This is a genomic window from Pseudomonas sp. G1002, from assembly GCF_013385455.1.
In the GTDB taxonomy this organism is placed as follows: Bacteria; Pseudomonadota; Gammaproteobacteria; order Pseudomonadales; family Pseudomonadaceae; genus Aquipseudomonas.
In genome coordinates this window covers 1-57,671 of the sequence record NZ_JACAPY010000044.1, presented here as the reverse complement: position 1 = coordinate 57,671, position 57,671 = coordinate 1, and the positions used below count along the sequence as shown (strand labels likewise).

Genomic DNA, 57,671 nt, shown 5'->3' with positions numbered 1-57,671 from the left:
CCGCAGCTTTCTGATCGACCCGGTGGGCCTGATCGAAGGCCTGCGTCACCCCGAAGACAGCGAGTCGGTGGAAGGCTTTCGCGGTGCGCGGTTTTCCCGCACCCGGCATTGCCTGCCGTCGATTGTCGCGCGGGTTTCCGAGGGCCGCGAAGTGGCCAAGCGCGAACACAACGCGCCGCTGTCACAGGCGCTGAAGATCATCATGAACGCCTTCTACGGCGTACTCGGATCCAGTGGTTGCCGCTTCTTCGACACGCGACTGGCATCGTCCATCACCCTGCGCGGCCACCAGATCATGCGCCAGACCCGCGAGCTGGTCGAAGCCCGGGGTTATGAGGTGATCTACGGCGATACCGACTCGACTTTTGTCTGGCTCGGCAGCCCCCATTCCCAGGAAGACGCGACGCGCATCGGCCTGGACCTGGTGCAGCACGTCAACACCTGGTGGCGCGAGCGCCTGCAGAATGAGTTCGGCCTGCAAAGCGCCCTGGAACTGCAATACGAAACCCACTTCAGCCGCTTCCTGATGCCGACCATTCGTGGTGCGGAAGAGGGCAGCAAAAAGCGCTACGCCGGGCTGGTCACCCGTGCCGACGGCAGCGAAGAAATGGTCTACAAGGGCCTGGAGACCGTGCGCAGCGACTGGTCGCCCCTGGCCCGGCAATTCCAGCAGGAACTCTACCAGCGCATCTTCCACCGCCAGCCCCACCAGGATTATGTGCGCGACTACGTACGTCGCACCTTGAGCGGCGAGCTCGACGACCTGCTGATCTACCGCAAGCGCCTGCGCCGGCAACTGGGTGACTACGAGCGCAACGTACCGCCCCACGTGCGCGCCGCGCGGCTGGCCGACGAATACAACGACCGCCAGGGCCGCCCGCGCCAGTACCAGAACGGTGGCTGGATCAGCTACGTGATCAGCGTCAACGGCCCCGAACCGCTGGAAGTGCGCCAGGCACCGATCGACTACGACCACTACGTCACCCGGCAACTGCAACCGGTGGCGGACGCGATCCTGCCGTTTGTAAACGATGACTTCGGCACCCTGGTGGGCGGCCAGATGGGCTTGTTCTGAAACGGCTTGCCTTGAGGTGGCGAGAGCCTGCAATCTTGGCCACTGACGACCACCAGACAGCGTAGCCCTCCCATGACTGAAATCACCCTGACCGGCACCACGGTCGAACTCCGGCCCCTGCAACGCGAACACGCCACCGCCCTGGTACAGGCTGCTGCCGACGGGCAGTTGTGGAACCTCAAGGTGACCAACGTGCCGGGGCCCGACACCGTCGAAAAGTACGTGGACATTGCCCTGGCCGGGCGTGAGGCAGGCACCGTGATGCCGTTTGTCATCGTGCGCCGCGACACCGGTGAAGTGGTGGGCAGCACCCGATTCTGGAAGGTCGACCGGGTCAACCGCAAGCTGGAGATCGGCCACACGTTTATCAGCCAGTCGGTGCAGAAGTCCGGGGTCAACACCGAGGCCAAGCTGTTGCTGCTGACCTACGCGTTTGAAGTGATGGAGTGCGTGCGGGTGCAGTTCACCACCGATGAACTCAACGAAAAATCCCGGGCCGCGATCCTGCGCCTCGGCGCGGTACAGGAAGGGATCGTGCGCCACGAGCGCATCATGCCCGATGGCCGCAAGCGCAACTCGGTGCGCTTCAGCATCATTGATCCGGAATGGCCACAGGTGAAGGCGGGGTTGCAAGCCAGGCTGGCTCGCTAGGGCTTATGGCTCAGCTCTTCCACCAACTCATCCATCCGGTCGGCAATTTTCGGCGTGGTCGACAGCACAAAGCCTTTTTGCGTGCCCACATAGGTCTCGACGATGTACAGCGTGTCGCCCACATCCAGCCCCAGTTCCTGCAAGGCTTCGTCTGGCAGGCGAATGGCGCCGTCGCCGTCCCAGTCTTCGATCGTGACGCGTTTGCTGTGCATGATGGCTTCCCGTTGAACGAATGAACGGCCTAGCCTAACACTTCAATCCACTGTCAGGAGGCTTGGCACTATGTACACCCTTTACGGAACCCCCGGCACCGGCTCGTGCATCATCGAAATTGCCCTGCAGCGTTGCGGTGTCGAGTGGTGCCAGGTCGACGCCTGCTCTTGGGAAGACCGCGTGGGCAACGAGGCGTTGGCGCGGATCAACCCGCTCAAGCAAATCCCCACCCTGCAACTGCCCAATGGCAGCGTGTTGACGGAAAGCGCGGCGATCCTGATTCACCTGGGCCTGCAGTTTCCCGCCTCAGGGCTGCTGCCCGAGGAGCCCGCCCAAGTCATTCGCGGCCTGGTGTACATCGCCGCCAACTGTTACTCGGCGATTGGCATCATCGACTATCCGGAACGCTGGACCGACAGCCCCGATGCGCAGCAGCATGAACAGCTGATCAGCGGCACCCGTCGCCGCCTGCATGGGGCCTGGGAAGTGTTTGCCGATCAATTTGCCGAGCAACTGTTCACCCCGGCGCAGGTTCCGAATGCACTGGCGATCATGGCTGCGGCGGTGTCGCGTTGGGCAGGCGGGCGGGACGCGCTGCACCAGTCGCGGCCTGAGTTTGCCCGGGTGCTGGCGCAGGTGGATGCCCACCCAAACGTAGCGCCGGTATTTGCCCGGCATTGGCCGTCGTGAGCATCCGCAATCAAAAGAAACAATGAGGCGTAAGGTGGCTAAACGCCTTGCGTCGCGGGCGTCCTGACCTACGCTTTCTGAAGTTGTTGTAGGAATCATCCTTGAATTTGACTGTCGCAGACATGAAACTCAAGAACCCTGCATGGAATTCAAAGGAGGTGTGCATGCTCATCCGGTCGCTGACCCTGGCTACCCTGATGGCTTTTACGGGGCCGCTGCTGGCCGCGGATGATCTCAATCCGCTCAAGCAGGACCTGGGCAAGTCACGCCCGTTGGTGGTGGTGGAGCTCGACTCCGGCAACCCGACGTTGGCCACCCTCAAGAAACAGCTGGACGAGCCTGCCAACAAGCAGTCCTTTGAAGAGCGCAACATGGTGCTGTACACCGTGTCCTTTGGCAGCATCGGCGCTGAAGGCGAGAAGTTCGCCAAGGACGCGAAGGACAACAAGAAGCTCGCACCGCCGGAAACCAACGCGCTGATCCGCGCACTCAAGTTGGGTGCCGGCAGTGGCACCAAAGTGATTCTGGTGGGCAAGGACGGCGAGAAAAAACTCGAGAAGACCGTGCCACCCGACACCCTCAGCCTGGCGGATTTCTTCAGCGCGATTGATCAGATGCCCCAGGCTGAAAAGGAGCTTGCCGCCCCGGCCGAACCGGAACCGGCTGCCCCTGCAGCTGGCAAGCCTGGCGCCAAGGCGGGCAAAAACACCAAGCATCCAGCGCCACAACCGGCACTGGATGATTGAGCGTTTTTCTGTAGGCGCTGGCTTGCCTGCGATAGCATCACCTCGGTAATTCAGGCACACCGCGGTGATGCCATCGCAGGCAAGCCAGCTCCCACATCACGCCTCAAGCTCCAGGCTTTTCACCGGCCACCGCCGGTGCCTTGCGCACCGGGAACGGGAAGTAGAAAAACCGCAGGAAGGCCACCCGCTTGATCACCTCGCCGATCATCAACGGCACCACCACCGCCACCACCAGCCCGATGCTCGCCGACAGCAGCGGATGCAGCCCGAACCGTTCCATCAAGTCCACCGTCTTGTGTTGAATTTCCCCGTGGAAGATCAACAGAATCAACGTCGACTGCCCGATGTACGTCATCGCCCGCGTCAGCAGCCCCGAGACCATCATCACCCCGGCCAGGGCCCAGCATACATATACGCCGATCACCGCCAGCAAACTGGTCCACAGCCAGTGGTCGTAACGCCGCTGTGCCAGGTCCATGGTGTCCCAGCTGTAGATGAACACCACCGCAAACAACGCCATGGCGCCCAGTAGCGTCAGCAACGAACTCTGGTGGCGACGCAGCACGTCCCGCAGCAGGTAACCAAAGATGAAATAGGTACTGCTGATCAACGTCACATCAATGCTGAACGGCAGCCCCGGCATCGTCCAGGTCTGCCCGCCGACGGTCACCGGTACCTGCCAGAACCACGGCAGGGTCCAGATCCCGAGCATCAGTTGCAGGGTGATCACCACGCAGCTCATGGCCAGCGACAGGCCCAGGCGCTGCATCAGCCGCAACATCACCCAGCCGAACAGAATCGCCACCCAGAAGTGCGGCAGGAACCACAGCGCCTGCCATGGAATGGTGTCCACCGAGGCATACAGCACGCCGCCGATGTCCGGCAGCAGTGCCTGGCCGCGCAGCAGGTCGCGGATCAGGATGTACACCAGCATGGTGAAGAAGAACGGCTTGAGCAGTGCATCGGCCTTGCGCACCGCCATCTCGACAAAGGGTTGTTCAGGCTTGAAGAACACCCCGGAGAGAAAGAAGAACAACGGCAGGATAAATACCGCCAGCAGCGGGTACAGCAAGTCCAGGGAACTGGCGACAAACCAGCTGTGCCCGAACACGATGATCAGGATGCCAATGCCCTTGGCAATATCCATTTGAATCCAGCGTTTTTTCACCTGACTGCTCCCACTCTATAAATCTGCCTTGCGCCACGGCTTGAGCCACAGGCCCATGCCCAGCAACACCACGGCCCCCGCCAGGGTGCTCAACCCCAGCTGAAGCCAAATACCTTGAACCCGAAACAACACCAACGCCGCCAAGCCCATCACCAGCCCACTCAGCAACCAGTGCCCCTTCCAGGGCAGGGCGCCGAGCAAGGCCTGGCGTTGCATCAACAGCAACGCGGTGCACAGCACGCCGGCGAGGGCGGCCAGCGGGATACCCGCCAGGCCAAACACAAACGGCAGCACACCCAGCAGCAACACGTTCACCAGGCTGCCCAGCAACTCGCAGCGCAGCGGTTGGCGGGTGTCGCCGGCGGCGTAGGCATAACGCGCCAACAGGGCGTTCCAGGCGCCGAACACCAGCGGCACGGCAAACCAGGCCAGCAACAGCGGCAACGGCGAATCCACCGACTGCTTGGGCAGCAGCAACGCCACCAGGCTCGGCGCCGCCGCCACCAGGCCGACGCCTGCGGGCAGGGTCAGCAGGCTGGCGGTTTCCAGGCCGCGCTTGAGCAGGGCCAGGCGCTCGTCGCCCTGGCGCCGGCTCATCATGCCCAGCAGCACCTGGTTGAGGCTCATCAGGGCAATCAACGGCAAGTTCATCAGCTTGCGGGCCAGGTTGACCCAGGTCACCGCACCTTCACCCAGCAAGGACGCCACCAGCCGTTCAATCAGCGCCAAACCCTGGCTGGCACCGTTGCTTAAAAGCAGCGGGCCTATGCGTGCGCCCAGCTCGCGCAATTCCAATGTCGAAGCCCGCAGCCGCCACGGCCGCCAGCCCAGGCGCAGCATCGACGGCAACAGCGCCAGGGGCATCAGCAGGCTGCCGGTGAGGCAGGCCAACGCCAGCGAGTGCGGTTGCGTGGCGGTACCGGCGAGGGCGAGGTAGGTCACCGGCGGCAGGTTGAACAGCAACGAACCGAGCCCCGCGACCACAAAGCGCTCGCTGGCCTGCAGCGGAATACTGAACAGCGCATGCAGCATCAGCCCCGGCACACTCCAGGCGAGAATCTGCAAGTTGCTGCTGGCGAGGCTGGTGGCCGTCGCCGCCAGCCCCGGGCCGAGCAGTTGCACCAGCCATGGCGCCAGCAACGTCAGCAGCAGGCTGGTCACCAGGGCGATCAGCAACAGCGCCGGGAACAACACCGCCAGCCAGTCCAGGCGCTCGCCGTCCTTGCGTTGCAGGTACAGCGGCAGGGCGGCGGCACTCAGCACACCCCCGGCCAGGGACATGCGCAACGCTTCGGGCAAGAACAGCGCGATCAGGAACGCATCGCTGCGCTCGCCCGCACCCCACGCCGCCACCAGCAACCACTCACGGGCAAACCCGAGGCACAACCCCAGCAAGGTTGCCAGGGTCAACCAGAACGCCGATCCGAGCATGCCTAGGGCCCGACGCTATTGAACACAGGCTTGCGATGCGCCACGGTCTTGACCTTTGGCAGACGCGCCGGAAACAGCCGCCGCGCCTCCAGCACGTTGATCCCCACCATCAGCCAGAACAGCGCAATCATCACCAGGGCGAAGCTGAAGTAGTGGTCGAAAAAGCCGCTGACCAGCGCCGACAGAATCCCCGCCGTGCTGCCCAGCCAGATCGCATTGTCCTTGGTCAGGCGGATCGGGCCGATTTCCGGACGGGACTCGCGCCACCAGCGCCAGGTCACTGCGATAAACAGCAGCATGCTGATCACCCCGGTCTTGTAGACGAAATTCAGCCACAGGTTGGAAATCCCCAGCAGGTGCGTACCCGGCACTGGAGGGTCAACCTTGAAGCCAATGCCCAGCGGGTAACTGGCCACGGCCTGGGGGAACATGCGGTATTCGTCAAAGCGCACTTCGGTACTCGCGTTCTGCGCCGAAAAGATTGTCGCCAGACGTTCCTGCAACGGTGGGTACGACAGCACCAGCGCCACGGCCAACGCCACGCCGATCATCAGCAAACGCCCGGTGTACGGCACCCGCCGCGACGCCATCCAGATCAGCACCAGCGCCAGGCTGACCATCGCCCCCCGGCTGCTGGCCAACAGCAGGGCCGCCGCACCCAGGCAGGCAACGCCCAGGCCGAGACCGCGTTTCCAGCCGGTGTTGGTGATGCCGTAGCAGAACGCCAATGGCAGCAGCAGCGCCATGATCCCGCCGGTGGCATTCGGGTGCATCCATGGCGAACCCATCCGCGAGGCCATGGCACCCAGGCCCAGGGACAGGGTGTCGAGGCTGCCGTAGTTCATCAGGGTCAGGATCGGCAACATGCCCGAGGCCGAGCGCGAGCGGATAAATACACCGATGGACATCACCAGCATCGCCAGTGTGCCCAGCAACAAGGCGATCACCAGGGCTTCGCGGTTCTTCTGTTCAACCAGCAGCTTGGCGGCGAGGAACAGCACCGACAGGTTCAGCAGCCAACGCAACCAGTTCGCCACGCCGCTGGCCTCGGCGGTGATGCTGACCTGGCCGACGATAAACGGCACCACTGTGAAGATCATCAGCCACATCAACATGCGGTCGGTAGGGCGCCGCGACAGCGGTGGGGCGGCCGGCAGGCGCGAGAGGAAACCGTGCCAGATCACCGCCGCCCAGGTCAGGGCGATCAGCGCCTCACTGACCGTACTGCGAATCCCCAGGTTGAGGGTGGAGTAGGGCATGAACGTCGCCACCAGGGCGAACAGCAGCAGTCCCCAGAACGGGAACCGCAGAATCGTCACGGCAGCGGCCAGGCCGATCACTGCCAGCACGGCCTTGACCGGGGAAAGAAACAGGATCAACCCACCAAACAGCAGGCCGAAGACGATGGCGACGAGGCTACCCAGTGAGATTCTCAATTCAATTCCTCGATCAGTTCGGCCAGGCGCCGACGGTAGGCCTGGTGGTTGAAGCGTTCGGCCCAGCTGCGTAACTGTTCAGGTGGTTGTTCGACGGGTTGGTCGGCCAGGTGCAGCATCAATTGCACCAGCGCCGCGCCGTCCGTGGGTGAAAACCGCGGTGCCAGCGGCGGGGTGATTTCGTCCAGCGAGGTACCGCTGGCCACCGCCACCGGAGTGCCGACGCTCAGGGCTTCGATTACCGGCAAGCCAAAGCCTTCCGCGTAGGAAGGCTGCCACAGGCGCAAGGCCTTGCGGTAGAGCCCGTGCAATTCAGCGTCGGATACGCCGCTCAAGGCGCGTATCCCCGGGTAGTTGCGTTGTGCTTCGGGCAAATGCTCCAGGCTGCCCACCAGCACCAGTTCCGGCACGCTCGGCGACTGGCTGCGCGCTTGCTGCCAGGCGTCCACCAGGAACGGCACGTTCTTGCGCAATTCCCGGGTACCCACCAGCAGCCAGTAGCGCTCGGGCAGTTGCCGGGTCGAGAGGTCCGCCGGCAGTCCGACAAAACCCACCACCTGGTTGGGCAACACGCGAATCTTGCCTGCCGCCTTGGGAAACAGCCGCGCGGTTTCGTCGGCACTGTACTGCGAAGGCGTCCACACCCGGTCTGCCGTGTGCACCGCATAGGTGATCGACAGCCGATCACTGGCCTTGTAGATCAGCGCCTTCAGGCGGTTGGCGTGATAGTTGTCCAGGGTGATCTGAAACAGGTCATGCAGCAGCACCACGGTGCGCAGGCCCTGGGGTTTGGGCGGCAGCGGCAGGCCCATATTGAAGGTGCTGATGTACACATCGATGTGCTCATTGCGCAGCGCCTTGGGCAGGTAGCCCGCCTCGAAACGCAGGCGCTGGTGCGGCTGGTGCATGGCGGTCTTGGCGCAGCCCCAGTCCGGGCAATGCACGTTCAGGCGCAGCTCATCCCCCAGCGGCGCGACGCTGAAGCGTTCGAGCTCGATGCCGGGCAGGGTGCGCAGGGCATCTTCCAGGGCGTACACCTGGCGACTGATGCCTGATTGCGGCGAGGTGCCGACGGTGCGGTAATCGAGGCCTATGCGCATGCCGGCTCCTTTTGGCTCTGGGGCGACAGTTGCGCGTACACCTGCTCCAGCTGGCTGGCGGCGACGCTCCAGTCATGGGCACGGCGCACATAAGCGCGACCGGCTTCGCCCATGGGAGCAGCGACTTCAGGCTGTTGCAGCAGGCGCACCACGGCGTCGGCCAGGCTTTCAGCGGTCTGGCCGCCGAGGTAATCCAGGCCTTCCACCAGGTCCAGGCCGGACACGCCCTGGTCGGTACTCGCCAGCGGCAGGCCGGCGGCCAGGGCTTCAAGCACCTTGAGCTTGGAGCCGCCGCCATGGCGCAACGGCGCCAGAAACACCGAGCAACTCGATTGCAGGGCCAGCAGGTTGGGGACAAAACCCTGCCATTCGATGCGTCCGTCCTTCCAGCGTTCGCGCCAGCTTTCCGGCATGCCGAAACCGCAGACGCTCATGCGTGCGTCGGGGCAGCGGGCCCACACTTTCGGCAGGATCTCATCCAGTGCCCACTCGATGGCATCGACGTTGGGCGCGTATTCGTAGTTGCCCAGAAACAGCACGCGGCGGGTCGTCGGGTCGGGTCGGGCAGCAGCGAAGTGCGCGCAATCCACCCCGTTGACCACCACCGGTACCGGCTTGCCGGCAATCTGCGCCAGGGTCTGGGCGTCGGCGTCGGTCACGGCGACCACTTGCGCGGCCTGGCGCATCACCCGGCGTTCCCAGCGGCCGTAGCGCCATTGATCGTAGCGTATGAACGGCAACGCCCAGCCGGGCAGGCGGTCGTAAGTCGCGGCGCCGAGGGACGATTCGACATTGTGCTCGGTCAGCACAAACGGCTGGGAGCGACGGGCCAATGCAGCTTCGTAAGGCTGGAAGGTGTAGGTATGTTCGATCTGCACCACGTCCCAATGCTCGGTCAGCAAGCGCTCGAAGGTGTCCTGCAGTTCACCCGACAGGCCATTCACACTGGCCAGCAACGGGTACGGCGCAAACAGCCCGGCCAGCAGGGTCTTCAGGCTGCGCAGCGGGCGCCGGGGGAGGATGATCACCTGTTCCAGAAAGGCTTCCAGCACGTGGCGATCCGTCAGCGATACCGCATGTTTGTCATGCAGCAGCAAGGTGATCCGATGCCCGCGCGCAGCCAGGCTGCGCAGCAAATGAAACTGGCGCGTCTTGCCGCCGCTGGTAGCGGGCCAAGGCGAGTAGGGCAGGATCCAGAGGATGCGCATGGGTGGCTTCAATCCCATAACAGAATTTGCAGGTTCGGCTTGACCGGTACGTCCAGTCCATTGGTGCCACTCAACGGTGTTTCGGTGCCGCGCAACGGGTCATACAAGGTGGCGGTGGTCATGCCCGGCAAGTGCGCGCTGCCGCCACGGGCCGACCAGAAAAACCACACCTTGCGCCCGTCGGCACGGGACCAGCCGATGCTGAACAGGCCATCGGGCAACTGATCGGCGGTGGGTGGGTCGCCGGGGGTCAATTTGGGCCCGCTCACCTGCAGGAAATTCTGCAGCGCGGTGTACGACGGCTTGGGGTTGGCGTCGATGTCCAGCAAGCCATAACTCTGGTCGCGCACGCTGGCGCGCTGGTCCAGGTCGCTCAGGGTGAACAGGAAGATCTTGTCGAAATCCAGCGCGCTCATCAGCGCGACGCGGCGCACGATGTAGTCGGCCTGGCCCTGGGTGGTGATGAAGTCCTGCACCTCTTTCGGGCCTTTGTAGGTCGACCAGCCCCACTCGGTGCTCCACAGGGTATTCACCCCGGCCGCCCGCAGTTTCTGGTTGAGGGCGCTGGTTTTTTCGACAAAGTCGAGGTTCGACGGCGTGTTGCCTTCGGGCAATTGGGTGTAGGGGTGATAGGACATGACGGTATTCAGGCTCGGCACGCCCAGTTGCAGCAGCCCGTCGAGCATGTTCTGGCCGTTGGGCATTTCGCTGAAGAATGCCATGCCGGCGGCCACCACCGGTTTGTTCGGGTTCACCACCCGCAACGCGGCGGCGGTGACTTGCAACAGGTTCGCATAGCCGGCCGGGTCGGCGGCGGGGCGCCAGAACCCCAGCAGGTTCGGTTCGTTCCACACCTGCCACGCATCTACGCTGGGGTAACGCTGTTCCAGCAATGCCATGCGGTTGGCGAAGATATTCGGGTCCTTGGGCGGGAACTGGTCCTGGTACGGCGAGGAGGCGGGCGCGGTGGTGGCGAACTTCGCCGAGCCCACCAGGTAGAACACCGACTTGATCTGGTTCTGCTGCAGCTTGTTCACCAGTTCGTCGAGGGTCGCGACGTTGTACTGGTTCTCGGCGGTTTCCAGCTGGTCCCAGTGCAGGTCCAGGCGCACCCACTCCAGGCCCAGGGCCTTGAGGCGGTCGATCTGCTTCTGATAACGCTCGGGGCTGAACCACAGGAACTGCGCGTTCACCCCCAGGAAGTCCTTCCACACGACCTCTTTGCTGCCCTTGAGCACATGGCTCTCGGCATCGGCCGGGCGGCCCCAGAGAAAGGCGGTCAAACCCAGCGCAGCGACGACTGCGAGGGTAGCGAGGTAAGTCCGTTTACGCGCCATGGTTGCCTCCTGCAACGGTTTGCTCAAACAGGCTCGCGAACTTCTGCGCGGTCACTGGCCACAACCGTTCACGGCCTATGGCGGCGGCGCGTGCGGCCCAGTCCGTGGCCATGTGCGGGTTGCGTGCGAGCCGCAGCAGTTGTTCGCTCAAGGCGGCTACATCGCCTTGTGGATAGATGGCGCCATTGCCGCTGGCGACTTCCTCGGCAAACGCCCTGGCATCGGAGGTGATCGCGCCGCGCCCGCAGGCGGCAGCCCAGGACAATGCGCCGCTGGTGCCGCGCTGGCGGCCCAGCAGGCCGAGCTTTTTCGATTCGCGATACGGCAGCACCATCACATGGTGCGCCTGGATCGTCTGCGGGATCTCGCTGGCCGGCAAATTCAGCCGCCAGTCGATGGAGCCTGCCAGGCCGAGTTCGGCAATCTGGCTGTTCAACTGCTCCAGGTAATTGCCGCCTGTGCCAAACGCCATTTCGGCGGCAGTGCCACCGGCCAGGGTCAGGCGCACACGGTCACGCAATTCGGGGGCTTTTTCGAAGGCGGCGGCCAGGGCCTGCAACAGGTCTTCGATGCCTTTGCCACGGTAGATAAAACCGAAATACAACAGGTGCAGCGTGTCCAGCGGCGGCAAGGCCACCGGCGGGATATCCAGGTTGGCGTGGTTGATCACCGCCACCTTGCCGGCGGGCAATTGCATGCGCGCCGTCAGGCAGTCGGCGCCCAGGCGGGTGAGGGTCACCAGCCGGGTCAGGCCCTGGGCGACGTGACGTTCTTCGCGCAGGGTCAAGGGATCGGCCAGCACCACTGCCGCCTGGGGCAATGGGCTGGGCAAGGATTCCAGCAGGTTCAGCGGAAAGGGCAATTGCTCGCGCCGCCAGACCATGCGTTCCGGGTCATGCACCGTGGCGGTCAACGGCAGGGCGGGGTAGGCCTTGCGCAATTCGCGCAGGGCCAGGAACTCCCCCAGCCGCCCACCGCCCAGCTCGGCGTGGACCAGGTCAACACCCTGCCAGTCGAAACCGGCAATGGCTTGCTTGATCGCCGCCGTGCTGCCGACCACGCCCGTCAAGGGCGTAGCCACCTCGACGCCCAGTTGCTCCAGTGCCGTCTTGAAGTGGTTCGCGTAGTCGGCGATCCCGTTCTTTTCCGGCGGCAGGGGAGCGAGCAGGGCGATGCGCATCAGAACGAACCCCGGTATTTGGCGATGGTTTTCAGCACCTTGACCGGTACCTCGAACTTGCGGCGGTTGATGATAATGCCATCGACCTTGCCGAACGCCGTGGTGAGGATCGACAGTGCGTGTTCCACCACCGGTACCGTGCTTTTTTGCGCTTCCACTACCAGCGCAATCAGGTCGGCACGGCGCAGGTTGATGAACGCATCACGATTGTCCAGCAGCGCCGAAGCATCCAGCAGTACCACCTGGCCCGGAATCGCCGGCTCAACCCCGCCGATCCGCACCCGCACGCCGTTCTCTTCCAGCAACTGGCGCAACTGCTCGACGATAAAGCTCACGCCTTCACCGTGCCGTGCCGAGGTCAGCCCCAGGGTCAGGCCCTGTTCGGCAATACGCTCCAGCGGCAGCAACCCATACAGGCGATAGATGCTCGCGTTGAAGGCGTTGGTGCTTTGCGCGGTGCTGGTGTCCAACTCCGGCAGCGTGGTCCACAGCGGCAGGCCGAATTTGCCTTCCACCAGGCCGCCGTCGTGGATCCGTTGATCCAGCAGGTAGCACAGGTAGATCACCAGCAAGCCGACCACGATGGAGAACGGGATCGCCAGCAACAGCATCAGCAGGGTTTTCGGGAAGACGCGCCCAGGGTTCAGGGTAGCTTCTTCGATCACCGCGATGTTACTGATCTGGCTCTTGTCCAGTTCGCGGTCGATCCGCGATTTTTCCAGGCTGTCGACATACAGCGCGTAGTTTTTCTCGGTGCCGTTCAACTCACGGGCCAGGCGCGCCAGTTCCGGCTCGATGGCCAGGGCGTCCTTGCGCTGGGCTTCCAGTTCAGTCAGTTGCTTCTGCTGTTGCACCAACTGTGTACGCAGCGACTGGTTGCGGCTGGTCTCATCCAGCAGTACCCGTTGCAGGTGGATTTCCAGGGTGTTCGGCGCGCGGTTCTCGGAGCTTTGCACCGTGTCGCTTTCACCGGCGACCTGGGCCTGCATGGCACGGATCGAAGCGTCCAGGGCTTTGACCGGCGGCGCGTTATCCGTATAGGTACGCATCATGTCGGCTTTTTCCAGGAGCTTCTGGTTCAGCAGGCGACGCAAGTCTTGTTGCTGCGGGTTCAACGCGATCTGGCGAACCGTGGTCACCTCTTTGGGCTGGCCCTTGAGTTGGTCACGGGTGCTCTGCAACGCCACGTCGGAGGAAGCGATCAGCCGAGTGGAGTTGAACACCTCGCCACGCAGCACGTTGATCCGCTCGGACAAGTCTTCCAGGCGATCGGTGATGCTCGAGGCGCCGATGTCGTTCAAGTGCGCGAGGATCTGCTCCTTGTAGCTCTTGATCTGCGCAGCGCTGGAAGACACCTGGCCTTCATAGAACGCATACAGGCTCTTGCGGCCCAACGCCTGGGTGCGCTCGTCGATGTAGGTCTCGACCCAATCCTTGACCACCGCCTGGGCGATTTGCGGGTCATCCCAGCGGAAGCTGATGTCCATCACCGTAGAGCCGATGGCGTGGGTCACTTCGAAGTTTTTCTCCAGGCTTTTCGCCAGGCGTTCCACCGGGGTGGTTTCTTCGACGATGCCAACGGTTTCCAGCACCACTCGCACACCGTCAAATACGGCACTGATGCCTTTCTTGACGTACCACTTGGTGCGCTTCCACACGCCTTCCGGCGGCTGCATCTTGTCCATCACGTCGAGGTAATGCTCGGCCACTGCACGCACGATAGGGCGGCCGGTCAGCAGGCGCTCTTCGTCGACAATCGGGTCGCGCTGGGTGCTCGGCATGACGATTGGCTGACGGTTGTCGACCTCGATCGGCATCGTCGAGTCACGCCCTGGTTTTACCAGCAATCGCGCGGTGGATTCATACTTGGCCGGCAGCAGGAACGCCCCCAGCAAAATGATCACCAGCGCGGCAATCGCCGCCAGTTTGAACTCGTGCTTGAAGATGAAGAACAGACGCAGAAGATCACGAAAAGAACGGATCTCGATCATGGGATGTCGCTCCTTTAGTGGTTCGTGGTGTAGCTGTAGCCCACACCAATGGATTTGGTGAAGGGAATCAGCTGGTTCAGGTAAGTGTCCACGCCTTGGATCCGTTCGCCGACGTTGGACTTGGGTACAAACACCACGTCACCGCGTTGCAGCGCCACGGGCTTGCGGCCCAGTGCGCCGTTCTTCAGGTACTGGCTGAAATCGAGGAAGTAGGCGTGGTAGACGCCTTGGCCATCTTCACGCAGCAGGGCGACCATGCTCGCGTTGCCCACCGAGCTCACGCCGCCGGCACCGAGAATCGCCTGCTCCATGGTCGGGGCCGTGGCGATGGAGACAGCCGACGGGTTTAATACCGCGCCGCCGACGATCACCGTGTTGCCCGGCGCCTGGTTGATGTTCACCGTCACCCGAGGCTCGCGATACACCGGCGCGAGTTTCTGGCTCAGCTCGGCGGCGACTTCCGCCGGCGTGCGCCGCGCCACCTGGATCGGCCCCAGGAAGGGATAGTTGATCTTGCCGTCGTTCTGCACGGTGTACAGCGTCAGCTCGTAAATCGTGCTGACGTTGAACGCCGACAGGGTTGGCATTTCCCCGGCATCGCGGACAATCCGCAACTGGTCGCCGATGCGGATCCGCTCCACCGCCGGTGGCAGTTGGGCCATGCGATCGAGGGCCTGCTTGCCCTCGTCCACCGTCTTGCCATCGGGCGCGACGATCCGCGCGGGCGTATTGCAGGCGGCCAATGCCATCATGGCCAGGACGAGCAAGGTTCGTTTCATCAAAGGGGTCTTCCTGTAGGTCATGATGCTCACCTCCAATAACCGGGGAACATGCTGATGCGCCGCTTGAGGGCGAGGGGGAGCTGGCGCTCCAGATGGCCCAGCCGGTAGCCGAGCAATTTGAACGCGCTGCGCACCAGTACTTCGGGTACGCGGTGCAATGCACCGGCTTCGCGTAACGCTCGAAGCTCGGCCAGTACATAGCGTTTACCTTCACCGCCGGCATCGCCAAAAGCTTGGCGGATCCACGGCTCGCGGCCGTAGAAAACGCCAATGTCGAAGTAGCGGTGAAACTCATCCATGAGACGGTAATCGTGGGAGTGATAGACCAGGGCGGTGGCGGCGTAGCGCACCTTGTAGCCTTCCAGCAGCATGCGGGCGGCGACGTAGGCGTCCTCGCTGCCGATCACATCCGCGGGGAAGCCACCGACGGCTTGCAGGGCGCTGCGCCGGTACACCGAAAACGAATCCGAGCTGAAGCAGGTCTTGATCCCCAGCTCCGGCGCATCAGCCAGGCTTTTGCTGCGGCTTTGCGGCGGGTAATTGAAGTGGCGTGACTGGGCGCCCAGCACGCCGGCATCCGGGTGCGGCAACTGGCGGCCGTAAGCGACGCCGTTGAGCGGGTCCAGTTCCAGTTCGCCCACCAGGTTGGCGAACGTCTCGGGTTCGGCGGGGATCGCGTCCTGGGTCATGACGATCAGCGCGTCGCCGTCGACTTGCTCGCTGGCCCAGCGGCGGGTGCCGCCATGGTTGAAGTCCTTGGCATCGATCACTTCGACCCGTACGCCGAACTCGCGAAAACGCGCCACGGTGTCATCGCTGGAAGCGCTGTCGACCACCAGGGTTTCGTCCGGTTGCAGGGTTTGCATGCGCAGCGCCGGCAGCAGCCGGTCGAGGTGGCTGGAAGCGTTGCGGGTCGGGATGATCAGGGCGGTACGCATCACTTCTTCACTTCGGCCGGAGCCCGGCCGTAGATGTCGTCAAAACGCACAATGTCGTCTTCGCCCAGGTACTCGCCGCTCTGCACCTCGATCATCACCAGGTCGATGATGCCGGGGTTGGTCAGGCGGTGCTTGTGCCCGGCCGGAATGTAGGTGGACTCGTTGGCGTTGATCAGGAATTCACGGTCGCCGTTGGTAATCATCGCCGCGCCGCTGACTACTACCCAGTGCTCGCTGCGGTGATGGTGCATTTGCAGGGACAAGGAGGCCTGGGGCTTGACCACGATGCGCTTGATCTTGAAGCGGCTGCTTTCTTCCAGCACGGTGTAGGTGCCCCACGGCCGGGTGACAGTGCGGTGCAGGCTGAATGCCGGATGGTCCTGGCGCTTGAGCTCGGCGACGATGTAGCGCACGTCCTGGCTGCGCTTGGCGTCGGCAATCAGGATCGCATCCGGGGTGTCGACGACGATCAGGTCGCGCACGCCCACTGCGCCCAGCACGCGCTTGGGCGAGTCGATGTAGCAGTTGTGCACGTCATGCAGGATCGCCTGGCCATTGACCTGGTTGCCGTTGGCGTCGCTGGGGGTGAGTTGGCGCACCGCGTCCCAGGAACCGATATCACTCCAGCCGATGTCGCAGGGCACCACCGCCACTTGCGCGGATTTTTCCATCAGCGCCACGTCGATCGAGATGTCGGGCGCCGCGCCGAAACCTTCAGCGTTCAGCTCGCGCTGACGGCAACTGTTGTTGTTCAGGCTGTGGCCGTGCTCGAGGGCGGCCTTGGCGGCGTCCAGCACGGCGGGGGCGTGCAGCGCCAGTTCCTCCAGCAATGTACCGGCCTTGAAGCAGAACATCCCGGCATTCCACAGGTGCTTGCCGCCGTCCAGGTAGCCCTGGGCGGTGGCCAGGTCGGGCTTCTCGACGAAGCGCTTGACCCGGAACCCCTGGCCCAGCGCCTCGCCTTGTTCGATATAGCCGAAGCCGGTTTCCGGGTGGTCGGGCTGGATGCCGAACGTCACCAGGTAGCCGGCCTCCGCCAGTTCGCGGGCCTGGGTGACGGCATCGGCGAAGGCGCTTTCATCAAGAATCAGATGGTCGGCGGGCAGGATCAGCAACTGCGCCTCGCTGCCGAAGTTTTCCTGTACATGCAGGGCGGCCACGGCGATGGCGGCGGCGGTGTTGCGCCCGAACGGCTCCAGCAACAGGTCAAGGGCCAGATGGGCCTTGTTGACCACGCGGTAGTCATCGAGGGTGCGAAACAGCAGGTCGCGGTTGGTCACCGTCAGCACGCTTTCCACACCCGGCAGGTGACTGGCCCGCAGGAACGTCTTCTGCAGCAGGCTCTGGTCATCACGCATGCGCATGAAAGGCTTGGGCATGTTCTGCCGCGACACCGGCCACAGCCGGGTGCCCGAACCACCGGAAATGATGCAGGGAATCAAGCCGTTGAGGGTGTTCATCAATAGACTTCCTTGGTCGAAAGGACGGCCGGGACCGTCATGAAAACGATGTACAAGTCGAACCACACCGACCACTTCGAGATGTACTCCAGGTCGTACTCAACGCGTTTCTGGATCTTGAACAGGGTGTCGGTTTCACCACGATAGCCGTTGATTTGCGCCCAGCCAGTGATGCCCGGTTTTACCCGGTGGCGCGAGCTGTACTCGCTCACGGCAACTTCGTAGGGCACGCCGGCGGCCTTGGTCGCGGTGGCATGCGGGCGCGGGCCGACCATCGACATGTTGCCCAGCAGCACGTTGAACAGCTGCGGCAGCTCATCGATGCTGGTCTTGCGAATGATCCGGCCCACGCGGGTGATGCGCGGGTCGCCGCGGGTGGTCTGGCGGTCGGCGTTGAAGTCGCTCATCTCGGCGTACATCGAGCGGAACTTGAACACCCGGATCACGTTGTCGTTGTAGCCAAACCGGTTCTGGCGAAACAGCACCGGGCCCTTGGAGTCGAGCTTGATGGCAATCGCCGTGATCAGCATGATCGGCGACAGTGCCACCAGGCCCAGGGTTGCCAGGATCAGGTCTTCACAGCGCTTGATAAACGGCGACCAGCCCCGCAGCGGCACGTGGGAGGTGTTGAACATCAGGATGCCGCCGACATCGGTGATACGGCTGTGGCCATAGCGCAGGGCCGCCATGTCGGGCACCAGCATGACGTTGACCGACATCTGCCGCAGGCGCTTCACCAGCCCGTTGATCCGCTGTTCGGCGGCCCAGGGCAGGGTAATCATCACCTGGTTGACCTGCTCGGAGCGGATCAGTTTTTCCAGGTCGCGCGTGTTGCCCAGCAGCGGCAGGTTGCTCAGTTCCTTGGGGATGCGCTCGGTGCGGTCGTCGATAAAACCGATCAGTCCGGAACGGATATCGCCGTTGCGCTGCAAGTGGTCGGCCACGTGCACGGCGGTGTCGGTGAAGCCGAGGATCACCGTGCGTTGCAGGTATTTGCCGCTGGCCATCAGGTTGCGGAACAGGCGCAGCATCACGATCCGCTCCAGCCCGAACAACGCAAGGCTGGTGATAAACCAGAACGCCAGGTTGCGCGGGCTCAACTGCGGGAACATCAGCAGAATCTGGTACATGAACAGCAGGATGCAAAAGGCCGCGGACCAGGCCACCAGCATGGTGCGAAACCGCAGGCGGTTGCTGAACAGCTCCTCGGAGTAAACCCCCATGGCCTGGAACAGAATGATCGTCAGGATCGCGAAAAACAGCAGCAAGCCGAGAAAGTGCGCGCGCAGTTCGGGGGCCATCGGGTCTGGATAAAACAGCAGGATCAGTGCTGGAAAAACGGCGGTGAGGCCGTGCATCAATTTTACGAAAACAACAAAGAACTCAATGAAACCGGCCCGGGTCAAAAACAGGCTGTCGACTGACGACTTCTCGCGCATAAAAACATCCCTCATTGCACACCAGGGCTTCCTTGTTCGGCTGCTCATCCATAAAGGCAGGGCTTGCTTTATAAGTGGCGCCAGACGAACGGTTACTTCGCTGGGTAATACGCAATTACCTATCTATCTGCAGGGAATTTGCGGGGTAATGGCTAAATGATGGTTCCCTTTTCGTCGCTCGTCAAGGTTTTGACTTTTTTATAAGGCCTTCGGTCTAGACACGTCAGGTGCTCTTCCGCGTGACAGTTTGTTGACTGTCTTGGTCGGATTTCCGGGTTTTCCCGGAACAAAATGCTGGCGTTTTGGAGTGTAGGAACAAATTTGGGAAATTTCCTGCGGCTGAGGAAAACCTTTTTTTGACGGAGGTCGGATGCGGGGTTTTTCGGGGACAAGCGACGAGTGGTGAGGACGTGAGTCCGTCACCACATTGAGGCGGTACTAACCTTAAAAATTGCCTTTCAAACTGACAGTGAAGTTGCGCGGTTCGCCGTAGAAATTACCCCAGTCGGCCGTTCCCACCGTCTGATAGTAATTTTTGTCGAAGAGATTGTTACCGTTCAGCGCCACCGTCCATGTGTCATCAACCCGGTACGCCAACCGCGCATTCCATACCGCATAACCGGCTTGTTCCAGTTTGATGCCTTGAATTCGGTAGTTGCTGCTCTGGGCGTTGACGCCGGTGCCGACGCTCCATTTCGACAGTGTGCCGTCCAACTGATAATCGCCCCACAAGCGCAGCATGTGTCGCGGCACGTAGCTGTTTGCAACCGCGCCAATGGCGGCGCTGTTGATGTTGTTGAGATTCTTGGTCTGGGTGTAGGTGTAGCCGCCCGCCACTTGCAAGCGTTCCAGCAACTCGCCACTCAACTCGGCTTCGACACCTTGTGCGCGAACCTTGCCAGTGTCGGTGTAGCAATAGCCGTCTGCCGAGGTACCGCATTGGGTGGTGTAGTCGGTTTCGGCGGCGTTTTTCTCGATAGCGCGGAACAATGCCAGCGAGCTGTTGAGGCGCCCCTCAAACCATTCGCCCTTGATGCCCAGCTCGTAGTTTTCGCCGATTTTGGGCTTGAGGGCAGCCCCGGTCACCGTGGCGTTGGAGCTTTGTGGCTGGAAAATATCGGCGTAGCTGGCGTACACCGAAAGGTTGTCGTCGAGGTCATAGATCACCGCGGCGAACGGCGTGACTTCACCGGTTTCCTTGGTGCGTGCATCCTGCAGGGCCCATTCGCCCCAGGCGAGGTTATTCGACTGGCGGCGGTTTTCGAACCAACTGACGCGACTGCCGAGCACCACCATCAATGGCTCGGCCAGCCTCAGGCGCAAAGTGGCGTAGGTACCGTACTGGGTGGCGGTTTCCTTGACGGTGCCGCCCCGGTACATGTTGGGCCAGAAGGTATCGTTGGCGGGCTGCGGGAAGTGGTGGTTGGGCAGGAAGATACTTTGCCGGTCGGGCAGGCTGCGGATCGCGTAGACATCGTCCTGGGTGCCACGGCTGCCATTGGCGCCGATGATGAGTTCATGCTGCAAACCGAACGCTTCGAACTTACCGTCCAGGTAGGCATCCAGTCCGAAATCCCGGTGGTCGTAGTCAAACAGCGCGGCGTACATCTCGGCGGTTGGCGCCGGGTCACCGTACTTCACGGTGCCTTGGCTGGCGGCGTATTTGATGTCTTGCAGGTTGCGGCTGTTCACCGCCGTGACCTTGAGTTGCCAGTCGTCGTTGAAGTGGTGGGTGAGGTCGGCAAACAGCGTAGTGCGTTGGCTCTGCCAGTCGTTCCAGGCCTGGCCCAGGCAGGTGGAACGGCTCAGGCCGATGCTCTTGCCGTCGCTGTAGCGCGGCACACCGCCCCAGCAGGGCGTTGCATCGACATCTTCGTAGCTGGCACCGATGCCCAGGGTGGTGTCAGGCGAGAGGTCAACATCCAGTGCGAGGTAGACAGCTTGGTCCTGGCGCTTGGAGACGTCCATGTACGAGCCACGGTTCTGTTGGCTGACCACGGCGCGGCCGCGTACGGTGCCGCTGTCATTGAGCGGGCCGCCGGTATCGACGTCGGCGCGGTAGTTGTCCCAGGTGCCGGCAGACAGCGACAGGCTGGTAGTGGGTTTGTCTTGTGGCCGCTTGCGCACGAAGTTCACCGCACCACTGGCGGTGCCGGCGCCCTTGAGCATGCCGGCCGCGCCCTTGAGCACTTCCACCCGGTCATAGATCGCCATGTTGGCGGTGAAGCTGTCGGCCTGTACGTAGTCTTTGCCGATGTCCAACGGCACACCGTCGAACTGGTATTGGCCGAGCATCTTGAAACCACGGGAATAGAAATACTTGCCACCCATAGGTGAGTCGTAGGTGGTGATGCCCGGGGTGTGTTCCAGTAATTGATCGATGGTGGTGATGTTCTGGTCGTCGATCAGCTTGCGGGTCATGACGCTGACCGATTGCGGTGTTTCCCGCAGGCTGTGGGCGCCCTTGCCGATGGTCACTGCGCCGGTGGTGTAGGAACCGCTGCCGTCAGTGGTGACGCCGAGGTGTTCGCCGGTCACGGTGGTGGCACCCAGGTTCAGCGCGCCGGTGTCCGCGACTTGCGGCAACAGCAGCCAGGTGTTGTTGCTCTGGCGTTGTGCTTGCAAGCCCTGGCCCTGGATCAATTGGCTCAAGGCCTGTTGGCTGTCCAGCGCGCCGTTGAGGCCGGGGCTGGTCTTGCCGGCGACGCTGGTGGCGTCATAGGACAGGCTGATACTCGCCTGGCGCGCAAACTGGTCGAGCACCGTGGCCAATGGGCCGGGTGCGATGTTCCAGTCACGGGCCTGGGTGTCGCTGGCAGGCGTTTGCGCCATGACGGCCAGGGGCAGGGCGCTGCCGTTCAGGCAGGCACCGAGCAGGGCGGCGTGCACCGCATGCTTGAGGGGAGAACGCTTGGAGGGGAACGCTTGCATGACCGCGGAATGCTCCTGAAGGAAGTGGACAGAATCGGCCTGTTGATCGGCCTTTCCTTACAGGTCGAGCGAAGATGAGAATTCACCTCATTTATTTTCGGAAGGTCATGCACGAGCTGCGACGGTCACCCAATAACGGCTGCGATAGGTGATGTTCACCGACAGTGTCTGTGCCACCAGGGTCAGGACCTGATCGGTATCGTCCAACTGGTAAGTCCCGGACACACGCAGGCCGGCGACCGCTTCGCTGCAGCGCACCAGCCCATTGCGGTAACGGCTCAGCTCTGCGAGGAAATCGTCCAGACGCATGTTGTGAGCGCTGATCACACCGTCGCTCCAGGCCCAGGGATCCAGGCCCGTGGTGGCGGGTGGACGCAAGCCGTTTCGATCAAACAGCATCTGTTCGCCGGGCTGTATCACCCCACGTGCGCTGGCCTGATGGCTGTCGGCGAATACCGCGACGCTGCCTTTTTGCACGGCGAGCAAGGTGCCGTGGGGCTCCTCGCGCACCATGAACCGGGTGCCCAAGGCGCGCAGATAACCGTCGCGGGTTTGCACCCAGAAGGGCCGTGGCGCGCTACCGTCGGCGCCCATGTCGATCAGGATTTCACCCTGGCGCAACTGCACCAGACGCCTTTCGGTGTTGAAGACTGTGTCGATGGCGCTGGCACTGTTGAGCTGGATACGGCTGCCATCGTCGAGGGCGACCCAACGCCGCTCTCCGGTGGCGGTGCGGTAGTCGGCCAGCAGGCCGGGCAATGGCGTGTAGTCGCGGCCGAACCATGTCAGCCCTGCGGCACCGGCGAACAGCCCGAGCAACTTCAACCCTTCACGGCGGCTGATGCGTTGGCGGGCACCTTGCAAGGCATGGCGGCCGACCTGTGCCGGCAACTGCGCAAACTCGTCACTCATCGACGAGACCCGTTGCCAGGCCTGCTGGTGATCGCCACTGGTTTCAAGCCAGCGTTCGAAGGCAGCGGTGGTGGCGTCATCGGCAATATTGAACCGCAGCTTGATCATCCACTGGATCGCCTGGTCCACCAATGGCGGATTAGCCTTCGGCATAACGCAACCGATAACAGGCATGCAGTGCCTTGGCCAGGTCGCGCTCCACGGTGGCCTTGGACACCCCCAGGCGCAGGGCGATCTGTTGGCAGGTCAAGCCGTCCAGTTGCGCCAGCAAAAACGCTTCGCGCACCCGTGGCTTGAGTTGGTCCAGCAGGCGGTCGATGCGCTCCAGGCTGTCGAGGATCAGCAGGCGGGTTTCTTCCGACGGCACCTCGACTTGCGGGAAATGCGCGAGACTCTCCAGATAGGCACGCTCCAGTTCGCGGCGGCGATACTGGTCGATCATCAGGCTGCGGGCGATGCTGCTCAGGTAGGCCCGGGGTTGCAGCAAGGCTTGCTGCTTGCGCGCATTGAGCAGGCGCACGAAGGTTTCCTGCGCCAGGTCGGCGGCGTGCTCACGGCAGCCCGTACGCCGGCTCAACCAGCCGCGCAGCCAGGAATGATGGGCATGGTAGAGCTGGCCGATGGTGGCATGATCCAGTGGGTGGTCGCTCGACATGGGCATCCTGGCGCGGGCGTCTTAATTGATAACGGTTCGCATTCTATGCGTTGGCCAGAGTATTGGGCAATCGTTGCCGTGTGGATTTGGCCGGATGCACAAACCCACACAGGCTTGACGGGGTTGCGGCTAAGCCTTGCGCAGGTGCAAACACTCAATCGAGCGGTCGACGGTGGTCTTGGCAATTTCCAGCAAATGCCACACCGCCAGCAACTTTGCCCGCTCGGGGCTTTGCAGCAGTTCGCCGCAGTCGAGGGCGGTGGCCGAGGCGCTGCTGAGCAGGCTGGCAGTGTAGAGCAGGGAGTCTTCGAAGCTCAGGTCTTCGTTGACGGTATGGAAGCCCTGGGAGGGCAGGTAATGTTCGAGGGCGCGATTGAAGGCAGCGCGGTTTTTGAGCAGGTCGATGGGTGGGTCGGGGACGGGTTTATTCATGGTGTAACTCCTTTTCGGTTAAGGAGCCGACCCCTTCGCGACTAAACGTAGGGTGGCGGCTGTACGCAGGTTAGTCGACCGGCCGAAAAGGAAAAACCGGCGCACCCGAAGGTGCCCTGCGCACAGCCACCATAAAACCTCATGATGGGACATGCGCCTTTTCGGATCCGGGCGACTAAACCCGATCACTGATGAGCAGTGACGGGGCGAAGACTAGCCACCGGTTCCGGCAGGCACAAGGCCGAAAGATTGTCTCGGAAATGTCCCGCAAATCAAAGGGATTTACCCTGCTGGCCCTTTATTCATATCCGAATTGCCTCGCGAATTTTCCCCAAGGCTATTCTCAACGTCGCCAAGTCAATCGACCCCAGCGCCACCCGCAACGCATGCGGCACATGGGCCGTACAGGCAAACGGCTCGGCACTGGTGACCCGCACACCCTGGCCCTCAAGCGCAGCCACCACTGCATCCGCCCGCAGACCTTCCGGCAACACCAGCCACAGGTAATACGACGCCGGATGCGCAATCACCTCACACCCTCGCAAGACCTCCCGGGCCAGCGCCTGGCGTTGGCGCGCATCCTGGCGCTTGTGCTCTTCCAGTGCATCCACTGCACCGGATTCTATCCAGCGGCACGCCAGGTTTACCGTGAGCGTCGGCGTGCTCCAGGTCGAGACACGGATCGCTTGCTCCAGCGCCGGCACCCACGCCTGGGGCGCGACGATAAACCCCACCCGCAACCCCGACGCCACACTCTTCGAAAGGCCAGACACATACACCGTGCGCAGCGGTGCATAAGTAAACAACGGCTTCGGTGCGGGCTCGGCGAGAAAGGCGTAGGCGCCGTCTTCGATCAGTAGAAAATCGTAGCGTTCAGCCAACGCTGCAAGGCGCTCGCGGTCGGCTTCACCCATCACTGTGCCCAGCGGATTGTGCAACGTGGGCATGCAATAAAAAGCCCGCACCGGGCGCCGTTTGCACAAATCCTCCAGCGCATCCAGATCCGTATGCCCAGCCGGTTGCGGCAGCGGCTCCAGGTCGATGCGCTGGGACTGGGCCAGGGTTTTCAACCCGGGATACGTCAGCGCATCCACCGCCAACACATCCCCCGGTTGCAGCAGCGCCATGAGGCTGACGGCGAGGCCTTGTTGCGCACCGTTGACGATCAGCACTTGCTCGCCACTCACGCGAATCTGCCGATTGCGCAGGTGCCGCGCGGCGGTCTGTCGTTCATGGGCGCGTCCACCCTGCGGCGCGGAATGCAGCAGCGCATCGAGGTCGCCCGAGGCGGCAATGGCACGCAACCCGTCGCGCAGCATCTCGGCCTGGCCCGGCAACGAGGGGTAGTTGAGGCTCAGGTCCACGGTGCCCGGTTGCAGCGGTTGTTGCACCAGGCCCATGCCCCGCAGCAACGTGGTGTCGCGCACAAACGTCCCGCGTCCCGGTTCACCCACCACCAGGCCGCTGGCCTCCAGTTCGCTGTACACCCGCAAGGCAGTGGCGAGGGCGATGCGATGGCTGTTCATCAGGCTACGCAGGGTCGGCAACTGGGTGCCCGGCGGCAACTGTCCGGCGCGAATCCGCGTGGCCAGTTCATCGACGATCAGTTTGTAGCGGACCTGAGCCATGGTGCGTTCCTGTGTAAAGTGTATCTAGATCAATTTTTTGTTTGTATCAGGTGGGCTGATTAATCTACAGGCTTTCCCGGCGGATGGCTTGAGCATGATCGACCTCGCAACCCTGGCTGTGTTCTCTGGCGCAGTCCTGCTGCTGTTGTTATCCCCGGGCCCGAACATGGCCTTCGTCATCAGCCACGGTGTGACCTATGGCTGGCGTGGCGGGGTGGCATCCGGGTTGGGCATCAGCGTGGCGGACCTGCTGCTCACGGCACTGACCGCAACCGGCGTGACCGCTCTGGTCGCCAGCTGGCCGCCGGCCTTCGACCTGATTCGCTACGCCGGGGTGTTGTACCTGCTGTGGCTGGTGTTCAAGACCCTGCAGAAAACGCCCGCCCTGGACACGGCCCACGTCAGCCGCGTGCCGCTGGGCCGGGTGTTTGTGCGGGCCATGCTCAACAGTTTGCTCAACCCCAAGGCGCTGCTGTTTTTCATGGTGTTCCTGCCGCAATTCGTCAGCCCCGAGGCGGGCCCCATCGCGCTGCAACTGGTGCAACTGGGGATCATCCTGACGCTGATCAGCGGTGTGTTTCATGCCGTGCTGGGGATTTTTGGCGGGGCGGTGAGCCGGTTTTTTGCCGGCAAACCGGGGAGCGCAGGCTTACAGAAATGGGGCCTGGCAACCGTGCTGATGGTGCTGGCCGTGCGCTTGGCATTGATGTCTCGCCCGACGTGAAACATCACTCATAAAAGGACGTTACCCATGTACATCGCAGCCTTTATCTACAAGCCCGGCGAACGGGATGACGAGTTCCAGCGCCTCACGAATCTGATCGACGCACTGGCAGCAAGGCTGCCGGGATACGTGGGGGCCGAGTCGTGGCGTTCGGCGGATGGCGGGTTGATCAACGCCAGTTATTACTGGCGTGACGAGGCCTCCATTCGCGCCTTTGCCAGTCACCCGACCCACCTGGAAGCCAAGCGTCTATACCGCCGCTGGTACGGCGGTTATCACGTGGTGATTTCCAAAGTGGAACGGGCGTATGGGGACGGCACGATCGGGCATCTGGTGCCCGCCGACCGCCACGGGCGGGCGAACGCTTAACCCAACCTGGCCGCCGCCCGTGCCACGATTTCACCCCGGGTCTTGCGCGACTCGGCGGTGCGCTTGCGGGCTTCTTCCAGTACATGCGACGGTGCGGTTTCCGGCCGGCCAGCATTGAACGGCGGCGCCGGGGCGTACTCAATCTGCAACTGCACCAGTTGCGCTGCCGCCTCGCTGTACAGCTCGGCGGCCAGGGTCAGGGCAAAGTCGATCCCGGCGGTAATCCCGCCACCGGTCAACAGGTTGCCGTCACGCACCACGCGCTCCTGCACCGGGATCGCGCCAAGCGGTGCGAGCAGGTCGTGGTAGGCCCAGTGAGTGGTCGCGCGACGCCCGCGCAGCAAGCCCGCGGCACCCAGCACCAGGGAGCCGGTGCACACCGATGTCACATAGCGCGCGGTCTGGGCCTGTGTCTTGAGAAACGCCAGGGTCTGCTCATCCTCCATCAATGCCCCGACGCCAGAACCGCCGGGCACGCAAATCACATCCAGCGTCGGGCACTCGTCATAAGTGGTGCTGGGGGTAAACACCAAGCCGGTGCTGGAGGTGACCGGCGCGAGGTCCTTCCACACCAGATGCAGCTTCACATCCGGCAGCGATCCCAACACGTCGTAGGGCCCGGTGAGGTCCAGTTGCTGGATGCCGGGGAACAACAAAAAGCCGATCTGCAAGGTCATGGGGACTGCTCCTGATAAAGGGATGGACGGCTTCACTCTAGTCACCTAGGCTTTGGCGCATACGCCATTGAGCCCACGAATTACGCCAACATGCCCAGAATTATCAACGTACTCGCCTTTCCCAATGTGCAGGTGCTCGACGTCACCGGGCCCTTGCAAGTATTTGCCTCGGCCAATGACCTGGCGCGCCAGCAGGGCTTGCCGTTGCCCTATGCGGTCAGTGTGATTGCCGCGCAGGCCGAGCCGGTGATGACCTCGGCGGGCCTGGCCCTGGTGGCCGAGCCACTGCCGCCTGCCGATGCTCCGTGCGACACACTGGTGATTGCCGGCGGCTGGGGGGTGTACGGCGCCGCCGAAGACCCGGCGCTGGTGGACTGGGTTCGGCAAAAAGCCACCCAGGCCCGGCGCATGACTTCGGTGTGTACCGGCGCCTTTCTGCTGGCCGCCAGCGGTTTGCTCGACGGCCGCCGCGTGGTGACCCACTGGACGCGCTGCGAAGAACTCGCGCGCAAGTACCCACAGCTGACGGTGGAGGCCAATCCGATTTTCATCCAGCAGGGCAACCTGTGGACCTCCGCCGGCGTGACCGCCGGTATCGACTTGTGCCTGGCGCTGGTGGAAGAGGACCTGGGTCGCGCCGTGGCCCTGGAAGTGGCGCGGCACCTGGTGGTGTTTCTCAAGCGCCCCGGTGGGCAATCGCAGTTCAGCGTGACGTTGTCCCTGCAAAAGGGCGGTAGCCGTTTTGCGGAGCTGCACGCCTGGATCGCCGAACACCTGAACCTGGATTTGAACGTTGCCACACTGGCCGCCCAGGCAGGCATGAGCGAGCGCAGTTTCGTGCGCCACTACCGCAGCGAGACCGGCCAGACCCCCGCGCGGGCGGTCGAGTTGATCCGTGTGGAGACCGCCCGCCGGCAATTGGCGGACAGCAGCGCGTCGATCAAGCGCATCGCCGTGCACTGCGGCTTTGGCTGCGAAGAAACCATGCGCCGCAGCTTCCTGCGAGCGGTATCGATCACACCCCAGGCCTACCGTGAACGGTTTTCCTCACCCGGTTGAGGTCGAGCCTGTTTGAACGAATAGGTACGGTTTTGTATCAAGGTGCTATGTTACTCACAGTCCATTGCGCAGTGTCTTGATCCCAGGCCTCTACGTCGCGGTTTTGAACCTTCCCGGCGTGCGCACAGCTCATGAATTCACTACCTCCTGTCCTTGTCGAACTACGCGCGGCGACCGCTGCGCTGCATCGACGTCTCGACACTCGGCTGCCTTTTTCCCGCATGGACCTGGCGTTGTACCGCGAGTTGATGAGCGCCTACTACGGCTTCTATCAGCCGCTGGAGCGCGCCCTGGCGCCGTGGGGCGAGATCATCCCGGACCTGGAGTGGGGGCGGCGCAGCAAAACTCCGTACTTGCAGGCGGATTTGCGGGCGCTGGGCCTGGAAAACCTGCAGATCGATGCCTTGCCGATATGCCCCGAACTGCCCGCCATCACCAACGTGGCCCAGGCCTTGGGCGCCCTCTATGTGCTGGAAGGCGCCACCCTCGGCGGCCAGGTGTTGCGCGACCTGATCGAGATCAAGATTGGCGTGGGCTCCACCAATGGCGGCGCGTTCATGAATGTGTACGGGGCCGAGACCAGCGCCCTGTGGCAGCGCTTTATGGCGTGCCTTGACCCGCTGCGAACCGCGTACGAGCGCGTGGAGGCGGTGAAGGTCGCCGAGTCGACCTTCCTGTGTTTCGAGCAGTGGCTGGACCGCTGCGGAGTGCTGCGATGACCACGGTCGATACGCTGATAGACGATTGCGCCAGCGAACCCATCCATATCCCCGGCTCGATCCAGCCTCACGGGTTGTTGTTGACGCTGAGCGAACCGGCGCTTGAGGTGCTGCAAGCCAGCAGCAACCTGAGCGGCGCGCTGGGCCTGGACGCGCAACGCCTGTCGGGCCAGGCGCTGGCCAGTGTGCTGGGCAGCGAAGCGGCAGTACAGGTGAGTCGTGCCCTGGCAGACCTGGACGCCTTTGAGGAGGACGTGCATCAACTGACGCTGGATGGCTACGCCTACGACATCCTGCTGCATCGTCATCAAGGCCTGCTGTTTCTCGAACTGGAGCGGAGCCTCACGCTTGAGCACAGCGCTGTGAAGCAGCTGTCCCGAACGCTGCGCCGCTTGCAGTCGGCCAAGACGCTCGACAGCTTGTACCAGATCAGCGTGACCGAGATTCGTAGCCTCACCGGTTATGACCGGGTCACCTTGTACCGCTTCGAGCAGGAAGGCCACGGCAAAGTGATTGGCGAGGCCCTCAGCGACGGCATGCAGCCGTACCTGGGATTATGTTTTCCCGCGTCGGACATCCCGCCCCAGGCACGCGAGCTGTACCGGCTGAACTGGATCCGCGCGATTCCCGACGCCGAGTACCAGCCGGTGCCGATCCTGCCGGCCCTGCGCCCCGACAACGGCCAGCCCCTGGACCTCAGCTTCGCCGTGTTGCGCAGCGTGTCCCCGGTGCACTGCCATTATTTGAAGAACATGGGCGTGCGTTCCTCCATGAGCATTTCGCTGCTCAAGGACGACCAGCTCTGGGGCCTGATCACCTGTGGTCACCGTGAGCCGTTGCGCGTGCCCCATGAACTGCGCACGGCGTGCACCAGCATCGGCCAGTTGTTGTCGATGCAGATCACGTTGCTCCAGGAGCAGCAGGAGCGCCGCCAACAACGTGACAAGGCCGCCATGGTCGAAGAGTTGGTCGCCGCCATGACCGCGGACCAGTGCGATGTGATGGAAAGCCTGTTGCCCTATGCGCAAACGCTGCTGAACCTGACCGCCGCCGGTGGCCTGGCGATACGGGTGGAAGAGCGCCTGCATGTGTTCGGCGTTTGCCCTGCACGTGCTGAAATCCACGCCTTGTACCAGTGGGTGCGCGGACAGGGCAAAGGCGTGGTGCACAGCCATCAATTGTCGGTGGACTTTCCCCCGGCGGCAGCCTACCAGGCCCATGCCAGCGGCCTGTTGGCGTTCTGCCTGCCCAAGCCGGTGGACAACGCGGTGATGTGGTTTCGCCCGGAGGTGCAGTCCTCGGTGGAGTGGAGCGGCCAGCCGGTCAAACATCAGGAACCGGGCAGCACGACCTTGAGCCCGCGCCTGTCGTTTGAGTTGTGGAAGCAGCAGGTCGATGGCAAGGCGCTGTATTGGTCGCTGTCGGAGCTACAGGCGGCGGAGAGCCTGCGGCGCAATGCCCTGGAGCATGACCTGGCGCGCCAGGTGCAACGCGAACATGCTGCGGTGCGGGCGCGTGACGAGCTGGTGGCGGTGGTCTCCCATGACCTGCGCAGCCCGCTGACCATCCTGCTGATGCAATGCGGCATGATGCGCAGCATGGTGCCCGCCGAGGACAACAAGGCGAACCGGCGCCTCTCCACCGCGATTGAAACCATGCAAAACGCCACCGCCCGCATGAACACGCTGCTGGAAGACCTGATCGATATTTCGCGCATCGAGGCCGGGCGCTACAGCGTTTCGCTGCAACGGCTCGATGTGGCGGCAACCCTGGACCAGATCTGTTCGATGTGGCAACCGCTGGCGGCTGCCAAGGGTGTGGACCTGACTTGGCGCTCAGTGGACGGGCTGAGTGCCCAGGCCGACCCGGAGCGCTTGTTCCAGGTGTTTTCCAACCTGCTGGGCAACGCCCTGAAATTCACCCCGGTGGGCGGAGTGATCGAGGTGATTGCCGAGGCGGCGGGGGACGAAGTGCTGTTTCGGGTATGCGACAACGGCATCGGCATCGACCCGGCGCAACTGCCGTATATCTTCGACCGCTACTGGACCTCACGCGAGGGCAACCCCACCGGCAGCGGGCTGGGGTTGTACATCTCCCACGGCATCGTCGAAGCCCACGGCGGCACCCTGTGGGCTGAAAGCGTGGTGGGGCAGGGCAGCGTGTTCAGCTTCAGGATTTCGGCTGGGGGCTGAGGCTCAGCAGCTCGAATATCGCCTCAAGGGTTGCCTGGGGCGCCTCCTGGGGAATGTTGTGGCCCACGCCGGCCAACAACTCGCGCCGATAAAACCCGCTGAAATTTTCCAGGTCGTCATCTTCAACCGGAGCCGGACCTACGCCGTCATCAGCGCCGCACAACGAGATGCTCGGTACTGAAATCGGCGGTGGCTGCACCAGGGCCTGCTCGATGCTTTCCAGCGCCGGGTCACCCGGTGCGTACATGAAGCGGTGCCGGTAGGAATGGACCACCACCTCGACAAAATCCGGGTTATCAAACGAGGGCGCTGTCTTGCCATACAGGCTCGGCCCTTCGGCCCAGGACGGCGACCAGAGCGCCCACAGTAACTGGCAGAACTCGCGACGATTGGCGGTCAAGCCGTCGACGCCGCGCTGGGTATGAAGGTAAAACTGATACCACAGCCGATGTTCTGTTTCCGGCGCCCGAGGCTTGGTCGACGCAGCGATATCCTGAATGTTGTAGCCATCGCCCGTCACCAGGCCGCGCACCCGTTCAGGCCAAAGCGCCGCAACGATACACGCCGCGCGTCCGCCCCAGTCATAGCCCACCAGCGTGGCTTTTTCGATGGACAGGGCATCCATGAAATCCAGCAAATCCTTGGCCAGCGCTGCTTGTTGGCCGGAGCGCATCACCTGTTCGTTGATAAAGCGCGTCGGGCCATAGCCGCGCAGGTATGGCACCAATACCCGGTAGCCACGTGCGGCGACCACCGGGGCGATCTCGTCATAGCCACGAGGGTCGTAGGGGAAGCCATGCAGCAGGATCACCACCTCGCCGCCTTCCGGGCCATGGGCTTCGTAAGCGATATCGAGCATGGGCGTGCGGATTTGGAGGGTGGGCATGGAGGCTCCGAGGGTGGAGGGAAAGTGTTGGAACTGTAGACCAAGCGGGTTACCGAGTGTGGTTCGAAAGGCTGCAATTGCTTGACTTGTCTAGACCGGCCTGGCGCAAGCCGATGCAATTACCCCAAGGGTCGCGCACCTGGCACATCCACTCGCCGCCCTCGACTTCCATTGGCCCGCGATACAACGTGGCGCCTAACGTGACTGATGTTTCCGTCGGCGACCAGGCTGGCAGTGACGCCGAGTAATGCGTCGGCAGAGCGCCGATCAATACGAGCCTTGTGTCAACGATGGTGTTTGCCAAACAACCTGTGGCGAGGGAGCTTGCTCCCGTTGGGCTGCGCAGCAGCCCCAGGTTTTGTTGACTGTGTTCTTGGAGTTAGATGGCGTTGAGCTTTTTAGGGCCGCTTCGCGCCCCAGCGGGAGCAAGCTCCCTCGCCACAGTGAGGGGCTGACTTAAATCTCTGCGTGGGTGATGACGTGTTTAAAGTGATGCCGCCACAAATCCGCGCCCAGTTTCCCCGAGCGATCCAGCGATGAACCCACAGTCAAATCGCTGATCAGCGTGGGCTGTAATCCGGCATCAAACAACGCAAACCCGGCCGCCAGCACACAGGTGTCAGTCTGGATGCCACACACCAGCACTCGGTCCGGCGCGAGGCTTTTCAGGTGGCTGATGGTCTCGGGCGTGGGCGCGTAGCCGTGTTTGATGAAGATATGGTCGGCGGCGATCAGGCTGTCGTCGTCGGGCGCCGGTTGCCAGCCGAGTTGGCGAGCGAAGGGGGTTATGTTTTCGTCGTGGCGCTCTACGGTGGCCACTGACGGCATGCGACCCAGCAAGGCGTTGATGCCGATTACCAGCCAGTCGGGCGGGGCGAAGGAGGGTTGTACATCGATGATCAGTAGGACTTGGCGCATTGGCATCCTGGTATAGATCGAAGGACCACGCATTGTGCACCGGGTACACCTCGTCTCCAAGTCTGGCGCGGTCATGTGGGAGCAGGCAAGCCAGCTCCCACAAGGTTACTCAATCGCCTTCAGATTGTGCTCGGGCTCAAGGCTGCCAAACCGTCTTCACCCCACTCAACTTCCGGTCCAGGAACGTTGCCGCGCTGATCAGCGCCAAATGGCTCAACGCCTGCGGTGTATTGCCCAAATGCCGTGCCTGGTTATCAAATTCTTCGGCATACAACCCCAGCGGGTTGGCATAGCGCAGCAACTGTTCAAACTCCAGATGCGCCTTCTCCACTTGCCCGGCCCGGGCCAGGCATTCCACGTACCAGAACGAGCACGCTGCAAACGCGCCCTCGGTGCCTTGTAGCCCATCAATCTGGCTGTCGTCGTTGCGGTAGCGGTAGACCATGCCGTCACGCACCAGGCTTTTCTGGATCGCCTCCAGTGTCGACAACCAGCGCGGGTCTGTCGCCGCAACGAAGCGCACCAGTGGCATCAACAGCATCGAGCCATCCAGCGCGGTGCTGCCGATATGCTGCACGAAGTGGCCGCGTTCTTCGTTCCAGAAGTTGCTCCAGATATCGGCATAAATCGCCTGGCGAGTCTGGTCCCAACGGGCAAACGGCGCCGGTAGCGAGCGCTTGGACGCCAGTCGAATCGCCCGGTCCAGGGCCACCCAGCACATCAGCCTTGAGTGCAGGAAGTGATGCTGCTCACCGCGCATTTCCCAGATGCCGACGTCTTTGTGGTTCCAGGTTTCGCAGACCTGGTCGGCTACTTCCACCGTGTGTTTCCAGCCCTCATGGGAGATGGCCTCACCGTATTTGTTGACCAGGTATACCGCGTCCATCAACTCGCCGTAGATATCCAGTTGCACCTGGTCGTACGCCTCGTTGCCGATGCGCACCGGTTGCGCGCCGCCGTGGCCGCTGAGGTGGCTCAGCTCGGTTTCCGGCAGTTCCTGGCGGCCGTCGATGCCGTACAGGATGTTGATTTTCATCGGCTGATCGCAGCAGTCACCCACCCGGCCTTTCAACCAGCGCATGTAGCCGTTGGCTTCCTCGATAAACCCCAGGCGCATGAACGCGTAGACGGTGAACGAGGCGTCGCGGATCCAGGTGTAGCGGTAGTCCCAGTTGCGCTCGCCGCCGGGTGTTTCCGGCAGGCCGAAGGTGGCGGCGGCGAGGATTGCACCGTGTTTGCGCGAGGTCAAAAGCTTCAAGGCCAGGGCCGAACGATTGACCATCTCGCGCCAGCGCCCACGGTAGTTGGATTGGGAAATCCAGCCGCGCCAGAACTTCAGGGTGCGCTCCAGGCACAGGTCGGTGCAGTCGTTTTTGACTCGGGCATCGTCCAGCCCGCCGAGGACAAACTCGGCGCCTTCTTCCTGGCCGAGTTCAAAGGATGCTACGGCAGCGTCGCCATCCAACTGCAGGGTGTGGCTGCTGGTCAGGCGCAGGCCGGGTTGGTCTGCGGCCTCAAACAACACGTCGCCGTCATCTTGAGTGGCCCGGGTCTGGGCGCGGGCGTAGTCATGTCGCACTGCGCAGCGCATATGGATGCTCGCTTTGCCGCTGACCACCCGCACCCGCCGAATCAGGATCGGCAGGTCGTCAACTTCTTCACTGACGGTCAAGAAATCGGTAATTTCCACCACCGCGTCATTACTCAACCAGCGGGTTTGCAGCACGTTGGTGTCGGGCAGGTAGATCTGCTCGCGGCGGGCGTCGGGCAGGTCCGGCGTGAGCTGGAAGATGCCGGCGGCGGGGGAGTCTAGCAATGAGCAAAAGATGGAGGGGCTGTCGAACTCCGGCCAGCAGAAAAAATCGATGCTGCCTTTGTCGTTCACCAGCGCTGCACTGCGCATGTCGCCGATGATGCCGTGGGCATCAATGGCACTTTGTGGTTCGTTTTTCAGATCAACCATTGCCACGAAACTCCGGATAAAGGCTCATGCCGCCATCAATGAACAGGGTGCTGCCCACCACGTAGTCGGAGGCATCACTGGCCAGCCACACCACCGCGTTGGCCACGTCTTCGACGTCACCCACGCGGCCATAGGGAATCAACTTGAGCAGTTCCACTTCGGCCGCGCCTTCGGTGGCGGCGCGGTTGATGGCCGTGCGGATCGCTCCCGGCGCAACGCCGTTGATGCGGATGCGCTGCTGGCTGACTTCCTGGGCCAGGGTGCGCATCAGCATTTCCACGCCGCCCTTGGACGCGGCGTAGTTCACGTGCCCGGCCCAGGGAATCACCTGGTGCACCGAACTCATGTGGATAATCTTTCCGGCGGCCCGGGAAACACCTTCGCGGATGCCCTGGCGGTTGAAGATGCGCAACGCGGCGCGGGCGCAGAGGAACTGGCCGGTGAGGTTGACGCCGATCACGGTGTTCCAGTCGTCGAGGGTCATGTCGACGGCAGCGGCGTCTTTCTGCATGCCCGAGTTGGCCACCAGGATGTCCAGGTGCCCGAAGGCATCAAGGGTCTGGGCAAACAGGCGCTCCACATCGGCCTCTTTCGACACGTCGGCGCCAATCGCAATGGCCCGGCCGCCGTTGGCGTTGATCTGCGCCGCCAGTGCTTCAGCGGGCGCCGCCTGGGCGTTGTAGTTCAGTACCACGGCGGCTCCGGCCTCGGCCAGGGCCTTGGCGGCCCCCGCGCCGATTCCTGAACTGGCGCCAGTCACCAGCGCCACTTGTTGCTCCAACGAAATGCGCATTGCCCACCCAACCTTTTTCAGAGTGCCCAACTAGCTGACTGGCGGGGCGGCCTACAAGTTCACCGGCTGTCTGGAATGCGACGATGGCTGTCTATATCTATCGTTTTTGCCACAGGACTTTTCGCTAGAATCGACGCTTGATTGATGCGAGACCTCAGCCGATGAACAGCCCATCCCGCCCGTGGCTTGAAGCCTACGCCGACAACTACCGCAACGATGACGTGGTGCATCCTCATTGCCACGCCCAGGCGCAATTGATCCACGGCGTGTCCGGGGTGATGGTGGTCAGCACCGCCCAGGGCAGTTGGCTGGTGCCGTCCGGGCATGCGTTGTGGGTGCCGGCCGGCACCCCGCATGAGATCCGCATGGCCGGCGAGGTGCATATGCGCACGCTGTTCCTCATGCCCGAGGCCGAGCCGGGGCTGGGGCGCACCTGCCAGGTGATTGAAGTGTCGGCATTGCTGCGGGAGCTGATCGTCGCCGCCACGCAGATTGCCGGGCACCACAGCCCGCGTCTGCAGGCCATGATCGAGTTGATCCGCATGGAACTGCTCGCCGCGCCGGTGGTGGCGATGCACGTGCCGGTGCCCGGCGAAGCACGGCTGGCCAGGCTGTGCACGCATTTCATCCGCAACCCTTCTGACGACAGCAGCCTGGAATCCTGGGCCGACAGCCTGAACATGAGCGCCCGCACCCTGAGCCGGGTGTTCCAGCGGGAGTTGGGCATGAGTTTCGGTGAATGGCGCAAGCGTGCGCGGTTGGCCCTGAGCTTGAAGTTGCTGGCCCAGGGCGTGTCGATCCTGGAGGTGGCGCTGGAGCATGGTTACCAGAGCCCGAGTGCGTTCAGTGCGATGTTTCGCAAGTCGCTGGGTTATCCGCCAAGTCATTTTCGGCCCGGAGTTTAGTGTTGCGTCAGGTAACGCTATTGTCCGTTTAGCGACGATACATGGCCCTGACGCGGGCGAATCGGACAGGCCATCTGCCTAATCTGCAAGGCTCCTTCTTGAGCGAGCCTTGTGATGCACAGCCCTTCTTTTCACCCATGGATGCCCATCGCCCTGTTGAGTGTGCTGGCCGGGTGCACTGGTGTGCCCGGTCAACCGTCGACCGTCACGGCGCAGCCTGCACCGCGGCTCTCCGCCGAGTCGGCCGAGGCGTTGCCCGCCCGTTGGTGGCAGCTGTACCGCGACCCGCAACTGGACGCCCTGGTGGCGCGGGCCCTGCACCAGAACAAAGACCTCGAAGCCGCCGCCGCCCATGTCGATGCGTTGCTGGCGCAGCTGGAACAGGCAGACGGCGAGCGCCTGCCGTCGACTTCCCTGGACTATGGCCTGGCCTACGGTCGCAGCCGCGATGACCAGACGCTGGCCCAGGCGACTAACCGTCATGCCGGTGCCGAATGGAGCCACACCCCTGAGTTTTCCCTGAGCTACACCCTCGATTTGTGGGGCGAGGTGCGTTATCGCATCGCTGCGGCACGGGCGGATGCCCAGGTGGCGCGGGCGCTGGAGGATGAGCTGCGGGTGACGGTGGCCGCGCAGACGGCCCGCGCCTATGCCCAGGCCTGCGTCTATGGTGTGCGCGAACAGGTGCAGGCGCACTCGGTGCAGCTGCTGGAGCAGAGCGTCGCGGTCACGCAGAAGCTGCAAAAGGCCGGCGCGGCCACGCAACTCGACCTGGCGCGCCTGCAAGGGTTGCTGGAAGAAACCCGGGCACCGTTGCCGATGTTCACGGCCCGGCGCAGCAGCGCGCTGTATGAGTTGGCCGTGCTCAGCGGGTTGCCGCCGGAGCAGGTCACGCCACGCAGCTGTACCCAGGCCCCGCAGTTGCAGGCGCCTTTGCCGGTGGGCGAGGGTTGGGCGCTGGTGCAACGGCGGCCGGATATCCGCCGCGCCGAGGGGCAACTGCGCTCGGCCACCTCGACAGTGGGCCTGTCCCGCGCCGAGCTTTACCCGCGGATCACCTTCGGCGCGATGCTCGGTTCATCCGCCAGCAGCTTGGGCAAACTCGGTGACCGCTACGCGACGGTGTATTCCGTCGGGCCGCTGGTGTCGTGGCGCTTTCCCAATCGGCAGATCGCCCAGGCGCGGGTCAAGCAGAGCCAGGCCGAAGCGCGCCAGGCCCTGGCACGGTTTGACGGTACGGTGCTCAACGCACTGAAGCAGGTGGAGCAGGCCATGGCCCTGTACCAGGGCGAACAGCAGCGTGGGCAGGCCCTGGCCGCCGCCCTGGACAACAACCGCCGCGCCTTCGACCTGGCCTCCCGCGGCTACCATTCCGGCGCGCTGGATGCCCTGCAACTGCTGGACAGCGAACGCAGCCTGGTGGGCCTTGAAGCCCGCGTGGCCGAGTCCGACCTGCGCTTGATCAACCGCCAGATCGACCTGTTCCAGGCCCTCGGTGGCGGCTGGCAGCGTAACGATCCAACCGCCCCCTTATCTGTCGCTGTCAATGGAGCCAAACCATGAACCAGGCTGTTGAACCCATTCGCCTGACCGTTATGCAACGTCATCGTCGCGCCCTGGTGACCACGGCTTCCCTCGCGACGCTGGTGGGGCTGGCAACCTTTGCCGGGTACTGGTGGCAATGGGGGCGTTTTCTTGAAGAAACCGACGATGCCTATGTGCGCGCTGATTGGGTCGCTATCAGCCCGCGAATTGCCGGGTATGTAGCCCAGGTGCTGGTGGAAGATAACCAGCCGGTCAAGGCCGGGGATGTGCTGGTGCGTATCGATGAGCGGGATTTCACCGAGCGTCTGAACAGCGCCCAGGCGCAACTGCAACAGGCGCAAGCAGCAGCGAGCGCACAGCAGGCATCGGTGCAAACCCTCGACGCGCAAATGGGCGAGCAACAGCAACGCATCGCCCAGGCCCGGGCGGAACTGAGCAGTGGCGAGGCCGAAGCCCGGCGCGCGCGGCTCGATTACCAGCGTTATCGTGAATTGGTCGCGCAACAGGTGGCCAGCGCCCAGCACCTGGAAACCGTCAGCGCCAGCCAGGCCAAGGCCCAGGCGGCCCTGGCCCAGGCCAGCGCCCAGGTCGCGCGGCAGCAGGCGCAGTTGCAGGTCTTGCAGGCACGCCGGCAACAGGCGCAGGCGCAAATCGTCGAGCATCAGGCACGCATCGGCGAGGCCCAGGCCAACCTCGCGCTGGCCCGCAATGCGTTGAAGGACACCGAGATCCGCGCGCCTTTTGACGGCGTGGTGGGCCAGCGCAAGGTCCGGCGCCAGCAATACGTGATGCCCGGCCTGCCGCTGTTGGCGGTGGTGCCGGTGGAGCAGGCCTATGTGATTGCCAACTACAAGGAAACCCAGTTGCAGCACATGGCGCCGGGGCAGTCGGTGGAAATCGCGGTGGACAGTTTTGCCGGCGCACATTGGCACGGCAAAGTGGAAAGCATCGCCCCCGGCTCTGGTGCCGTGTTCGCGCTGTTGCCGCCGGACAACGCCACCGGCAACTTCACCAAGATCGTCCAGCGGTTTCCGGTGAAGATTCGCCTGGAACCCGGTGAGTCGCGGGTGCTGCCGGGCATGTCGGTGATTGCCACCGTTGATACCCGCCCTGCCGCCAGCCAGGAGCACGTCCATGGAGGCTGAAGGGCGTGTGCCGTTTCGCGCCTGGGTCGCGGTGATCGGCGGGCTGTTCGGCTGCTTCATGGCCGGGATGAACGTGCACGTCACCAGCGCCGCACTGCCGGAAATCGAAGGTGCACTGGGCGCGACGTTTGAGGAGGGTTCGTGGATTTCCACCGCTTACCTGGTGGCGGAGATCATCATGATTCCCCTCACCGCGTGGCTGGTGCAGGTGTTTTCCCTGCGCCGGGTGATGCTGTGGGGCTCGGGGATATTCCTGGTGGCCTCGGTGGCGTGTTCGCTGTCGCCCAACCTGCAAGTGATGATCCTGATCCGGGTGGTGCAGGGCGCGGCCGGGGCGGTGCTGATTCCCTTGTCATTCCAACTGATCATCACCGAGCTGCCGCCCAGCAAGATCCCGCTGGGCATGGCCTTGTTCAGCCTGGCCAACAGTGTGGCCCAGGCCGCCGGGCCGTCGATTGGCGGCTGGCTGACCGATGCCTATTCCTGGCGCTGGATCTTCTACCTGCAACTGTTCCCGGGGATCGCGTTGCTGGCGGCGGTGGCCTGGTCCATTGACCGCCAGCCGATGCAGCTGGGCCTGCTGCGCCAGGGCGACTGGCTGGGTATCGGCTGCATGGTGCTGGGCCTGGGGGCGTTGCAGATCGTGCTGGAGGAGGGCGGGCGCAAGGACTGGTTCGGCTCGCCCTTTATCGTGTGGATGACACTGCTGGCGGTGGTGGGCCTGATCGGCTTCGTTGCCCGGCAATTATGGGGCGCGCACGCCTTTATCAACCTGCGACTGTTGGGCCATTACAACTTTGGGGTGGCCAGCGTGGCGATGTTTATCTTCGGCGCCAGTACCTATGGCCTGGTGTTCCTGGTGCCCAACTACCTGTCGCAATTGCAGCACTACAACGCCAGCGAAATTGGCGTGAGCCTGATCGCGTATGGTCTGGTGCAACTGATCATGGCGCCGTTTTTGCCGCGCCTGATGAAGTGGGTCAGCGCCAAAATGCTGGTGGCCTCGGGGTTCGCGATCATGGCTTTGGGCTGCTGGATGGGTGCGCACTTGTCGGCGGACAGCGCCAGCAATGTGATCGTGCCCTCGATCGTGGTGCGCGGCATGGGCCAGCCGCTGATCATGGTGGCGTTGTCGGTGCTGGCGGTGCACGGCCTGGCCAAGGCGCAGGCGGGGTCGGCGTCGGCGGTGTTCTCGATGCTGCGCAACCTGGGGGGCGCGGTTGGCACGGCGCTGCTGGCGCAATTGGTGGTGGTGCGCGAGCGGGTGCATTCGGCGCGTATTGGCGAGTCGGTGACGCTGTTTGACCCGGCCTTGCAACAGCAGCTTCCCGGTGGCGGGGTGCTGCAGGATCAATTGCCGGAACATCAGGTGGTGCTGAACCTGCTGGACCAGAGTGTTCGTCATCAGGCGTTTTTGATGGCTTACAGTGATGCGTTCTTTCTGGCGTGCGTGGCGTTGGCGGCGTGTGGGGTGGCGGCGTTGATGTTGCGGCGTATCTAGGGGCAGTGCTGTGGGTGATTCAAGTGAGCGCAATAACGGGGCGCCCAAGATCAAGATCAAAAGCAGATCAAGAGCACAGCGGACTACCGGCCGGCTTGAGTGTTGAAGAGCAACAGCAAAATCAAAAGCGGGCACGGTTCAATGTGGGAGCTGGCTTGCCTGCGATGGCATCAACTGGGTGTGCCTGATGTACCGAGTTGTCTGCATCGCAGGCAAGCCAGCTCCCACAGAAAAGCAGAGTTACCTGAATAACGGATATGTACCCCATCTGATCCTGAAAACCCCGACCGCACTCGTTCAGCGAACGGTATTAGGCTTCAACCCGCGCAACAACAACTCCAGACCTTGCAAGGCTTCTTCCAACCGCTCGCCCGGGTGTTCATCCCGGGCGATCCACAGCGATGCGCTCACCAGGCTGCCATTGATCAGCCTCGCCAGCGCCTGGCTGCACGCCTGCTCGATGAGGCCCGCTTGCATCAAGTCATCGAGCAGCTGGCGCAGCGAGTCCACGCATTGCTGCTGGTCGGTGGCACCCAGCACCGCCGGCGCATCTTGCAGCACAATGCGCTGGACCTCGGGATCCTGAGCCATACGCAAATAAATCCGACAGCGCTCGCAAAACCCTTCCCAAGGATCAACCGCCTGCTCCGAGATACGTTGCAGGCTCGCGTCCATTTCACCGTCGAGCTGCGCAACCACTGCCGCGAGCAAGCCTTTCTTGTCGCCAAAATGATGGTACAACGCACCCCGGGTCAGGCCGGCGCGAGCGGTGAAATCGTCCATCGACGTCTGGGCGTAGCCTTGTGTGGCGAAGGCCTGGCGGGCGCTGGCGATCAGGCGGGCGCGGGTGTCTTCGATCATGTCGGCACGGGCTCGGCTCATGGGTAAGGCTCACAATAGGTGATTGACATACGACGCGTATGTTACGCATGATTTGTCACATACGCACCGTATGTATTTTGCCCCGAAAACCTCGAATAGCAAGTTTCAGGGCGCTCAGGAAGAGGTTACACACCATGGCAAACCCCTACGCCGAGCTGTTCCAGGCGCCAGGTTCCAGGGCTTTTGTATTGGCGGGCATGCTGGCCCGCATGCCGATCTCCATGACCGGGATCGGCTTGATCACCATGCTGTCGCAAGTGCACGGCGGTTACGGTTTGGCCGGTGCGGTGACCGCTACCTTCGCCCTGGCCACCGCGTTTTGCGCGCCCCAGGTCTCACGGTTGGTGGACCGTTATGGCCAGGGCCGGGTGTTGCCGGTGGCCGCGTCCATCGGCGGCGGCGCGCTGTTGCTGCTGTTGCTCTGCACCCGGGTGCAGGCGCCAACGTGGACGCTGTTCGTCTTTGCCGCCCTGGCCGGCTGCATGCCCAACATGTCGGCCATGGTGCGGGCGCGCTGGACCGAGCTGTATCGCGGCCAGCCCAAACTGCAAACGGCGTTTGCCCTGGAGTCGGTGCTCGACGAGGTGGTGTTCATTATTGGCCCGCCGGTCTCGGTGGGTCTGTGCGTGCTGCTGTTCCCCGAAGCGGGGCCGTTGATTGCCGCGCTGTTTCTGGCAGTGGGCGTGACCGCCTTTGTGCTGCAACGCCAGACCGAGCCACCGGTGCATGAACATCACGCCGAGCATGGCCGTTGGCTGATTGCCTCGCCCTCGGTGTTGATCCTGATGGTGCTGTTGATGGCCATGGGCATCATCGTTGGGGTGGTGGATGTGGTCAGTGTCGCGTTCGCCCAGCATCAGGGCCAGCCCGCCGCGGCGAGCATTGTACTGTCGGTATACGCCATCGGTTCGTGCCTGGCCGGGCTGGCGTTCGGTGCGCTCAAGTTGAAAGCACCGCTGCCGCGCCAGTTCTTGTACTGCGGCGTGGCCACCGCCGTGACCACGTTGCCGTTGTTGCTGGTGACGAATATTCCGGGGTTGGCGGCCGCGATCTTCATCTCCGGCCTGTTCTTCGCCCCGACCCTGATCGTGTCCATGGCCCTGGTGGAACAAATTGTTCCGCCCAGCCGCTTGACCGAAGGCATGACCTGGCTGATCACCGGCCTGAGCATCGGCGTGGCCATTGGTGCTGCCAGCTCCGGCTGGATGATCGACCGCTTCGGCGCACCCAGCGGGTTCTGGGTGGCGCTGGCGGCGGGTGCGGTGGTGCTTGGGGCGGCGGTGCTGGGGTATCGGCGGCTGGGGTGATTACCCGGTCACCAGTGCGCCGCGATGTTGCAGGAATTCGTTCAGCGCCTGGCGCGTGAGATCGTTCAACGTGACTTTTTGCCGGGTCGCGGCAAGCGCGGCGGCCAGGTGGAGGTCATGGCCGACACGGACGTTGAACGAACCCTTGCAGGGCTTTTCCGGTGCTTGCCCAAGGGCCTGGCAGGTCTCGATGTAGTCGTCCACGGCGGTGCAAAAGGCGGCGTCCAGTTCGGCGACGGTTTTGCCCTCGTAGCTGACCAGGGCCTTGATGAAAAGCAGCTTTCCGAACAGGCAGTTGTCTTCGATGCTGGCTTCGATGGAGCCGATGTAGCCTTTGTGTTTCAGCTGGTTGTTCACTGAATCAGTTCTCCTGATTTCAATTGTTCGATGATCTGGCGCCGAATGTAGTGTTTCAGTTCGTTGCCGGGGTGAGACTTGTGCAGGGTGATCATTGCACTGGGGTCGCCTATGTCGAACCTGACCCGGCTACCCGCCCCTTCGATTTGCGTGTATCCCAGGCGCCGCAGCAGCGTGACGAGTTCGGGCCAGGTAAAGGCCGATTGCTCATTGAGCAGTTTGGCCAGCAGCTTTTCATTTTTCGACACGGCGATTCTCGCCTGCAACTAAATGTAGTTGCAATTGATGGGTTGCGTCAATGATAGGACAGCCGCGCCGAGCCTCTCGGTGTTTGATGTAACCCTTGATGACACCGTGGTCTGCGCCCCCAATCCCCCGCTAATTTTTCCCTTCCGGATTCGTTTTATAGGGACGACGTGCCTTTGTGCTTCCTGCCTATTGCCCCGGATCCCAAGAAATGAACGCTGAAGACTCCTTGAAACTTGCTCGCCGGTTTATCGGGTTGCCCCTGGAAAAACGCCAGATGTTCCTCCAGGCGCTACACAAGGAAGGGGTGGATTTTTCCCGGTTTCCGATCCCGGCAGGGGTGGAGGCCGAGGACCGGCAGGCGCTGTCCTATGCGCAGCAGCGGATGTGGTTTCTGTGGCAACTGGATCCGGCCAGTGGCGCCTATAACCTGCCCGGCGCGGTACGGCTCAAGGGCGCCTTGAGCCTGCCGGCGATCGAGCAGGCGTTCGCCAGCCTGGTGGCCCGCCATGAGACGTTGCGCACGGTGTTCCAGCGCCAGGCGGATGATCGTCTGTTGCAAGTGGCCGCACAGTCGCCGCTGGTGGTCGAACAGTTGGACTTCAGCGCCCTGGCACCCGCCGAGCGTGAGCAGGCGGTGATGCAGGCCGCTACCCGTCAGTCGCTGTTGCCCTTCGACCTGGCCAACGGCCCGCTGCTGCGGGTGCAATTGCTCAAGCTGGCCGAGCAGGAACACGTGCTGCTGCTGACCTTGCACCACATCGTGTCCGACGGCTGGTCGATGAACGTGCTGATCGACGAGTTCATTCGCTGCTACGACGCCCATGAGCGCAACGAGCCGCCGCAACTGCCGGCCCTGCCGATCCAGTACAGCGACTACGCCCTGTGGCAGCGCCGCTGGCTGGAGGCCGGCGAGCAGGCTCGTCAGCTGGAATACTGGCAGGCACGCCTGGGAGATGAGCACCCGGTACTGGAACTGCCCATCGACCATCCACGCCCGGCGATGCCCAGCTACCAGGGCACCCGGCATGACTTTGCGATTGATCCGGCGCTGGCTGCGCAGTTGCGCAGTTGCGCGCAAAAACACAATGTGACCTTGTTCATGTTGCTGCTCGGCGCGTTCAACGTGCTGCTGCATCGCTACACCGGGCAGGGCGACATTCGGGTTGGCGTGCCGATTGCCAACCGCAACCGCAGCGAAGTCGAAGGGCTGATCGGTTTCTTCGTCAATACCCAGGTGTTGCGCACCGAACTGACCGGGCAAACCCGCGTCGACGAGTTGCTGCAAGGCATCAAGGAACACGCACTGGGCGCCCAGGCCCATCAGGAATTGCCGTTCGAACGCCTGGTAGAAGCCTTGAAAGTCGAGCGCAGCCTGAGCCACACGCCGCTGTTCCAGGTGATGTACAACCATCAGCCGCAAGTGGCGGACATCGCCGCGGTCAACACCGCCTCCGGGCTTGAACTGTCCCTGGTGCAATGGCAAGGCCGTACCACCCAGTTTGACCTGAGCCTGGACACCTACGAGAAGTCCGGCACCCTGCACGCCGCGCTGACCTATGCCAATGACCTGTTCGACGCCGCCACCATCGAGCGCATGGCCCGGCACTGGCTCAGCCTGTTGCAGGCGATGGTCGCCGATGGCAGCCAGCGCATCGGTGAACTGCCGATGCTCGCCGCCGCAGAGCAGCACGTGCTGGTGCATGACTGGAACCAGACGGCCGAGGCGTACCCGACCGAACGTGGCATCCACCACCTGATCGAAGACCAGGTACAACGCACTCCGCAGGCCGTTGCCCTGGTGTTCGGCGCGACGCAGTTGACCTACGCGCAGCTCGACGCGCGCGCCAACCAGTTGGCCCATGCCCTGCGCGAGCAGGGTGTTGGCCCGGACGTACTGGTGGGGATCTGCATCGAGCGCTCCATCGAAATGGTGGTCGGCCTGCTGGCGATTCTCAAGGCCGGCGGCGCCTACGTCCCGCTGGACCCTGAATACCCCCGCGAACGCCTGGCTTACATGATCGAAGACAGCGGCATCGGGCTGCTGCTCAGCCAGCAGGGCCTGCTGTCGACCTTGCCGGTCGACGGCATCAACGTCATCGCACTCGACCAGGCACAAGGCTGGCTCGACGATTACGGCCGCGAGCCTCTGGCCGTCAACGTGCACGCGCTGAACCTCGCCTATGTGATCTACACCTCCGGCTCCACGGGCAAGCCCAAGGGCGCAGGCAACAGCCATCGTGCGTTGGTCAACCGCCTGTGCTGGATGCAGCAGGCTTATGGCCTGGATGCCAGCGACGCAGTGTTGCAGAAAACCCCGTTCAGCTTTGACGTGTCGGTGTGGGAGTTCTTCTGGCCGTTGATGAGTGGCGCACGGCTGGTGGTCGCAGCACCCGGCGCGCATCGCGAGCCGGCTCGCCTGATTGAGACCATTGGCGAGCACGCCATCACCACGCTGCACTTCGTACCGTCGATGCTGCAGGCATTTATCCACGAGCCGGGCGTGCAGGCCTGCGCCAGCCTCAAGCGCATCGTATGCAGTGGCGAGGCGCTGGCGCTGGATGCGCAGTTGCAGGTGTTCGCCAAGCTTCCGGGCGCCGGGTTGTACAACCTCTACGGCCCGACGGAAGCGGCCATCGACGTCACCCATTGGACCTGCATCGACGAAGGTGCCGACAGCGTGCCCATCGGCCGCCCCATTGCCAATCTGGGAACCTACATCCTCGACGCGCAACTCAACCCTGTGCCGGCAGGCGTCAGCGGTGAGCTTTACCTCGGTGGCACCGGGCTGGCCCGCAGTTACCACCGCCGCGCGGCGCTCACCGCCGAGCGTTTTGTGCCGTGCCCGTTCAATGACGGTGCGCGGCTGTACCGGACCGGCGACCGGGTGCGCCAGCGCGCCGACGGTGTGATCGAATACCTCGGCCGCCTCGATCATCAGGTCAAGCTGCGCGGCCTGCGTATCGAGCTGGGTGAAATCGAGACCCGCCTGATGCAACACCCGCTGGTGCGCGAGGCCGTGGTGCTGGTGCAGGGGGGCAAACAGTTGGTTGCTTACCTGGTGCTGGAGGGAGGCGAGCCTGCCACGCCGTGGCAACCGGAGCTCAAGGCGTGGCTGTTGAACAGCCTGCCGGAATACATGGTGCCCACCCACCTGATGCCGCTGGTGAAATTGCCGGTGACCGCCAACGGCAAGCTCGACCGCAAAGCCTTGCCGTTGCCGGAAGCTGCGCCGCAGCAGGCGTTTGTGGCGCCACAGGATGCATTGCAAAAAGCCCTGGCGGCGATCTGGGAGGATGTGCTCGGTCTTGAGCGCGTCGGCCTGGAAGACAACTTCTTCGAGCTGGGCGGCGATTCGATCATCTCCATCCAGGTGGTCAGCCGTGCGCGGCAGGCCGGCATCCGCGTCAGCCCGCGTGACCTGTTCCAGTACCAGACCGTGCGCAGCCTGGCACTGGTCGCCACCCTCGATAAACGCTCGGCGGTGGATCAGGGGCCGGTGAGCGGTGATGCCGTGCTCGGGCCGATCCAGCAGCATTTCTTCAGCCGCGGGATGCCGGTGCGCGAACACTGGAACCAATCGCTGCTGCTGACTCCCCGTGAGGCCTTGAATGCGCAGTGGCTCGATACAGCGCTGACGCACATCATCAATCACCACGATGCCTTGCTCCTGCGTTTTACCGAAAGCGCCGAGGGCTGGCAGCAAAAACACGATGCTCCAGTGGCCAGCGCTGATCTGTGGCTACGCGATGCCGAGTCGGCGGAACACCTGAATACCTTGTGCAACGAGGCGCAGCGCAGCCTTGACCTGCAAAACGGCCCGCTGTTGCGAGCCTTGCTGGTCACGCTGGCCGATGGCAGCCAGCGCCTGGCGCTGATCGTTCACCACCTGGTGGTCGACGGTGTGTCCTGGCGCGTATTACTGGAAGATCTGCAGCAGGCTTACGAACAATTGGCGGCAGGCGGCGGCATTGAGCTGCCGCCGAAAACCAGTGCATTCCAGGACTGGACTGCGCGGCTCGAACAGCAAGCGCAGCGCTTCGATGAACAACTGATGTACTGGAAAATCCAGCATCAGGATGCGAAGGATCTGCCGTGCGACCGACCTGACGCCAGCCTGCAAAATGCGCAGGGTGAAAAAATCGAGTGGCGACTCGACGCCGCACGGACCCGTCAGTTGCTGCAACAGGCGCCCGCCGCGTACCGCACGCAGGTCAATGACCTGCTGCTCACCGCGTTGGCCCGCACCATCAGTCGCTGGAGCGGTCAGGCAGGCACGCTGATCGAGCTTGAAGGCCATGGCCGCGAAGACCTGTTCGATGACATCGACCTGAGTCGCACCGTGGGTTGGTTCACCAGCCTGTTCGCCGTCAATCTCACCGCCAGCGATGACCTCGACGGTTCGATCAAGTCGATCAAGGAGCAACTGCGCGCGGTGCCGGACAAAGGCCTGGGCTATGGCGTGCTGCGTCATCTGGCGTCCCCGGCAGTACGCGCCGAGCTGGCGGCACTGGCGCCACCGCGGATCACCTTCAACTACCTGGGCCAGTTCGACCGTCAGTTCGACGACGCGGCCTTGTTTGTGCCGTCTGCCGAAACCAGCGGTGTGGCACAGGACCTGGCGGCGCCATTGGCCAACTGGCTGACGGTTGAAGGCCAGGTCTATGGCGGCGAACTGTCGATGAGCTGGGGCTTCAGCCGCGAGATGTTCGACAGCGCGACCGTGCAGCAACTGGTGGACCGCTATGCCAGCGAGCTGCATGCACTGATCGAACACTGCTGCACCTTGCCGGCCGCGCAAGCCACGCCATCGGACTTCCCGCTGGCGCGGGTGACCCAGGCGCAACTGGATGCGCTGCCGGTGCCGGCCGGTCAGCTCGACGATCTCTATCCGCTGTCGCCCATGCAGCAAGGGTTGCTGTTCCATACCCTGTACGAACAGGCGGCGGGTGAGTACATCAACCAGTTGCGCGTCGACGTGCAGGGCTTGGATCCCGAGCGTTTCCGCGCGGCTTGGCAGGCCAGCGTCGATGCGCAAGACATCCTGCGCAGCGGTTTCGTCTGGCAGGGCGAGCTGGCGCAACCGCTGCAGATCGTGCACAAGCAGGTGCAACTGCCGTTCGCCACCCTGGATTGGCGGGCCCGCGACGATCAGCCGGCGGCCCTCGCGGCGCTGGCCGATGCCCAGCGAGCGCAAGGGTTTGACCTGGCCTGTGCGCCCCTGCTGCGCCTGGTACTGGTGCAGACCGGCAGTGACCAATGGCACCTGATTTACACCCATCACCACATCCTGATGGACGGCTGGAGCAACTCGCAGTTGCTCGGCGAAGTATTGCAGCGCTATAGCGGCCGCACACCGGCGAATGCCGGCGGCCGCTATCGCGACTACATCGCCTGGCTGCAACGTCAGGACGCCCAGTTGAGCCAGGACTTCTGGAGCGAACAACTGGCCGCGCTGCAAGCGCCGACCCGGCTGGCCCGCGCGGCCACCGCTGGCGAGCGCCATCGCGGTCACGGCGATCATTACCTGACGCTGGACGAGCAACGCACCCAGGCGCTGGAAGCGTTTGCCCGCCAGCAGAAAATCACCGTCAACACCCTCGTGCAAGCCGCGTGGCTGCTGTTGCTGCAACGCTATACCGGGCACGAAGCGGTGGCGTTCGGCGCGACCGTGGCCGGTCGTCCGGCAGACTTGCCCGGCATCGAGCAACAGGTCGGCCTGTTCATCAACACCCTCCCGGTGATCGGCGCACCGCGTCCCGATCAAAGCGTCGGCCAATGGTTGCAAACGGTGCAGGCGCAGAATCTCAGCCTGCGTGACTTCGAACACACGCCGCTGGCGGACATCCAACGTTGGGCCGGGCAGGGCGGTGAAGCGCTGTTCGACAATATCCTGGTGTTCGAAAACTATCCGGTAGCCCAGGCGCTGAGCCAGGCCGGGCAGGGGCTGGTGTTCGGCGATGTGGGCAACCTGGAGCAGACGCACTACGCGCTGAGCGTGGCGGTGACCCTCGGCCGGCAGCTGGCGTTGCATTACAGCTTCGACCGCGGCCAATTCGCGAGCGAGGTGGTCGAAGGCATCAGTGCGCATTTGCTGCAACTGCTTGAGCAGTTTGCCGAGTCGGCAGAACGCAACCTGGGTGAAATCGCCCTGGCAAGCCGCGACGAACAGGCCCGCCAGCAAGCGCAGAACCATCCACAGCCGTACCCGGTGGACATCGGCGTGCATCAGCGCATTGCCACCCTGGCGGCCGAGCGCCCGCAACGCACAGCGGTGATTTTCAACGATCGGCAGTTCAGCTACGGTGAAATCGACCAGCGCGCCAACCAACTGGCCCACGCGCTGATCGCCCGCGGCGTTGGCGCTGAAACCCGTGTGGGTGTGGCGTTGCCGCGCAGCGAGTCGGTAATTGTGGCGTTGCTGGCGGTGCTCAAGGCCGGCGGCGCTTATGTGCCGCTGGACACCCTCTACCCGCGCGAGCGCCTGGCCTACCTGATCGAGGATTCGGGGCTGGCGCTGCTGATCAGCGATTCGTCGGTGTCGGCGCAGCTGCCGGTTGCCGAATCGGTACCCTTGCTGGAGCTGGACCGACTTGATCTGCGTGAGCAGTCGATCAAGGCACCCTCGGTGCAGCTCGACCCGCACAACCTTGCGTATGTGATCTACACCTCCGGCTCCACTGGCAATCCGAAAGGCGTCAGCGTTGCCCACGGTCCATTGGCCATGCATTGCCAGGCCATCGGCCAGCGCTATGAAATGCGCGACAGCGACTGTGAGTTCCACTTCATGTCGTTCGCCTTCGACGGTGCCCAAGAGCGCTGGCTGACCAGCCTGACTCACGGGGCTTCGCTGCTGATTCGCGACGACACGCTATGGACGCCGGAGCAGACCTACAACGCCATGATCGAACACGGCGTGACCGTGGTCGCGTTCCCGCCGGTGTACCTGCAACAACTGGCCGAACATGCCGAGCGCGTCGGCAATCCACCGAAGGTGCGCATCTATTGCTTTGGCGGTGACGCGGTGCCGAACGCCAGTTTCGAGCGGGTCAAGCGTGCGCTCGATCCGGACTACATCATCAACGGCTACGGCCCGACCGAAACCGTGGTCACCCCGTTGATCTGGAAGGCCGGTCGCGAGGTGCCGTGCGGTGCTGCCTACGCGCCGATCGGCAGCCGCATCGGTGACCGCAGCGCCTATGTGCTCGACACCGACCTGAACCTGTTGCCCCAAGGCATGGCCGGTGAGCTGTATCTGGGGGGCACCGGCCTGGCCCGTGGGTACCTCAACCGACCGGGGCTGACCGCCGAGCGTTTTGTCGCTGACCCGTTCAGCGCCGCTGGCGGCCTGCTTTACCGCACAGGCGACCTGGTGCGCCAGCGCGTCGACGGCACGTTCGACTATCTGGATCGTATCGACAATCAGGTGAAGATTCGCGGCTTCCGCATCGAGCTGGGTGAGGTCGAAGCGGCGCTGCAAGCCCTTCAGGGTGTGCGCGAAGCGGTGGTCGTGGCCCAGGAAGGCAGCGCCGGTAGCGGCAAGCGCCTGGTGGCTTACGTGGTCGGCGATTCAACCCGTGCCGGTTTCAGCGAAGACCTGCGTGCGCAGCTCCAGGCTTCATTGCCGGCGCATATGGTGCCGGCGTATGTCTTGTCTCTGGAACGCATGCCGCTGACACCGAACGGCAAGCTGGATCGCAAGAACCTGCCCAAACCGGATGTCAGTCAACTGCAACAAGCCTACGTCGCTCCGCGCAACGCGCTGGAGCAGCAACTGGCGACGATCTGGCAAGACGTGCTCAAGCTTGGGCAGGTGGGCATCAGCGACAACTTCTTCGAACTGGGTGGCGATTCGATCATTTCGATCCAGGTGGTCAGCCGTGCGCGGCAGGCGGGGATTCGCTTCAGTCCCAAAGACCTGTTCCAGCACCAGAGCATCCAGGCGCTGGCCGTGGTCGCACAGACCGGTGAGACGCTGCCGTCGATCGATCAGCGACCGGCAACCGGCACCACGGTGCTGTTGCCGATTCATCAGCAATTCTTCGCTCAGGAAATACCCGATCGTCACCACTGGAACCAGTCGGTGATGCTCAAGCCGGCGCAGGCACTGGATGCACACGCACTGGAGCAGGCGCTGGAGGCTTTGGTGGCGCATCACGACAGCTTGCGCCTGGATTTCGTCGAACGGGCTGACGGCTGGTCGGCACACTACCGTGACGTCGCGGCGCACACGGATCAAACGCTTCTGTGGCCAGTGGAGGTCGTGGACCTCGCAGCCCTTGAGGCACTGGGTGACGAAGCCCAGCGCAGCCTGCAATTGAACGGTGGCTCGCTGATACGCGCGGTGCTGGCGAACCTGGCGGACGGCACTCAACGGCTGTTGCTGATTATCCATCACCTAGTGGTCGATGGCGTGTCGTGGCGGATTCTGTTCGAGGATCTGCAGAACGCCTACCGGCAAATCCTTTCAGGCGCAGGTGTGCAGTTGCCGGCCAGGACCAGTGCGGTCAAGGCCTGGGCGGCGGCATTGCAGGGCTACGCCACAACCCCTGCGCTGCAGGCCGAGCTGGGTTTCTGGCAACAACAGTTGCAGGGCGCTTCGCCAGCCTTGCCATATGACCGTCCGAACGGCGGGCAGCAACATGATCAGGCCCTGACCTTTCGTAGCAAGCTGGACCGGGCCCTGACCCGCCAGCTGTTGCAGGATGCGCCGGCGGCCTATCGCACCCAGGTCAACGACGTATTGCTGACCGCGCTGGCGCGGGTGATAACGCGCTGGACCGGTGACGACAATGCGTTGGTGTTGCTTGAGGGGCACGGTCGCGAAGACGTGTTCGAGCACATCGACCTGACCCGTACCGTGGGCTGGTTCACCAGCGTGTTCCCGGCGCGGCTGTCGCCGGTTGCGGATCTCGCTGGGTCGCTCAAGCAGATCAAGGAGCAGCTGCGGGCAATTCCGCATAGGGGCATCGGCTTCGGCGCACTGGCGTACCTGGGCGATGAACAGACACGGGAGTCTTTGCAAGCCTTGCCGCTACCGTGCCTGACCTTCAACTATCTCGGTCAGTTCGACGCCAGCTTCGATACCGCCGACGACGCCCTGTTTGTGCCGACCGGCGAATCCGGCGGTGAAGAAGTCAACCTGCAGGGGCCGCTCGGCAACCCGCTGGCGCTCAACAGCAAAGTCTTCGGTGGTGAACTGGACCTGACCTGGACCTACAGCGGCGCGATGTTCGATGCCGCGACCATCCAGCGCCTGGCCGACGACTATGTGCAAGAACTGACGGCGCTGATCGGCCATTGCTGCGACAACGCCAACCGGGGAGTGACGCCGTCGGATTTCCCGTTGGCGCAACTGTCTCAGGCCCAACTCGATGCGCTGGTGCTCGAACCTCAAGGCATCGACGACATCTACCCGTTGTCACCGATGCAGCAGGGCATGCTGTTCCACACCTTGCTCGAACAGGGGAATGGCGATTACATCAACCAGATGCGCCTGGATATCGATGGCGTCGATCCGCAACGCTTCCGCGCGGCCTGGCAAGCCGTGGTGGATGCCCATGACATCCTGCGTACCGGGTTCATCTGGCAAGGCAATCTTGAACAACCGATGCAGGTGGTACAGCGTCAAGTGCAGGTGCCGTTCCGTGTGCTCGACTGGAGCGGTCACGCCGATCGGGATGCGGCACTGCAAACCCTTGCCGATGAAGAGCGCGCCCAAAGCCTGGACCTGAACTGCGCGCCCTTGATGCGCCTGGTACTGGTACGCACGGCAACTGATCGTCATCACCTGATCTACACCAACCATCACATCCTGATGGATGGCTGGAGCAGCGCGCAGTTGCTCGGCGAAGTGTTACAGCACTACAGCGCAGAAACCGTGGCACGACCCGTTGGCCGGTATCGTGATTACATCGCGTGGCTGAAACGGCAGGACGCATCGCTCGGCGAAGCGTTCTGGAAGGAGCAGTTGCACGCCCTGGATGAACCGATTCGCCTGGCGCAGATGTTTGCCCGTCCGGCGCAGGGCATCGCCACCCACCTTTACGCTCACCACCACCTGCACCTCGATGAGCAGCAAACGCGCCGTCTGGGCGACTTTGCCCGAGAGGCGAAAGTCACCGTCAACACTGTGGTCCAGGCTGCGTGGCTGTTGCTGTTACAGCGCTACAGCGCAAAGTCCTGCGTCGCCTTCGGCGCAACCGTGTCGGGGCGCCCGGCGGACCTGGCAGGCGTCGAGCAACAGATTGGCCTGTTCATCAACACCTTGCCGGTCATTGCCAGCCCGCGCTCCGAGCAGAGCCTGGGGGATTGGCTGCACAGCGTCCAGGCGCAGAACCTGGCGTTGCGGGACTTCGAGCACACCGCGTTGTTCGATATCCAGCGCTGGGCGGGGCAGGGTGGTGAAGCGCTGTTCGACAACATCCTGGTGTTTGAGAACTATCCGATTTCAGAAGCCCTGGAGAAAGGTTCGCCTCAGGGTCTGCGCTTTGGTGCCGTGGGCAATCTGGAGCAAACCAACTACCCGCTGACCCTGCTGGTGGGCCTGGGCGCCGAGCTGACCGTGCAGTTCAGCTATCAATGTGCGAGCTTCACACCTGTGTCGGTGGAGCAGATCGGCGTGCACCTCAAGCGTCTTCTGCTGCAAATGAGCAGCGATGCCGCACGCCCACTGGGTGACCTCACGCTGTTGGACCCGAGTGAAACCCGCCAGCAATTGCAGGACTGGAACGCCACCGCAAGCGTCTACCCGGGCGAGCACTGCATTCATCGTCTGTTTGAGGCGCGGGCACGGCAGACGCCGGATGCCACGGCGCTGCTGTTTGCTGATCAGGCGCTGACCTACGCTCAACTCAATACCCAGGCCAATCGCCTGGCGCATCGTTTGATTGAACTCGGTGTCGGCGCTGACCAACCGGTGGGTATCGCCCTTGAGCGTGGGGTGGACATGATCGTCGGGCTGCTGGCGATCCTCAAGGCCGGTGGCGCCTACGTGCCGCTCGATCCGCACTATCCGGTGGATCGCCTGGCCCACATGATTGAAGACAGTGGGTTGCAGTTGCTTCTGACCCAGGCATCGTTGCTGCGCCAGTTGCCGATTCCGGCAGGGGTGCATACCGTCTTGGCGAGTGCAATGGATGAATCGGTCAGCCCTGAACAGGCGGCCAATCCGCAGGTGTCGGTGGACGGCGATAACCTGTGCTACGCCATTTATACCTCGGGCTCTACCGGCAAGCCCAAGGGTGTGATGGTACGCCATGGTGCCCTGGTGAATTTCGTTGCCAGCATGGCCCGCGAACCAGGCATCGAGGCAAGTGACCGCCTGCTGTCGCTGACCACCTTCTCGTTCGATATTTTCGGCCTGGAACTGTACGGCGCGCTGTTCAGCGGTGCGGCCGTGGTGCTGGTGGACAAACAGAGCGCCCACGACCCTGAAGCATTGCTGGGGATTATCGAACAGCAGCAGGTCAGTATCGTGCAGGCCACGCCGTCGACGTGGCGCATGTTGCTTGAGCATCCCATGGCCGAGCGTCTTGCCGGACGCACATGCCTGTGTGGCGGCGAGGCATTGGCCGAGGACCTGGCCGAGCGCTTGCTGGCGGTCGCAGGCCCGGTCTGGAACCTCTACGGGCCCACGGAAACCACGATCTGGTCGGCGGCTTATCCACTGACCACAAACAAGCGCTTGCCTTACCTCGGCCGGCCGATTGCCAACACCTCGCTGTACATCGTCGGCGAGCACTTCGCGCCGAACCCTGTCGGGTTGATCGGTGAATTGCTGATTGGCGGTGATGGCCTGGCGCGCGGGTACCACGAGCGGCCGGCGCTCACCGCCGAACGCTTCCTGCCGGATCCATTTGGTAATGGCACACGGCTGTACCGCACCGGTGACCTTGCGCGACATCGCGTCGACGGTGTGATCGAGTACATCGGCCGGGCAGACCACCAGGTGAAAATTCGTGGCTTTCGCATCGAGTTGGGAGAGATCGAAGCGTGCCTGTTGGCGCAGGACGCGATCCGCGAGGCGGTGGTGGTGCCTCAGCAAGGGCCGGGTGGCACGCAGTTGGTGGCCTACCTGATTGCGGCCGGTACTGAGGCGGCCGAGGCGCAGTCGTTGGTGGCGCTGCGCGACGAGCTGAAGGCGCGGCTCGCCTGCGACCTGCCGGACTACATGATTCCGGCGCACTGGATGCTGCTTGAGCGCTTCCCGCTGACGCCCAACGGCAAGCTGGACCGCAAAGCCTTGCCGCTGCCCGACGCCAATCAGTTGCTGCGGGCCTATGTGGCGCCGCAAGGGGCGCTTGAGCAGAGCGTCGCACAGATCTGGCAAGAGGTGCTCAAGCTTGCGCGGGTAGGGCGCGACGACAACTTCTTTGAATTGGGCGGGCATTCCTTGCTGGCGACCCAAGCGACAGCCCGCCTGCAAATGGAGCAAGGCGCAGCCGTGCCCCTGGACCTTTTATTTCGAACCCCATCGCTGTCGGAGTACGCCGCGCAACTGGCGGTGCACCTGACACCTCACTCCAGCGAAGACTTGAGTGAGATGCATGATTTCCTGGCAGACCTGGAGACCCTTTGAAAATGACTCAGCTCGATAACCTGTCTCTGGTTCAGCGATTCATCCGTTTGCCGCTCGCCCAACGGCAAGCGTTCCTGCAAAAGCTGCACAGCAAAAACATGAGTTTTGCCGCGTTGCCGATTCCGGCGATGCGTGACGAGTTCGAGCATATCGGCCTGTCCTACGCCCAGGAGCGCCAGTGGTTCCTCTGGCAATTGGACCCTCACAGCGCGGCTTACCATGTGCCGACGGCGCTGCGGTTGCGCGGTGCACTGGACGTGCCGGCGTTGCAGCGCAGCTTCGATGCATTGCTGGAGCGCCATGAGGTGCTGCGTACGGTGTTTGTCGACGGGCCGGAAGGGCCGCTGCAGGTTGCGCACGCATGCCTGAGCCTGCCGGTCACGACGGTGGTGCTGGAAGCGGTGCCGGACGCCGCAGCGCTCAAGGCGTTGATTGACACTGAAATCACTGCGCTGTTCGACTTGCAGCAGGGCCCGCTGTTGCGGGTCAAGCTGTTGCAACTGGCACCGGACGACCACGTGCTGGTGCTCACCCAGCACCACATCATTTGTGACGGCGCATCGGCGCAGATCATGGTTCACGACCTGGTCAAACTCTATGCTGCCCACAGCACCGGCCAGGCGCCGGACCTGCAGGCGCTGCCGATTCAATACGCCGACTATGCGATCTGGCAGCGCAAATGGATGGAAGCCGGCGAGCTTGCGCGGCAATTGGGTTACTGGACCGAACGCCTGGGTGATGGCGGTGAAGTGCTGCCTTTGCCTGCTGACCGCGCCCGTCCGGCGGTGCAGAGTTACCGCGGTGCGCGGCTGGACCTCGCCATCGATGCCGGGCTGACCGAACGCCTCAAGCGCGTGGCCCAGCGCGAAGGCTGCACCTTGTTCATGCTGTTGCTCGCCTCATTCCAGGTATTGCTGCACCGTTACAGCGGCCAGTCGGACATCCGCGTGGGCGTGCCGGTGGCCAACCGCAACCGTCTTGAAACCGAAGGCCTGATTGGTTTCTTCGTCAATACCCAGGTGCTGGATGCGCGGATTCAGGGGGCAATGCCTTTCGATCAATTGCTGGCGCAGGTCAAGCAGGCTTCGCTGGGCGCCCAGGCTCACCAGGATTTGCCGTTCGAGCAATTGGTGCAAGCCCTCGCACCGGACCGACACATGAGCCACAGTCCGTTGTTCCAGGTGATGTTCAATCACCAGAGCGGCGATGCCGCCCAAGCGTTGCAACTGCCAGGCTTGCATGTCGAGAGCCTGGATTGGAGCTCGCACACGGCGCAATTCGATCTGACTCTTGGCACGCACGAGACCCAGGGCGCATTGGCCGCCACATTCACCTATGCCACTGATTTATTCGACACTGGCACCATCGAACGCCTGGCCGCTCACTGGCTGAACCTGCTGCAAGGTATCGTCGCCGACCCGCAACGGCGCATCGGGGAATTGCCGCTGCTGGACGCGACCGAGCAGCAGCACAACATTGCCCAGTGGAACCCCGGCCCGC

At 63.1% G+C, this 57,671-nt stretch carries 43 protein-coding genes (1 of these 43 running past the window's edge); 17 read left to right on the top strand and 26 right to left on the bottom strand.

Annotated features, from left to right (window positions below; genetic code table 11):
• Both HX801_RS26890 and HX801_RS26885 read left to right on the top strand, forming a co-directional pair.
• On the top strand, positions 1 to 1,075 hold the 3' end of the coding sequence (locus tag HX801_RS26890; RefSeq protein ID WP_177023043.1) for a DNA polymerase II. 1,283 nt of this gene lie to the left of the window's left edge; 1,075 of the gene's 2,358 nt are visible here — the last part of the coding sequence; its start codon lies beyond the left edge, outside the window; it ends in the stop codon at positions 1,073 to 1,075.
• A 72-nt stretch (positions 1,076 to 1,147) separates the two neighbouring features.
• Positions 1,148 to 1,726, top strand: a complete 579-nt coding sequence (locus HX801_RS26885; RefSeq protein WP_087695329.1) for a GNAT family N-acetyltransferase — start codon at positions 1,148 to 1,150, stop codon at positions 1,724 to 1,726.
• Here HX801_RS26885 and HX801_RS26880 read toward each other — a convergent pair.
• On the bottom strand, positions 1,723 to 1,938 hold the full coding sequence (locus HX801_RS26880; protein WP_003208231.1) for an AbrB/MazE/SpoVT family DNA-binding domain-containing protein: 216 nt from the start codon (positions 1,936 to 1,938) through the stop codon (positions 1,723 to 1,725). The genes HX801_RS26885 and HX801_RS26880 overlap by 4 nt on opposite strands.
• Before the next feature lie 70 nt (positions 1,939 to 2,008).
• On the opposite strand from HX801_RS26880, the gene HX801_RS26875 reads away from it, so the two are divergent.
• Both HX801_RS26875 and HX801_RS26870 read left to right on the top strand, forming a co-directional pair.
• Positions 2,009 to 2,629, top strand: a complete 621-nt coding sequence (locus tag HX801_RS26875) for a glutathione S-transferase N-terminal domain-containing protein (protein ID WP_102605363.1) — start codon at positions 2,009 to 2,011, stop codon at positions 2,627 to 2,629.
• Positions 2,630 to 2,793: 164 nt separating this feature from the next.
• Positions 2,794 to 3,375 carry a DUF4174 domain-containing protein gene (locus HX801_RS26870; protein ID WP_177020550.1) on the top strand — a complete coding sequence of 194 codons (582 nt, stop codon included), beginning with the start codon at positions 2,794 to 2,796 and terminating at the stop codon, positions 3,373 to 3,375.
• Between the two features lie 103 nt (positions 3,376 to 3,478).
• Here HX801_RS26870 and HX801_RS26865 read toward each other — a convergent pair whose 3' ends face one another.
• The 17 genes from HX801_RS26865 to HX801_RS26785 form a co-directional block, all read right to left on the bottom strand.
• On the bottom strand, positions 3,479 to 4,522 hold the full coding sequence (locus tag HX801_RS26865) for an acyltransferase family protein (RefSeq protein ID WP_023658988.1): 1,044 nt from the start codon (positions 4,520 to 4,522) through the stop codon (positions 3,479 to 3,481).
• Between the two features lie 36 nt (positions 4,523 to 4,558).
• The gene (gene murJ, locus HX801_RS26860; RefSeq protein ID WP_003208222.1) at positions 4,559 to 5,974 is read right to left on the bottom strand and encodes a murein biosynthesis integral membrane protein MurJ; all 1,416 of its coding nucleotides are present in this window, start codon (positions 5,972 to 5,974) and stop codon (positions 4,559 to 4,561) included.
• A gap of 2 nt (positions 5,975 to 5,976) precedes the next feature.
• Positions 5,977 to 7,404, bottom strand: a complete 1,428-nt coding sequence (locus HX801_RS26855; protein ID WP_043225192.1) for an O-antigen ligase — start codon at positions 7,402 to 7,404, stop codon at positions 5,977 to 5,979.
• 2 nt (positions 7,405 to 7,406) lie between these two features.
• Positions 7,407 to 8,510, bottom strand: coding sequence for a glycosyltransferase family 1 protein (locus HX801_RS26850; protein WP_177023042.1), 1,104 nt, complete (start codon positions 8,508 to 8,510; stop codon positions 7,407 to 7,409).
• On the bottom strand, positions 8,501 to 9,718 hold the full coding sequence (locus HX801_RS26845) for a glycosyltransferase family 4 protein (protein WP_177023041.1): 1,218 nt from the start codon (positions 9,716 to 9,718) through the stop codon (positions 8,501 to 8,503). The genes HX801_RS26850 and HX801_RS26845 overlap by 10 nt, the downstream gene beginning before the upstream one ends.
• Positions 9,719 to 9,726: 8 nt before the next feature.
• Complete coding sequence (locus HX801_RS26840) at positions 9,727 to 11,055, bottom strand: cellulase family glycosylhydrolase (RefSeq protein WP_003208216.1); 1,329 nt, start codon at positions 11,053 to 11,055, stop codon at positions 9,727 to 9,729.
• On the bottom strand, positions 11,045 to 12,235 hold the full coding sequence (locus HX801_RS26835; protein ID WP_003208215.1) for a glycosyltransferase: 1,191 nt from the start codon (positions 12,233 to 12,235) through the stop codon (positions 11,045 to 11,047). Before HX801_RS26835 ends, HX801_RS26840 begins: the two co-directional genes overlap by 11 nt.
• Positions 12,235 to 14,226, bottom strand: coding sequence for an exopolysaccharide transport family protein (locus HX801_RS26830; RefSeq protein ID WP_003208213.1), 1,992 nt, complete (start codon positions 14,224 to 14,226; stop codon positions 12,235 to 12,237). The genes HX801_RS26835 and HX801_RS26830 overlap by 1 nt, the downstream gene beginning before the upstream one ends.
• Before the next feature lie 14 nt (positions 14,227 to 14,240).
• Complete coding sequence (locus HX801_RS26825; protein WP_008434559.1) at positions 14,241 to 15,005, bottom strand: polysaccharide biosynthesis/export family protein; 765 nt, start codon at positions 15,003 to 15,005, stop codon at positions 14,241 to 14,243.
• 29 nt (positions 15,006 to 15,034) lie between these two features.
• Positions 15,035 to 15,946, bottom strand: coding sequence for a glycosyltransferase family 2 protein (locus HX801_RS26820; protein WP_003208209.1), 912 nt, complete (start codon positions 15,944 to 15,946; stop codon positions 15,035 to 15,037).
• The gene (locus HX801_RS26815) at positions 15,946 to 17,406 is read right to left on the bottom strand and encodes a mannose-1-phosphate guanylyltransferase/mannose-6-phosphate isomerase (RefSeq protein WP_003208208.1); all 1,461 of its coding nucleotides are present in this window, start codon (positions 17,404 to 17,406) and stop codon (positions 15,946 to 15,948) included. Before HX801_RS26815 ends, HX801_RS26820 begins: the two co-directional genes overlap by 1 nt.
• Entirely contained in the window at positions 17,406 to 18,845 is a 1,440-nt protein-coding gene (locus HX801_RS26810) for an undecaprenyl-phosphate glucose phosphotransferase (RefSeq protein ID WP_003208206.1), read from the bottom strand. The genes HX801_RS26815 and HX801_RS26810 overlap by 1 nt, the downstream gene beginning before the upstream one ends.
• A gap of 444 nt (positions 18,846 to 19,289) precedes the next feature.
• On the bottom strand, positions 19,290 to 21,776 hold the full coding sequence (locus HX801_RS26805; RefSeq protein WP_093207807.1) for a TonB-dependent receptor: 2,487 nt from the start codon (positions 21,774 to 21,776) through the stop codon (positions 19,290 to 19,292).
• A 105-nt stretch (positions 21,777 to 21,881) separates the two neighbouring features.
• Positions 21,882 to 22,841 (bottom strand): FecR domain-containing protein, encoded by a 960-nt coding sequence (locus tag HX801_RS26800; RefSeq protein WP_177023040.1) that lies wholly within the window; start codon positions 22,839 to 22,841, stop codon positions 21,882 to 21,884.
• Positions 22,828 to 23,343 carry a sigma-70 family RNA polymerase sigma factor gene (locus tag HX801_RS26795; protein WP_177023039.1) on the bottom strand — a complete coding sequence of 172 codons (516 nt, stop codon included), beginning with the start codon at positions 23,341 to 23,343 and terminating at the stop codon, positions 22,828 to 22,830. The genes HX801_RS26800 and HX801_RS26795 overlap by 14 nt, the downstream gene beginning before the upstream one ends.
• A 129-nt stretch (positions 23,344 to 23,472) precedes the next feature.
• Positions 23,473 to 23,775 (bottom strand): DUF6124 family protein, encoded by a 303-nt coding sequence (locus HX801_RS26790; protein ID WP_003208197.1) that lies wholly within the window; start codon positions 23,773 to 23,775, stop codon positions 23,473 to 23,475.
• 302 nt (positions 23,776 to 24,077) lie between these two features.
• Positions 24,078 to 25,403 carry a PLP-dependent aminotransferase family protein gene (locus tag HX801_RS26785; protein WP_177023038.1) on the bottom strand — a complete coding sequence of 442 codons (1,326 nt, stop codon included), beginning with the start codon at positions 25,401 to 25,403 and terminating at the stop codon, positions 24,078 to 24,080.
• Between the two features lie 94 nt (positions 25,404 to 25,497).
• Here HX801_RS26785 and HX801_RS26780 point away from each other — a divergent pair, with 94 nt between their 5' ends.
• Together HX801_RS26780 and HX801_RS26775 are read left to right on the top strand one after the other, a co-directional pair.
• Positions 25,498 to 26,127 carry a LysE family translocator gene (locus HX801_RS26780; RefSeq protein ID WP_087695340.1) on the top strand — a complete coding sequence of 210 codons (630 nt, stop codon included), beginning with the start codon at positions 25,498 to 25,500 and terminating at the stop codon, positions 26,125 to 26,127.
• A gap of 27 nt (positions 26,128 to 26,154) precedes the next feature.
• Complete coding sequence (locus HX801_RS26775; RefSeq protein WP_003208192.1) at positions 26,155 to 26,496, top strand: antibiotic biosynthesis monooxygenase; 342 nt, start codon at positions 26,155 to 26,157, stop codon at positions 26,494 to 26,496.
• On the opposite strand, the gene inhA is transcribed toward HX801_RS26775, so the two are convergent.
• Positions 26,493 to 27,173: an isonitrile hydratase gene (gene inhA / locus HX801_RS26770; RefSeq protein ID WP_177023037.1), complete on the bottom strand. Its 681-nt coding sequence runs from the start codon at positions 27,171 to 27,173 to the stop codon at positions 26,493 to 26,495. The two genes, HX801_RS26775 and inhA, sit on opposite strands and share 4 nt — an antisense overlap.
• A gap of 90 nt (positions 27,174 to 27,263) precedes the next feature.
• Between inhA and HX801_RS26765 the strand changes: the two genes are divergently transcribed.
• From HX801_RS26765 to HX801_RS26755, 3 genes are all read left to right on the top strand, one after another.
• Positions 27,264 to 28,232, top strand: a complete 969-nt coding sequence (locus HX801_RS26765; RefSeq protein WP_177023036.1) for a GlxA family transcriptional regulator — start codon at positions 27,264 to 27,266, stop codon at positions 28,230 to 28,232.
• 131 nt (positions 28,233 to 28,363) lie between these two features.
• Complete coding sequence (locus tag HX801_RS26760) at positions 28,364 to 28,951, top strand: biliverdin-producing heme oxygenase (RefSeq protein ID WP_032899296.1); 588 nt, start codon at positions 28,364 to 28,366, stop codon at positions 28,949 to 28,951.
• Complete coding sequence (locus HX801_RS26755) at positions 28,948 to 31,143, top strand: ATP-binding protein (RefSeq protein ID WP_177023035.1); 2,196 nt, start codon at positions 28,948 to 28,950, stop codon at positions 31,141 to 31,143. The genes HX801_RS26760 and HX801_RS26755 overlap by 4 nt, the downstream gene beginning before the upstream one ends.
• Here the strand turns inward: HX801_RS26755 and HX801_RS26750 are convergent.
• Positions 31,121 to 32,029, bottom strand: coding sequence for an alpha/beta fold hydrolase (locus tag HX801_RS26750; RefSeq protein ID WP_177023034.1), 909 nt, complete (start codon positions 32,027 to 32,029; stop codon positions 31,121 to 31,123). The genes HX801_RS26755 and HX801_RS26750 overlap by 23 nt on opposite strands.
• 113 nt (positions 32,030 to 32,142) lie before the next feature.
• On the opposite strand from HX801_RS26750, the gene HX801_RS32120 reads away from it, so the two are divergent.
• Positions 32,143 to 32,277 (top strand): hypothetical protein, encoded by a 135-nt coding sequence (locus tag HX801_RS32120; protein WP_256344300.1) that lies wholly within the window; start codon positions 32,143 to 32,145, stop codon positions 32,275 to 32,277.
• A 208-nt stretch (positions 32,278 to 32,485) separates the two neighbouring features.
• Here the strand turns inward: HX801_RS32120 and HX801_RS26745 are convergent, their stop codons facing one another.
• The 3 genes from HX801_RS26745 to HX801_RS26735 form a co-directional block, all read right to left on the bottom strand.
• Positions 32,486 to 32,947: a cysteine hydrolase family protein gene (locus HX801_RS26745; protein WP_008434533.1), complete on the bottom strand. Its 462-nt coding sequence runs from the start codon at positions 32,945 to 32,947 to the stop codon at positions 32,486 to 32,488.
• A gap of 136 nt (positions 32,948 to 33,083) precedes the next feature.
• Positions 33,084 to 34,910, bottom strand: coding sequence for a glycoside hydrolase family 15 protein (locus tag HX801_RS26740; RefSeq protein ID WP_008434531.1), 1,827 nt, complete (start codon positions 34,908 to 34,910; stop codon positions 33,084 to 33,086).
• Positions 34,903 to 35,703: a glucose 1-dehydrogenase gene (locus HX801_RS26735; protein WP_003208175.1), complete on the bottom strand. Its 801-nt coding sequence runs from the start codon at positions 35,701 to 35,703 to the stop codon at positions 34,903 to 34,905. The genes HX801_RS26740 and HX801_RS26735 overlap by 8 nt, the downstream gene beginning before the upstream one ends.
• 161 nt (positions 35,704 to 35,864) lie before the next feature.
• On the opposite strand from HX801_RS26735, the gene HX801_RS26730 reads away from it, so the two are divergent.
• From HX801_RS26730 to HX801_RS26715, 4 genes are all read left to right on the top strand, one after another.
• Complete coding sequence (locus HX801_RS26730; RefSeq protein WP_134327032.1) at positions 35,865 to 36,608, top strand: helix-turn-helix domain-containing protein; 744 nt, start codon at positions 35,865 to 35,867, stop codon at positions 36,606 to 36,608.
• A 114-nt stretch (positions 36,609 to 36,722) separates the two neighbouring features.
• On the top strand, positions 36,723 to 38,171 hold the full coding sequence (locus HX801_RS26725) for an efflux transporter outer membrane subunit (RefSeq protein ID WP_177023033.1): 1,449 nt from the start codon (positions 36,723 to 36,725) through the stop codon (positions 38,169 to 38,171).
• Entirely contained in the window at positions 38,168 to 39,298 is a 1,131-nt protein-coding gene (locus HX801_RS26720) for an HlyD family secretion protein (protein ID WP_003208172.1), read from the top strand. The genes HX801_RS26725 and HX801_RS26720 overlap by 4 nt, the downstream gene beginning before the upstream one ends.
• Complete coding sequence (locus HX801_RS26715) at positions 39,288 to 40,799, top strand: MDR family MFS transporter (RefSeq protein ID WP_003208170.1); 1,512 nt, start codon at positions 39,288 to 39,290, stop codon at positions 40,797 to 40,799. Before HX801_RS26720 ends, HX801_RS26715 begins: the two co-directional genes overlap by 11 nt.
• Positions 40,800 to 41,096: 297 nt before the next feature.
• Here the strand turns inward: HX801_RS26715 and HX801_RS26710 are convergent, their stop codons facing one another.
• Positions 41,097 to 41,681: a TetR/AcrR family transcriptional regulator gene (locus HX801_RS26710; RefSeq protein ID WP_177023032.1), complete on the bottom strand. Its 585-nt coding sequence runs from the start codon at positions 41,679 to 41,681 to the stop codon at positions 41,097 to 41,099.
• A gap of 134 nt (positions 41,682 to 41,815) precedes the next feature.
• Between HX801_RS26710 and HX801_RS26705 the strand changes: the two genes are divergently transcribed.
• On the top strand, positions 41,816 to 42,988 hold the full coding sequence (locus tag HX801_RS26705; RefSeq protein WP_102369571.1) for an MFS transporter: 1,173 nt from the start codon (positions 41,816 to 41,818) through the stop codon (positions 42,986 to 42,988).
• Here the strand turns inward: HX801_RS26705 and HX801_RS26700 are convergent, their stop codons facing one another.
• On the bottom strand, positions 42,989 to 43,345 hold the full coding sequence (locus HX801_RS26700) for a type II toxin-antitoxin system HicB family antitoxin (protein WP_003208166.1): 357 nt from the start codon (positions 43,343 to 43,345) through the stop codon (positions 42,989 to 42,991).
• Positions 43,342 to 43,593 carry a type II toxin-antitoxin system HicA family toxin gene (locus HX801_RS26695; RefSeq protein ID WP_177023031.1) on the bottom strand — a complete coding sequence of 84 codons (252 nt, stop codon included), beginning with the start codon at positions 43,591 to 43,593 and terminating at the stop codon, positions 43,342 to 43,344. The genes HX801_RS26700 and HX801_RS26695 overlap by 4 nt, the downstream gene beginning before the upstream one ends.
• Before the next feature lie 209 nt (positions 43,594 to 43,802).
• Here HX801_RS26695 and HX801_RS26690 point away from each other — a divergent pair, with 209 nt between their 5' ends.
• Entirely contained in the window at positions 43,803 to 56,171 is a 12,369-nt protein-coding gene (locus HX801_RS26690; RefSeq protein WP_177023030.1) for a non-ribosomal peptide synthase/polyketide synthase, read from the top strand.
• A 2-nt stretch (positions 56,172 to 56,173) separates the two neighbouring features.
• On the top strand, positions 56,174 to 57,671 hold a 1,498-nt coding region (locus HX801_RS26685), incomplete at its 3' end, for a condensation domain-containing protein (RefSeq protein WP_256344299.1).

Bases quoted from the DNA above. Each gene is read 5' to 3' on its own strand.
- HX801_RS26885 (WP_087695329.1), top strand. From the start codon at position 1,148: ATGACTGAAATCACCCTGACCGGCACCACGGTCGAACTCCGGCCCCTG.
- HX801_RS26880 (WP_003208231.1), bottom strand. From the start codon at position 1,938: ATGCACAGCAAACGCGTCACGATCGAAGACTGGGACGGCGACGGCGCC.
- HX801_RS26875 (WP_102605363.1), top strand. From the start codon at position 2,009: ATGTACACCCTTTACGGAACCCCCGGCACCGGCTCGTGCATCATCGAA.
- HX801_RS26870 (WP_177020550.1), top strand. From the start codon at position 2,794: ATGCTCATCCGGTCGCTGACCCTGGCTACCCTGATGGCTTTTACGGGG.
- HX801_RS26865 (WP_023658988.1), bottom strand. From the start codon at position 4,522: ATGGATATTGCCAAGGGCATTGGCATCCTGATCATCGTGTTCGGGCAC.
- murJ (WP_003208222.1), bottom strand. From the start codon at position 5,974: ATGCTCGGATCGGCGTTCTGGTTGACCCTGGCAACCTTGCTGGGGTTG.
- HX801_RS26850 (WP_177023042.1), bottom strand. From the start codon at position 8,510: ATGCGCATAGGCCTCGATTACCGCACCGTCGGCACCTCGCCGCAATCA.
- HX801_RS26845 (WP_177023041.1), bottom strand. From the start codon at position 9,718: ATGCGCATCCTCTGGATCCTGCCCTACTCGCCTTGGCCCGCTACCAGC.
- HX801_RS26840 (WP_003208216.1), bottom strand. From the start codon at position 11,055: ATGGCGCGTAAACGGACTTACCTCGCTACCCTCGCAGTCGTCGCTGCG.
- HX801_RS26835 (WP_003208215.1), bottom strand. From the start codon at position 12,235: ATGCGCATCGCCCTGCTCGCTCCCCTGCCGCCGGAAAAGAACGGGATC.
- HX801_RS26830 (WP_003208213.1), bottom strand. From the start codon at position 14,226: ATGATCGAGATCCGTTCTTTTCGTGATCTTCTGCGTCTGTTCTTCATC.
- HX801_RS26825 (WP_008434559.1), bottom strand. From the start codon at position 15,005: ATGAAACGAACCTTGCTCGTCCTGGCCATGATGGCATTGGCCGCCTGC.
- HX801_RS26820 (WP_003208209.1), bottom strand. From the start codon at position 15,946: ATGCGTACCGCCCTGATCATCCCGACCCGCAACGCTTCCAGCCACCTC.
- HX801_RS26815 (WP_003208208.1), bottom strand. From the start codon at position 17,406: ATGAACACCCTCAACGGCTTGATTCCCTGCATCATTTCCGGTGGTTCG.
- HX801_RS26810 (WP_003208206.1), bottom strand. From the start codon at position 18,845: ATGCGCGAGAAGTCGTCAGTCGACAGCCTGTTTTTGACCCGGGCCGGT.
- HX801_RS26805 (WP_093207807.1), bottom strand. From the start codon at position 21,776: ATGCAAGCGTTCCCCTCCAAGCGTTCTCCCCTCAAGCATGCGGTGCAC.
- HX801_RS26800 (WP_177023040.1), bottom strand. From the start codon at position 22,841: ATGCCGAAGGCTAATCCGCCATTGGTGGACCAGGCGATCCAGTGGATG.
- HX801_RS26795 (WP_177023039.1), bottom strand. From the start codon at position 23,343: ATGTCGAGCGACCACCCACTGGATCATGCCACCATCGGCCAGCTCTAC.
- HX801_RS26790 (WP_003208197.1), bottom strand. From the start codon at position 23,775: ATGAATAAACCCGTCCCCGACCCACCCATCGACCTGCTCAAAAACCGC.
- HX801_RS26785 (WP_177023038.1), bottom strand. From the start codon at position 25,403: ATGGCTCAGGTCCGCTACAAACTGATCGTCGATGAACTGGCCACGCGG.
- HX801_RS26780 (WP_087695340.1), top strand. From the start codon at position 25,498: ATGATCGACCTCGCAACCCTGGCTGTGTTCTCTGGCGCAGTCCTGCTG.
- HX801_RS26775 (WP_003208192.1), top strand. From the start codon at position 26,155: ATGTACATCGCAGCCTTTATCTACAAGCCCGGCGAACGGGATGACGAG.
- inhA (WP_177023037.1), bottom strand. From the start codon at position 27,173: ATGACCTTGCAGATCGGCTTTTTGTTGTTCCCCGGCATCCAGCAACTG.
- HX801_RS26765 (WP_177023036.1), top strand. From the start codon at position 27,264: ATGCCCAGAATTATCAACGTACTCGCCTTTCCCAATGTGCAGGTGCTC.
- HX801_RS26760 (WP_032899296.1), top strand. From the start codon at position 28,364: ATGAATTCACTACCTCCTGTCCTTGTCGAACTACGCGCGGCGACCGCT.
- HX801_RS26755 (WP_177023035.1), top strand. From the start codon at position 28,948: ATGACCACGGTCGATACGCTGATAGACGATTGCGCCAGCGAACCCATC.
- HX801_RS26750 (WP_177023034.1), bottom strand. From the start codon at position 32,029: ATGCCCACCCTCCAAATCCGCACGCCCATGCTCGATATCGCTTACGAA.
- HX801_RS32120 (WP_256344300.1), top strand. From the start codon at position 32,143: ATGCAATTACCCCAAGGGTCGCGCACCTGGCACATCCACTCGCCGCCC.
- HX801_RS26745 (WP_008434533.1), bottom strand. From the start codon at position 32,947: ATGCGCCAAGTCCTACTGATCATCGATGTACAACCCTCCTTCGCCCCG.
- HX801_RS26740 (WP_008434531.1), bottom strand. From the start codon at position 34,910: ATGGTTGATCTGAAAAACGAACCACAAAGTGCCATTGATGCCCACGGC.
- HX801_RS26735 (WP_003208175.1), bottom strand. From the start codon at position 35,703: ATGCGCATTTCGTTGGAGCAACAAGTGGCGCTGGTGACTGGCGCCAGT.
- HX801_RS26730 (WP_134327032.1), top strand. From the start codon at position 35,865: ATGAACAGCCCATCCCGCCCGTGGCTTGAAGCCTACGCCGACAACTAC.
- HX801_RS26725 (WP_177023033.1), top strand. From the start codon at position 36,723: ATGCACAGCCCTTCTTTTCACCCATGGATGCCCATCGCCCTGTTGAGT.
- HX801_RS26720 (WP_003208172.1), top strand. From the start codon at position 38,168: ATGAACCAGGCTGTTGAACCCATTCGCCTGACCGTTATGCAACGTCAT.
- HX801_RS26715 (WP_003208170.1), top strand. From the start codon at position 39,288: ATGGAGGCTGAAGGGCGTGTGCCGTTTCGCGCCTGGGTCGCGGTGATC.
- HX801_RS26710 (WP_177023032.1), bottom strand. From the start codon at position 41,681: ATGAGCCGAGCCCGTGCCGACATGATCGAAGACACCCGCGCCCGCCTG.
- HX801_RS26705 (WP_102369571.1), top strand. From the start codon at position 41,816: ATGGCAAACCCCTACGCCGAGCTGTTCCAGGCGCCAGGTTCCAGGGCT.
- HX801_RS26690 (WP_177023030.1), top strand. From the start codon at position 43,803: ATGAACGCTGAAGACTCCTTGAAACTTGCTCGCCGGTTTATCGGGTTG.